Annotated in this window: 54 protein-coding genes (1 of these 54 cut by a window edge); 19 read left to right on the top strand and 35 right to left on the bottom strand. The window is 63.7% G+C overall.

The genetic code is table 11. The features are described 5' to 3' along the window. Window positions 1-103: 103 nt before the first annotated feature. Together BRAGE_RS0147080 and nagA are read right to left on the bottom strand one after the other, a co-directional pair. Window positions 104-1,306: an aspartate kinase gene (locus tag BRAGE_RS0147080; protein WP_027562632.1), complete on the bottom strand. Its 1,203-nt coding sequence runs from the start codon at window positions 1,304-1,306 to the stop codon at window positions 104-106. Next, window positions 1,307-2,485, bottom strand: a complete 1,179-nt coding sequence (nagA, locus tag BRAGE_RS0147075) for an N-acetylglucosamine-6-phosphate deacetylase (protein WP_027562631.1) — start codon at window positions 2,483-2,485, stop codon at window positions 1,307-1,309. Window positions 2,486-2,602: 117 nt separating this feature from the next. On the opposite strand from nagA, the gene BRAGE_RS0147070 reads away from it, so the two are divergent. From BRAGE_RS0147070 to BRAGE_RS0147055, 4 genes are all read left to right on the top strand, one after another. Beyond that, window positions 2,603-3,541 carry a BadF/BadG/BcrA/BcrD ATPase family protein gene (locus tag BRAGE_RS0147070; RefSeq protein ID WP_027562630.1) on the top strand — a complete coding sequence of 313 codons (939 nt, stop codon included), beginning with the start codon at window positions 2,603-2,605 and terminating at the stop codon, window positions 3,539-3,541. Window positions 3,542-3,560: 19 nt separating this feature from the next. Next, entirely contained in the window at window positions 3,561-4,517 is a 957-nt protein-coding gene (locus BRAGE_RS0147065; RefSeq protein WP_027562629.1) for an N-acetylmuramic acid 6-phosphate etherase, read from the top strand. After that, on the top strand, window positions 4,514-5,527 hold the full coding sequence (locus tag BRAGE_RS0147060; RefSeq protein ID WP_027562628.1) for an SIS domain-containing protein: 1,014 nt from the start codon (window positions 4,514-4,516) through the stop codon (window positions 5,525-5,527). The genes BRAGE_RS0147065 and BRAGE_RS0147060 overlap by 4 nt, the downstream gene beginning before the upstream one ends. Window positions 5,528-6,031: 504 nt before the next feature. Next, window positions 6,032-7,681, top strand: a complete 1,650-nt coding sequence (locus BRAGE_RS0147055) for an amidohydrolase (RefSeq protein WP_027562627.1) — start codon at window positions 6,032-6,034, stop codon at window positions 7,679-7,681. Window positions 7,682-7,720: 39 nt separating this feature from the next. Here BRAGE_RS0147055 and BRAGE_RS0147050 read toward each other — a convergent pair whose 3' ends face one another. After that, entirely contained in the window at window positions 7,721-8,656 is a 936-nt protein-coding gene (locus tag BRAGE_RS0147050; protein WP_231164122.1) for a helix-turn-helix transcriptional regulator, read from the bottom strand. A gap of 24 nt (window positions 8,657-8,680) precedes the next feature. Between BRAGE_RS0147050 and BRAGE_RS0147045 the strand changes: the two genes are divergently transcribed. Then, window positions 8,681-8,872 carry a hypothetical protein gene (locus BRAGE_RS0147045; protein ID WP_027562625.1) on the top strand — a complete coding sequence of 64 codons (192 nt, stop codon included), beginning with the start codon at window positions 8,681-8,683 and terminating at the stop codon, window positions 8,870-8,872. Window positions 8,873-9,119: 247 nt separating this feature from the next. Beyond that, window positions 9,120-9,290: a hypothetical protein gene (locus BRAGE_RS56365; protein ID WP_167336560.1), complete on the top strand. Its 171-nt coding sequence runs from the start codon at window positions 9,120-9,122 to the stop codon at window positions 9,288-9,290. 105 nt (window positions 9,291-9,395) lie between these two features. Here the strand turns inward: BRAGE_RS56365 and BRAGE_RS0147035 are convergent, their stop codons facing one another. Continuing rightward, window positions 9,396-9,647 (bottom strand): hypothetical protein, encoded by a 252-nt coding sequence (locus BRAGE_RS0147035; RefSeq protein WP_027562624.1) that lies wholly within the window; start codon window positions 9,645-9,647, stop codon window positions 9,396-9,398. A 659-nt stretch (window positions 9,648-10,306) separates the two neighbouring features. After that, the gene (locus tag BRAGE_RS0147030) at window positions 10,307-11,086 is read right to left on the bottom strand and encodes a hypothetical protein (RefSeq protein WP_027562623.1); all 780 of its coding nucleotides are present in this window, start codon (window positions 11,084-11,086) and stop codon (window positions 10,307-10,309) included. A gap of 341 nt (window positions 11,087-11,427) precedes the next feature. Between BRAGE_RS0147030 and BRAGE_RS0147025 the strand changes: the two genes are divergently transcribed. From BRAGE_RS0147025 to BRAGE_RS0147010, 4 genes are all read left to right on the top strand, one after another. Next, window positions 11,428-12,867: a hypothetical protein gene (locus BRAGE_RS0147025; RefSeq protein WP_231164123.1), complete on the top strand. Its 1,440-nt coding sequence runs from the start codon at window positions 11,428-11,430 to the stop codon at window positions 12,865-12,867. Window positions 12,868-13,129: 262 nt separating this feature from the next. Then, on the top strand, window positions 13,130-13,588 hold the full coding sequence (locus BRAGE_RS0147020) for a hypothetical protein (RefSeq protein WP_027562621.1): 459 nt from the start codon (window positions 13,130-13,132) through the stop codon (window positions 13,586-13,588). Window positions 13,589-13,725: 137 nt separating this feature from the next. After that, a complete protein-coding gene (locus BRAGE_RS0147015; RefSeq protein ID WP_035730787.1) occupies window positions 13,726-15,462 on the top strand; it encodes a type I secretion system permease/ATPase in 1,737 nt (578 codons plus the stop codon). A 50-nt stretch (window positions 15,463-15,512) separates the two neighbouring features. After that, window positions 15,513-16,931 (top strand): HlyD family type I secretion periplasmic adaptor subunit, encoded by a 1,419-nt coding sequence (locus BRAGE_RS0147010; protein ID WP_231164124.1) that lies wholly within the window; start codon window positions 15,513-15,515, stop codon window positions 16,929-16,931. Here the strand turns inward: BRAGE_RS0147010 and BRAGE_RS0147005 are convergent. From BRAGE_RS0147005 to BRAGE_RS0146995, 3 genes are all read right to left on the bottom strand, one after another. Continuing rightward, window positions 16,928-17,704, bottom strand: a complete 777-nt coding sequence (locus BRAGE_RS0147005) for a response regulator transcription factor (RefSeq protein ID WP_035730786.1) — start codon at window positions 17,702-17,704, stop codon at window positions 16,928-16,930. The genes BRAGE_RS0147010 and BRAGE_RS0147005 overlap by 4 nt on opposite strands. A 215-nt stretch (window positions 17,705-17,919) precedes the next feature. Further along, complete coding sequence (locus BRAGE_RS57530) at window positions 17,920-18,492, bottom strand: hypothetical protein (RefSeq protein ID WP_231164125.1); 573 nt, start codon at window positions 18,490-18,492, stop codon at window positions 17,920-17,922. Window positions 18,493-18,986: 494 nt separating this feature from the next. After that, entirely contained in the window at window positions 18,987-19,253 is a 267-nt protein-coding gene (locus BRAGE_RS0146995; protein WP_027562616.1) for a hypothetical protein, read from the bottom strand. Window positions 19,254-19,732: 479 nt separating this feature from the next. Between BRAGE_RS0146995 and BRAGE_RS52050 the strand changes: the two genes are divergently transcribed. Then, window positions 19,733-22,744 carry a tetratricopeptide repeat protein gene (locus tag BRAGE_RS52050; protein ID WP_084334729.1) on the top strand — a complete coding sequence of 1,004 codons (3,012 nt, stop codon included), beginning with the start codon at window positions 19,733-19,735 and terminating at the stop codon, window positions 22,742-22,744. Window positions 22,745-22,810: 66 nt separating this feature from the next. On the opposite strand, the gene BRAGE_RS0146985 is transcribed toward BRAGE_RS52050, so the two are convergent. The 14 genes from BRAGE_RS0146985 to BRAGE_RS0146920 all read right to left on the bottom strand — a co-directional run bounded on the left by BRAGE_RS0146985 (window position 22,811) and on the right by BRAGE_RS0146920 (window position 35,503). Beyond that, the gene (locus BRAGE_RS0146985; RefSeq protein ID WP_027562615.1) at window positions 22,811-23,608 is read right to left on the bottom strand and encodes an adenylate/guanylate cyclase domain-containing protein; all 798 of its coding nucleotides are present in this window, start codon (window positions 23,606-23,608) and stop codon (window positions 22,811-22,813) included. A gap of 109 nt (window positions 23,609-23,717) precedes the next feature. Further along, window positions 23,718-23,930, bottom strand: coding sequence for a hypothetical protein (locus BRAGE_RS0146980; protein WP_027562614.1), 213 nt, complete (start codon window positions 23,928-23,930; stop codon window positions 23,718-23,720). Window position 23,931: 1 nt separating this feature from the next. Next, on the bottom strand, window positions 23,932-24,156 hold the full coding sequence (locus tag BRAGE_RS51465) for a hypothetical protein (protein WP_051378372.1): 225 nt from the start codon (window positions 24,154-24,156) through the stop codon (window positions 23,932-23,934). Window positions 24,157-24,680: 524 nt separating this feature from the next. After that, complete coding sequence (locus tag BRAGE_RS0146970) at window positions 24,681-25,874, bottom strand: adenylate/guanylate cyclase domain-containing protein (protein ID WP_027562613.1); 1,194 nt, start codon at window positions 25,872-25,874, stop codon at window positions 24,681-24,683. Between the two features lie 110 nt (window positions 25,875-25,984). Then, the gene (locus BRAGE_RS0146965) at window positions 25,985-26,569 is read right to left on the bottom strand and encodes a HutD/Ves family protein (protein WP_027562612.1); all 585 of its coding nucleotides are present in this window, start codon (window positions 26,567-26,569) and stop codon (window positions 25,985-25,987) included. A gap of 92 nt (window positions 26,570-26,661) precedes the next feature. Beyond that, entirely contained in the window at window positions 26,662-27,237 is a 576-nt protein-coding gene (locus BRAGE_RS0146960) for a hypothetical protein (protein ID WP_027562611.1), read from the bottom strand. A 12-nt stretch (window positions 27,238-27,249) separates the two neighbouring features. Further along, complete coding sequence (locus BRAGE_RS0146955) at window positions 27,250-29,514, bottom strand: xanthine dehydrogenase family protein molybdopterin-binding subunit (RefSeq protein ID WP_027562610.1); 2,265 nt, start codon at window positions 29,512-29,514, stop codon at window positions 27,250-27,252. Further along, window positions 29,511-30,008, bottom strand: a complete 498-nt coding sequence (locus BRAGE_RS0146950; protein ID WP_027562609.1) for a (2Fe-2S)-binding protein — start codon at window positions 30,006-30,008, stop codon at window positions 29,511-29,513. Before BRAGE_RS0146950 ends, BRAGE_RS0146955 begins: the two co-directional genes overlap by 4 nt. Window positions 30,009-30,175: 167 nt before the next feature. Further along, window positions 30,176-31,327, bottom strand: coding sequence for an ABC transporter substrate-binding protein (locus tag BRAGE_RS0146945; protein ID WP_027562608.1), 1,152 nt, complete (start codon window positions 31,325-31,327; stop codon window positions 30,176-30,178). 27 nt (window positions 31,328-31,354) lie between these two features. Continuing rightward, entirely contained in the window at window positions 31,355-32,188 is an 834-nt protein-coding gene (locus tag BRAGE_RS0146940) for an amidohydrolase family protein (RefSeq protein ID WP_027562607.1), read from the bottom strand. 23 nt (window positions 32,189-32,211) lie between these two features. After that, entirely contained in the window at window positions 32,212-33,051 is an 840-nt protein-coding gene (locus BRAGE_RS0146935; RefSeq protein WP_027562606.1) for a shikimate dehydrogenase, read from the bottom strand. A gap of 366 nt (window positions 33,052-33,417) precedes the next feature. Then, a complete protein-coding gene (locus BRAGE_RS0146930; RefSeq protein ID WP_027562605.1) occupies window positions 33,418-34,263 on the bottom strand; it encodes an SDR family NAD(P)-dependent oxidoreductase in 846 nt (281 codons plus the stop codon). A 9-nt stretch (window positions 34,264-34,272) separates the two neighbouring features. After that, window positions 34,273-34,824: a carboxymuconolactone decarboxylase family protein gene (locus BRAGE_RS0146925; RefSeq protein WP_027562604.1), complete on the bottom strand. Its 552-nt coding sequence runs from the start codon at window positions 34,822-34,824 to the stop codon at window positions 34,273-34,275. Next, window positions 34,802-35,503, bottom strand: coding sequence for a TetR/AcrR family transcriptional regulator (locus BRAGE_RS0146920; protein ID WP_027562698.1), 702 nt, complete (start codon window positions 35,501-35,503; stop codon window positions 34,802-34,804). Before BRAGE_RS0146920 ends, BRAGE_RS0146925 begins: the two co-directional genes overlap by 23 nt. Before the next feature lie 168 nt (window positions 35,504-35,671). Between BRAGE_RS0146920 and BRAGE_RS0146915 the strand changes: the two genes are divergently transcribed. The 5 genes from BRAGE_RS0146915 to BRAGE_RS0146895 all read left to right on the top strand — a co-directional run bounded on the left by BRAGE_RS0146915 (window position 35,672) and on the right by BRAGE_RS0146895 (window position 40,446). Next, entirely contained in the window at window positions 35,672-36,883 is a 1,212-nt protein-coding gene (locus BRAGE_RS0146915; RefSeq protein WP_027562603.1) for an ABC transporter substrate-binding protein, read from the top strand. A 4-nt stretch (window positions 36,884-36,887) separates the two neighbouring features. Beyond that, window positions 36,888-37,781 carry an MBL fold metallo-hydrolase gene (locus BRAGE_RS0146910; RefSeq protein WP_027562602.1) on the top strand — a complete coding sequence of 298 codons (894 nt, stop codon included), beginning with the start codon at window positions 36,888-36,890 and terminating at the stop codon, window positions 37,779-37,781. A gap of 11 nt (window positions 37,782-37,792) precedes the next feature. Then, entirely contained in the window at window positions 37,793-38,761 is a 969-nt protein-coding gene (locus BRAGE_RS0146905) for a Bug family tripartite tricarboxylate transporter substrate binding protein (protein ID WP_027562601.1), read from the top strand. A gap of 242 nt (window positions 38,762-39,003) precedes the next feature. Then, window positions 39,004-39,540 (top strand): VOC family protein, encoded by a 537-nt coding sequence (locus tag BRAGE_RS0146900; RefSeq protein ID WP_027562600.1) that lies wholly within the window; start codon window positions 39,004-39,006, stop codon window positions 39,538-39,540. A 93-nt stretch (window positions 39,541-39,633) separates the two neighbouring features. Then, window positions 39,634-40,446: a class I SAM-dependent methyltransferase gene (locus BRAGE_RS0146895; RefSeq protein ID WP_027562599.1), complete on the top strand. Its 813-nt coding sequence runs from the start codon at window positions 39,634-39,636 to the stop codon at window positions 40,444-40,446. Between the two features lie 10 nt (window positions 40,447-40,456). Here the strand turns inward: BRAGE_RS0146895 and BRAGE_RS0146890 are convergent, their stop codons facing one another. Continuing rightward, window positions 40,457-41,422, bottom strand: coding sequence for a GlxA family transcriptional regulator (locus BRAGE_RS0146890; RefSeq protein WP_027562598.1), 966 nt, complete (start codon window positions 41,420-41,422; stop codon window positions 40,457-40,459). A 266-nt stretch (window positions 41,423-41,688) separates the two neighbouring features. Between BRAGE_RS0146890 and BRAGE_RS0146885 the strand changes: the two genes are divergently transcribed. After that, a complete protein-coding gene (locus BRAGE_RS0146885) occupies window positions 41,689-41,982 on the top strand; it encodes a hypothetical protein (RefSeq protein ID WP_027562597.1) in 294 nt (97 codons plus the stop codon). A 128-nt stretch (window positions 41,983-42,110) separates the two neighbouring features. Next, window positions 42,111-42,515, top strand: a complete 405-nt coding sequence (locus BRAGE_RS0146880) for a hypothetical protein (protein ID WP_027562596.1) — start codon at window positions 42,111-42,113, stop codon at window positions 42,513-42,515. A gap of 111 nt (window positions 42,516-42,626) precedes the next feature. Here BRAGE_RS0146880 and BRAGE_RS0146875 read toward each other — a convergent pair whose 3' ends face one another. The 9 genes from BRAGE_RS0146875 to BRAGE_RS0146835 all read right to left on the bottom strand — a co-directional run bounded on the left by BRAGE_RS0146875 (window position 42,627) and on the right by BRAGE_RS0146835 (window position 51,936). After that, window positions 42,627-44,195, bottom strand: a complete 1,569-nt coding sequence (locus BRAGE_RS0146875) for a L,D-transpeptidase (protein ID WP_027562595.1) — start codon at window positions 44,193-44,195, stop codon at window positions 42,627-42,629. A 224-nt stretch (window positions 44,196-44,419) separates the two neighbouring features. Continuing rightward, entirely contained in the window at window positions 44,420-44,638 is a 219-nt protein-coding gene (locus BRAGE_RS0146870) for a hypothetical protein (RefSeq protein ID WP_027562594.1), read from the bottom strand. Between the two features lie 156 nt (window positions 44,639-44,794). Further along, entirely contained in the window at window positions 44,795-45,490 is a 696-nt protein-coding gene (locus tag BRAGE_RS0146865) for an ABC transporter ATP-binding protein (protein ID WP_014497636.1), read from the bottom strand. Beyond that, window positions 45,490-46,260: an ABC transporter ATP-binding protein gene (locus BRAGE_RS0146860; protein WP_027562593.1), complete on the bottom strand. Its 771-nt coding sequence runs from the start codon at window positions 46,258-46,260 to the stop codon at window positions 45,490-45,492. Before BRAGE_RS0146860 ends, BRAGE_RS0146865 begins: the two co-directional genes overlap by 1 nt. Continuing rightward, complete coding sequence (locus BRAGE_RS0146855; RefSeq protein ID WP_027562592.1) at window positions 46,257-47,549, bottom strand: branched-chain amino acid ABC transporter permease; 1,293 nt, start codon at window positions 47,547-47,549, stop codon at window positions 46,257-46,259. The genes BRAGE_RS0146860 and BRAGE_RS0146855 overlap by 4 nt, the downstream gene beginning before the upstream one ends. Then, window positions 47,546-48,493, bottom strand: a complete 948-nt coding sequence (locus tag BRAGE_RS0146850) for a branched-chain amino acid ABC transporter permease (protein WP_027562591.1) — start codon at window positions 48,491-48,493, stop codon at window positions 47,546-47,548. The genes BRAGE_RS0146855 and BRAGE_RS0146850 overlap by 4 nt, the downstream gene beginning before the upstream one ends. A gap of 119 nt (window positions 48,494-48,612) precedes the next feature. Next, window positions 48,613-49,845 carry a branched-chain amino acid ABC transporter substrate-binding protein gene (locus BRAGE_RS0146845; protein WP_027562590.1) on the bottom strand — a complete coding sequence of 411 codons (1,233 nt, stop codon included), beginning with the start codon at window positions 49,843-49,845 and terminating at the stop codon, window positions 48,613-48,615. A gap of 245 nt (window positions 49,846-50,090) precedes the next feature. Then, window positions 50,091-50,453, bottom strand: a complete 363-nt coding sequence (locus tag BRAGE_RS0146840; RefSeq protein ID WP_141263218.1) for a hypothetical protein — start codon at window positions 50,451-50,453, stop codon at window positions 50,091-50,093. A 46-nt stretch (window positions 50,454-50,499) separates the two neighbouring features. Beyond that, window positions 50,500-51,936 (bottom strand): lipopolysaccharide biosynthesis protein, encoded by a 1,437-nt coding sequence (locus tag BRAGE_RS0146835; RefSeq protein WP_027562588.1) that lies wholly within the window; start codon window positions 51,934-51,936, stop codon window positions 50,500-50,502. Window positions 51,937-52,279: 343 nt separating this feature from the next. Between BRAGE_RS0146835 and BRAGE_RS0146830 the strand changes: the two genes are divergently transcribed. Continuing rightward, window positions 52,280-53,347 carry an endo-1,4-beta-xylanase gene (locus BRAGE_RS0146830; protein WP_027562587.1) on the top strand — a complete coding sequence of 356 codons (1,068 nt, stop codon included), beginning with the start codon at window positions 52,280-52,282 and terminating at the stop codon, window positions 53,345-53,347. 113 nt (window positions 53,348-53,460) lie between these two features. Here BRAGE_RS0146830 and BRAGE_RS0146825 read toward each other — a convergent pair whose 3' ends face one another. The 3 genes from BRAGE_RS0146825 to BRAGE_RS0146815 all read right to left on the bottom strand — a co-directional run. Beyond that, a complete protein-coding gene (locus tag BRAGE_RS0146825) occupies window positions 53,461-54,411 on the bottom strand; it encodes a DUF6492 family protein (RefSeq protein WP_027562586.1) in 951 nt (316 codons plus the stop codon). 95 nt (window positions 54,412-54,506) lie between these two features. Beyond that, the gene (locus BRAGE_RS0146820) at window positions 54,507-55,301 is read right to left on the bottom strand and encodes a protein-L-isoaspartate O-methyltransferase family protein (RefSeq protein ID WP_027562585.1); all 795 of its coding nucleotides are present in this window, start codon (window positions 55,299-55,301) and stop codon (window positions 54,507-54,509) included. Then, window positions 55,298-56,441, bottom strand: the 3' end of a protein-coding gene (locus tag BRAGE_RS0146815; protein ID WP_027562584.1) for an ATP-binding protein. 2,327 nt of this gene lie beyond the right edge of the window; 1,144 of the gene's 3,471 nt are visible here — the last part of the coding sequence; its start codon lies off the right edge, out of view — the gene reads right to left on this strand; its stop codon occupies window positions 55,298-55,300. The genes BRAGE_RS0146820 and BRAGE_RS0146815 overlap by 4 nt, the downstream gene beginning before the upstream one ends.

Below are 56,441 nucleotides of genomic sequence, written 5' to 3'. Positions count from 1 at the left end.
GATGATCTCTGATTTCGTTGGATCTTTCCGTTAGCTCACTGCGCTCATAACGGTCTGGTTGCAGGTTCGAGTCCTGCCGGGCCCACCAATGAAATCAAACGGCCTATGTCTGCTGAACAAGCGAATGCAACGCCTTCACTGCGGCTTCCCGGCTCTCCGCGGGGATGAACAGACTGACCGAATGCGGCGACAAAACGTAGGTGTCGGGGACAATCCCGTGACCCCTGAGAACCTGCAACGCCCTGAACGGCAATTCCGACGAAACGCCGCCGAAGCAGGTGAGACTCACCGAGCTCGAAGCCTCGCGCCGCCTGCGAAGGTCGTTGGCGTGCTCCAGCGTGCGCAGCAGGGCATCCAGCCACTCCGTTTCGCAGGCCAGGGTCATGCTGGTTTTTCCTGCGGCGAAGTGTGATGCAAGGAGCTGCGGCCAGGACAGGCTGTTTTGCTTGAGATGCTGCGCGAGTTTCTCGAAACCGTGATTGAGATCGCTGGAATCGATTTCAACATGCTCGATGCGCGCTATCGAGTTGACGGCCAGAACCTTCCCGTTTTCCATGCCCAAAACCTCTTTCATCACTTGCGTGCTGTGCTCGACGCCACCCCACTGCTTGAGGACCAGAGGCACGTCCTGACTTTGCGCCAGCTCGACGCTGCGAAAATGCAGGATCTTTGCACCCCAGAAACACATCTCCGACAGCGATGCGAAATCGACCTGCCGGAGTGGCTTTGCGTCCTTCACGATGCGCGGATCCGCCGAACAAATGCCGTCGACCTCCTTGATGATTTCACAGCGTTCGGCTTTCAGCGCCGCAGCCATCGCAACCGCCGTGGTGTCGCTGCCGCCCCGGCCGAGGGTGGTGATTTCCCTGGTCGCCGGGTTCACACCTTGAAATCCTGCCAGCACGACAACGCGGCCGCGATCGAGCTCCTCACGCACGCGAACGGGCCGAACATCCAGAATGCGTGCGGCGGAATGGGAGTCGTCTGTCATCACGCCAGCCTGGCTGCCGGTGAAGCTGATTGCAGCCACGCCGAGATCGGAAAGCGCCATGCTCATCAGGGACATGCTGATGCGCTCACCCGTCGTCAGCAGCATATCGAGCTCGCGGCGGTTGGGAGTCGGGCTGACCTGATGAGCCATCTGGATCAACTGGTCGGTGGTCGTGCCCATGGCGGAGACGATCGCGACGACACGATGACCGCGGCCGTGCAGGTCGGCGAGACTGCGCGCAACCGCGCGAATCTTCGCCGGTGTTTCAAGGCAGACACCACCATATTTCTGCACGATGATGGGATGGTTGCGCATCTAGCCTCGCTCGGAAGCCGTGGCTGCCTCGCCCATCGAACCGACGCCGCCGATCCATGTGCCGACGACCTCAAAGTTCGGATTAAAGGCGACAAGATCCGCGCGGTATCCGGGCGCGATCCGTCCAAGGGCGGACCCAAGACCCAGAAATGCCGCGGGCGTCCGGGACGACATGATGAGGGCATCGACGAGGGAGATTCCAACGAGCGCAACAGCGTTGCGGACCGCCTCGATCATGGTGAGGTGAGCGCCCGCGAGTGTGCCATCACTGCCGGTCAGGCGATTGTCGTGCAACGTGATCTGCCGTCCTTGCAGCAGGAATTGCCGGTCGTCCGTGCCTACCGACGGCATGGCATCGCTGACCAGCATCAATCGATCGCGTCCCTTGCAGCGGAAGGCAACGCGCAAAGCGGCGCGGTCAACGTGAATGCCGTCGCAGATGATTCCGGCAAACAGCCGGTCATCCTCCAGCGCGGCGCCCACCAGGCCCGGCTCCCGGGCGCTCAACTGCGACATGGCGTTGAACAAATGGGTCACCCCCGAGATACCGTGATCGACCGCCTGCCGGATCTCGGCTGCGCTGGCATCGCTGTGGCCAGCTGCGATACGCAATCCGGCGCCGACCAATTCATCGATCATGGAGGCGGGCACGCATTCCGGGGCCAAGGTCACCATCGAGCGGCCGCGATCCCCGAAGCTTTTGATGGCGGCGAGGTCGCGCCGATCGGGCACGCGTATCTCGGCTTCCGGATGAATGCCCTTGCGAGACCTGTTGAGCGCCGGACCTTCCAGATGAAAGCCGAGCACGCCGGGAATATCGAGGCACCCCTCGGCTGCTACGGCCAATCGTTCGACGACCTCGGGTCGATCGGTGATGAGAGTAGGCAAGCAGCCCGTGGTTCCGGCCTTGCGGTGCGCCTCGACGATGCGTCGAACGCCGGCCTCCGTCGGCTGGTCGTTGAGAAGAACGCCCCCGCCTCCGTTCACCTGGATGTCGATGAATGCGGGTGCAAGGATCGCATCGTGGGGAAGGCGGATTGACGCCGGCGCGGCCTCCTCGAAGCTGATGCTTTCAATCCGTCCCTGCGAGATCGTGACCGACCCCGGCCCGCGCATGTCGGTCCCATCAAAGATGTGCTGTGCGGCAATCGTGAGAGAGGCAGAACCAGCGTGGCCCATCAGTATCGATCCGGGAATGGCCGTCACGGACTCGTGAGGCGTCTCTGCCAAAAGAGTTCATATGTACGCCAGGGGACCTTGTGCGGACCCGAAGCGAAACCTTCGCGTTAACGTTCCATGGGAACAAAAGGTACCACGTATCTCGGCATTGATGGGGGCGGAACCCGCTGTCGCGCCCGGATCGAAGACGAAAACGGCACGGCGCTCGGAGAAGCGAACTCGGGACCGGCCACGACGCGGATCGGCGTTGACAAGGCCTGGCCGTCCATCATGGAGGCCACGGAAGCTGCGGCCACACAGGCCGGACTGAGCCGCGAGGATTTCGCGCAAATGCACGCCGGTATTGGCCTTGCCGGTATTGGCCGCCGGGGCGCGAAAGCGGCGCTCAGCAAAATCGCGCATCCCTTTGCGTCCGTTAACTTCATCGGCGACGGCCTCGCGGCCTGTCTTGGCGCCCATAGCGGCGCGGACGGGGCAATCGTCGTGGCCGGCACGGGCTCGGTCGGTGTCGGCCTGGTCGACGGCCGCGAGATCCGTCTCGCCGGTTACGGTTTTCCCGTGTCGGACGAAGGCAGCGGCGCCGACATCGGCCTACAGGTTGTCCGACTGGCGCTGCGGGCTGCGGATCGCCGCCGCGAGTTGACGCCATTGCTTGAAGAGGTGCTGGGCGCATTCGACCATGATCCCTATCAGGCGGTGGCCTGGTCCGAACAAGCCAGAGCCACGGACTACGCCGCATTCGCACCGATCGTGATGCGGCACGCCAATCAGGGCGATCCGGTCGGCCGCCGCATTGTCGAACGCGCCGCCGATGCCATTGGCGATCTGCTCGATCTATTCCTGGCGAGAGGAACCTATCGGCTCTCGCTGGTGGGTGGGCTCGCGGATGCCATTACGCCGTGGCTGACGCCCGACCTGCGTACCCGCCTGAAGCGTCCTGACGCCGACGCAACAGCCGGAGCGTTACTGGTCGCGCGAGGGCGGCTGGACCTACCCACGCTGGCCCTGCCCGGGAGAGAAACCGACCATGAACAGGCTCCGAAGTTCCGCGTTTGATGGCGCTTGGATCAACAGTATGGCCACCGAAGACGTCGATCTAAGATTTGCCGACCTTGATGCATGGCCGCTGACGTCAGCGATGGAAGCGATGTGGGAGGGTCAGCTTGCGGCGGTCGCTGCGATCGGTCATGCCCTCCCCTCGATCACCGCGGCGACCGAAGCGGCCCAAGCGGCGCTGGGCGATCACGGTCGCCTTGTCTACGTCGGCGCCGGCACCTCGGGACGCGTGGCGGTCCAGGACGGCGCCGAGCTGACGCCGACCTTCGCCTGGCCCAAAGAGCGCGTCCGCTTCATCGTCGCCGGCGGAGACAGTGCCTTCGTCGCCAGCATCGAGGGTGCGGAGGATGACATCGATGATGCGGTCGCACAGATCAATGCCGCGCGGCTCACGCCGCATGATGTAGTGATTGCGGTAGCCGCCAGCGGGACGACGCCGTTCACGGTCGCGGCGCTGCAGCAGGCAGGCTCCTGCGGTGCAGTGACGGTCGGTGTCGCCAACAACCCTGGCACCGCACTGCTGGCATCGGCCAGGTTTCCGATCCTGATCGAGACCGGCCGCGAGCTGATCGCCGGCTCCACGCGGATGAAGGCGGGCACCGCGCAGAAGGTCGTGCTCAACCTGATCTCCTCGGGAATCATGCTGCGTCTTGGCCGGGTGTATCGCGGCATGATGGTGAACATGCAGCCGACCAATGCCAAGCTGAAGCGGCGCGCCGAGGCCATGGTGGCGCAAATCGCCGACTGCGATCCGTCGCACGCGGCACGCTCGCTGGAGCAGGCCGAAGGAGACGTCAAGACGGCGGTCCTTCTGGCGCTGGGCGTCGACAGGACTGATGCGGAGACCATTCTGAAAGACGGCGACGGCAATCTCCGGCGCGTGTTTGCCGAGCTCGCCGGGAATCCGGACTCGCATCGTGACCAGCCTCCCAAGGCGCCGGCGGCACGCAAGCAAGGCGGAGCGGTTGAGTCATGACAACATCCGCGATGGCGAGTGAAATCGGGGAAAGCGCCGATACCGTCGCGAAAATCATTCGTAGCCGTCCCGCCACGCGCGACATCGCGCAGCGAATTGAGCTTGGCTCCGTCCCCTTGTGCGTCGTGTGTGGTCGGGGAAGCTCCGGACATGCCGGGGTTTTCCTGAGATACCTTGTCGAGACGCGGCTTCGCCTTCCCGTTTCAGCAAGCGCTCCCTCGGTGATCACGGCATTTCGCACGCCCTTGATGCTGCGCGATGCGCTTTTCATCGTGATCTCGCAATCCGGGCGCAGCCCGGATCTCGTCGCAGCGACAAGGTGGGCGCGCGCTTCGGGCGCCCACACCGTTGCCATCGTCAATACGACGTCGTCGCCGGTGGCTGACGAAGCGGAGTTCGTCGTTCCGATCGAAGCCGGCCAAGAGCACTCCGTAGCGGCGACAAAGACCGTCATCGGCTCGATGGCCGCCAGTGCCGGACTGGTTGCCGAGCTGGCACAAGATCGTGCGCTGCGGTCAGCCCTCGACAGGCTGCCCGAGCGCCTGCACCGCGCGCTGGCGCTCGACTGGTCCGAGATCGCTGATGATCTCGCCAAGGCGTCAGCTGTGTTTGTGGCGGCTCGGGGCCTGGCCCTGGGCTCGGCGAAGGAGATCGCGCTCAAGCTTTCGGAAATCCTGCGCCTGCCCTCCATCGGCCTGAGCGCCGCCGAGCTGCAGCATGGGCCACGAGCGGCGCTGTCGTCGCGCACGCCCGTCGTCATGATGCGCCTCATGGATGAAACGGCGGCCACGGTTGACGCACTTGCGGAGGAATTGCGTGAGCAAAAGATCGCGCTGCATCTCTGCGGCGGACCGCATGGCTCGCTGCCCTGGTTGGCCGAGGGTGACCCTGTCACCGACGCGATCACCATGCTCGTTCCGGCCTATCGGATGATCGAGCAGGCGGCATGCGCCCGCGGATTTGACCCGGATCGCCCCCCTCGCCTGAGCAAGATTACCGAGACGTTTTGACAACTGCCTGATCGCTGGCTGGCGACCACGCACCAGTTTCGCACCAGAAACGGCGTAGACGAAACGCGACGAACGCGATCAAACCAGAATGAAAACGTAAGAAAATCAACGAACACGCCCTTTATCCCGTCACTCATAACGGTCTGGTTGCAGGTTCGAGTCCTGCCAGGCCCACCACGCTTCGCCCTACGGGCTACGCGTGACGCAGCCGCGCGGAGAACGAGGGGCGGAGCGTGGTGTGCGGCGTAGCCTAGACGAAGTGAGAGCGAAGACGGATGAACTGCTGCGAAACGGGCGAAGGCGGGCTGTAAAATCAATTCCTTGGGCTCTTACCGAATTTTTCGGTGGACTGGCTGATTTTGTTGAAGCCAGACATGATCAAGATCACCACACTCCCCGTTGCGACACGCGACATTCGCGCGTGCATCCAGCGGCGGATGTGTGGCGCCGCGGCTACCTTCTCTTGCCTCTCTCACGCCTGGCTCTCTCATTTTGGGACTGAACATGCGCAAGGTTCTGGCGATTTTGGTGATCTCGTGCTGGGCCAATTTGGCTTACGCACAAAAGGCCGACCTCGTTGTCACGAACGCAAAAATCGTGACGCTGGATTCTGCATCGACGATCGCGCAGGCTCTCGCGGTCCGCGAAGGCAAGATCGTTGCAGTTGGCGGCAACGATGCCATGGAAGGCCTGATCGGGCCCGCGACGCGCCGCGTCGAGGCAGGCGGACGCACAATCATTCCGGGATTGATCGATTCCCATATTCACGCCGTGCGCGCCGGCCTGACCTACGCAACCGAGGTCAACTGGATCGGCGCAAAAACGGTTCGAGAGGCCATGGAACGCTTGCACCAGGCGGCAAAAGCGCGCCCGGCGTCCTGGATCATCGTGGCCGGTGGCTGGAGCGAGTTGCAGTTTGCGGAGAAGCGGCGGCCAACCCTGGCCGAGGTGATGTCGGCAGTTCCCGACAATCCGGCTTACATCCAGCTGTTCTATTCGGCGCTGCTGATGACGCCGAAAGCGCAGCAAGCGCTCGAGATATCCGCGGATCAATTGCCGGCCGGAATCACGGCCGAGCGCGCCGCATCGGGCGAGACCACGGGCTGGTTCAACGGCTCCATTGTCAGCATCTCCGCGCTGTTCGATCGCCTGCCGAGGCCGAATTTCGAAGACAATGTCGCCGGGACCCGGCAGTTCTTCACGGAGCTCAATCGCCTCGGAATTACCGGGATCGTGGATCCCGGCGGCTTCAGCATTTATCCCAGCCACTACGCCGCCTTGCAAAAGCTTTGGCGCGAGAAATCACTTTCGGTGCGAGTCGCCTTCAGCCTGTTCGCGCAGAATGTCGGCGCGGAATTCGAGGAGTACAAGGGTCTCACGCCGTTCCTGCCGATGGGATTCGGCGACGACATGCTGCGATTCAACGGAATCGGCGAGCGGATCACCGGCGCCATGTACAACAACAACGCGCCCGACGCGGCCGCCAGGGACAAGTTCCTCGAGATCGTTCGCTGGGCAGCCAAACAAGGGCTTACCGTCACCATCCACTGGCAGGAAGACAAATCCGTCCACCAACTCCTGGACCTCTATGAAGAGGTCAACAAGGAGACGCCGATCGCACCGCTGCGCTGGTCGATCGCCCATCTCGACAACGCCTCGTCCGAAACGCTGGCGCGCATGAAGGCCCTCGGTGTCGGCTGGACCATGCAGGACGCCATGTACCTCGGAGGCGACCGTATCGTGGTGCAGGCGGGCGAAGCCGCGCGCAGCATGCCGCCCATCGTCACGGCGTTGCGCACGGGCGTCCATGTCGGAGCCGGCACGGATGCGCATCGGGTCGCATCCTACAATCCATTCGTCGCGCTGCAATGGATGCTCGACGGCAAGACCGTCGGCGGAGTATCGACACGCGGCCCGGACGAAACACCCAGCCGCGAAGATGCCTTGCGCCTGTACACGGTGGGAAGCGCCTGGTTCTGCTTCGACGAGACGCGGCGCGGCACGCTCGAAAGCGGCAAGCTCGCCGACTTCGTGATTCTCGATCGGGATTTCATGTCCGTCCCCGTCGAGCAAATCGGCGCCACGACGTCGCTGCTGACGGTCGTGGGCGGCAAGGTGGTCTACGCAGCGGATGTTTTCGCGAGCGCGAAATAATGCTGCCGGGCCCACCAGCAAATCAACTGTGCAAGTTCGTTATCGCAGCTTGCCGAGCCACAGCGCGGTGAGCGCCGAGCGATTGCTCACGCCGAACTTGGCGTAGATCGACTTGACGTGGAAATGCGTGGTGTTCGGACTTTGGTCGAGCCTCTGCGCGATCTGCTTTTCCGTGTCCCCGTCGAGCAGTGCGAGCAACACCCTGCGTTCGGCAGGCGTCAGGGGCGCCTCGGCGATGAGCAAACCGTGACTGAGCAGTTGCTGCCGGCAAAACCATCGCAAGGCGCGCATCACGAAGCCCAGACGCTGGGCGTCCTGCGCCGAGAAGCGTGGTGACTGTGTGTCGCGAAATACGAACAGGCGAATCCTCACGTCGGCGTTGAGCGCGATGCGCACGGAAATGCTGTCGGCGAAGCCGACGTCCAGATAGTGCCGGCGATAGTGCTCGCCCTCGAACCATTCCGGCGGCAGCGCTTCGAACAGCAGGCGGACGCGGAACGGCTCATCTCCCGACATCGATAGGATCTGAGACAGGTCGACGTTGTCGGACCACAGCTTATCGTACTGCTTCTGCACGGATGCCGCCACCGCCGGTATCGGATCCAGCACGCGGACGAGGCGCGGACGCCAGCCGAGCAAGGGATCGGCCCGCTTCGGCGAAGGCAATCGCACGACCACACCCCATAGCACATTGCGTGCCGACAACATGGTGCGCAGTGCGGCCAGCAGATGTGTCAGTGCGGCGTCGCCGTCGCCGACGGAGAACTCGGCCAGCCGATCCCAAAGTGCATAGACATCTTGATTCTGCGGACTGGTGGAATCCGTGGATAGATACATGTCCCCCCCGAAACGAGTGCGCAGGTCACCGACCTTCGAGCAAGCATAGGAGACACCGGACCACCTTTCTAGGTAGTTCCCGGACGCATCAAGTGGCGCGATATTCAGTGCGGGTGTTGGGAGGACTGGCCTTCTCACCGTCACGATATTCGGAGATTAACGATGCGCACAGCAACGGGCGCGCGCCGGCTTGACACGCCCGACGACGACCGGACGGAGCGGCGATGGCGTCTCGGCTTTTTCATCGCCCTATTCTGCGCCGTCTTGATTGCCCTCGCGGCCTTCGCGCAGGAGCAACCCGCTAAAGCGTTGATTCGACCCACCGGCCCGCTGCCGGCGATCAACATTCCCTGATCGGGCGCTGTTGACGCACCATTTGCCTGGAGCCGAGATTTCATTTGCATTGGAAATTGTGTGATCCAGACCGCTAGCGATTGGGCATGTTTGCTCATGCTGATTTCAGTTTGCCTTGGGGCCTGCTTTGTCTGGGCATTCTGGGAGATCGAAGAAGCCCGCCGTCGCCGAGAATGGAATCGTGAGCTCGTGCGCGAAGCACGACGCTCGCTAACGCCCAGTCATTAGCCAACTCCTGGAGATCATCATGCGCGCCGTTGCAACTGCTGCGATCGCAAACGCTTTTGTCCGGGTGTTCCCCGCATCGTCATTGCAGGCAAACGTCCTCGAGCAGACCGCGTTGTTCTGTGGAGCCGCCCTCTTGGTGTGGCTGCTGTCGATGACCTATGGGCTGGATCTCAGTGCCGGATTCTTCTAAAGCGCGATGAGATTGGGATGAATCGTCATCGCGCTTTAGGTTGTTGTTTGCGCATGATCTTTTCGGAAAACCGCTTCGCACTTTTCCGGATCATGCTTTAGCCGATCAGCATCTGATTTTTTGCGTTTGCTTCGGTATCCAGGTCCGCTGAGCACATGTGCGGGGGTCGTCGCGCTCTTCAGGGGCAAGTTGATAGAAGGACGCGGAAATGCGCTGCTCAGACGTTTTGCTCTGCGGCTCGAAGTCCTGGGTTGAAGGTGCCGGCTGTCTCGCATCTCTTCTCGTCTTCGCCACGTTTTGCATGAAGACGATGCTCCAGCTCAGGATCACGGCCATCTTGAGCAATGTCGCGTTCATCGCATGTCTCGGACTTCTCGATATCGCGATCGACGGGCCGGAATCCGACCATTCGGGTTTATCTTCAGATACTCACCGCGATCGGTGCTGAAAGCTGTGGTGTCGAGCAACGCCAGGCATTGCCCCATAAGCCCTGTTGGGCCCAAACCAGGGAGCCGCCCCGCCGGGGAGTTCGAGGCCCATTCTGCCTGCTGGCGTTAACTCACAGTCGTTCAAAATATCCCTATTGGGATACTGGGCCTGAAACGAAGCTGGATTTTGAGTCGCCCATGTCGGGCACTGGGCGCTTGCAGAGCTTATCGCGCCAATCGATATAATCGCTGCAATGATGGAAGTCCTGAATCTAACCATAATCGTGCTCCGAACGTTTGTAGTTTCGTGCGGAGCATTCGCGCTGGCAGAATCAGCTGCTCTGTCGAAAGCGTTTCCTTCGAATTTTTTTGATGGGAGTTAGATAGGTACGCGCTCGAGAAATGACACGCAGTGGAAAATCACAGCTGCGCGAACGGCAGATCGGTACGCTCACCGTTGCGTGACCCGCACATCCGCGCATGTCTGAAGTCGGGATTACGGTGACAGAGCACTCAATGACTCCGGCCGTTTCCTGGATTCGAAGGCTCATGAATCAACGACACTGTCACCGCAATTGCGATCCTAGATCATGCGCCGAGGCTGTTGAAACGAGCCGCCAGCCGCTGGCAAGCGAATGATAGCCGGTGCAGCAGCACATCCCATCGAATGATTCGACCAGCGCTGACGACGGAGACAAGCCCCAAAGCCATCAGCAGCATGCCAAGCCAGGTCCAGACCCATCCGTCATCGTCCGCCTCGGCGGCGGAAAGTGCGAGCGGCATCGCCGCAGCGGCAATGACGTCACTGGCGGCCGGCGTCGCCGCCAGCAGTGCCTCAACGTCGACCTGGCGCAGCGCGATCTCGTCAGCCGTGAGCCGGTCGCGTTTGGAAAGGGGGACCGGCAACGCGCGGGTTGCGATCCCGGCGGCGAGGACGGGACTGGCATCAACCACCTGCGCGAGCACGGACGGGCTCGGCCGGGACGCATCCGCAGCTGCGGAGCGCGGCAGCTCCGCGCGCGCATCCACCACCACCTTCCGCTTGTGCGCCGCGGTCTGGTTCTCTTCGGCGCTAGCGACACGATGTTTGGCGGCGCGTTGCTGAACCAGCTTCTTCACCCTCTCTGTTCCTTCGCCGGCCTGGAACCAGCATCTGCGCCGGCCTTCCAACCGATAGACCCAGTGCTGGCCATCGGCGGTCGACTTGCCGGGCCGCGTCAAGCACTCCGCTTCCGCGGGAGCGGGCGCAGGGGCTGAGGCGGGACCGACATTGAAGAGTTCGGAAATGGAGGCCGAAAACGCGGATGATGTCGACAGACCCGCAAGAAGTGCAAAAGCGGCGTAACAAATTCGCAAATGACCGGACATGAAAAACCCCGGTGTTGCGCCCCCTGCCCGGACGGGAGTCTTGGCCGTGACCTGGGTCGCAATGCGACTTAAATCCGGCAACGCGGTGGATTCATTTTGGCCGCAGGCGAGACGCAAGCGACCTTTCGCCATCTCCTCAAGGTCGCACTTGCAAGCATCAGCGCACGCATAGTTGCAAAGGCGGTAACTTTACCCGAACGGATGTAGCCGATGTACCGGCTGCCAGACGAAGCGCTACATCCGAACTGACGACTGGGCTTTCGACCTTCGCAGGATGACATTCTGTCCGGAGTGCAGAACCCGTCCGATTGCGTGGAGCGATTGCGATGAGGGAGGCTAGGATGGATTTTTCGCGGATGTCGGATGGGATCCGGCTGCATCACGCCTCTCATCGGCACGATGGGTACGATGGTGACGACGAAGCGGGTCCGGCACCGAGCGCGCCGTTCCCGACCGATGCAGTCGGCGGTGGCGCCCTGGTCCATGATCCCGGCCCGTCTGCAGGTCAATTCGCAGGTCAATCTGCAGGTCCTGAAGCGCACCCCGCGAGCGCGAATACCCAGTATCGTGACTCCGACCCGATTCAATCCAAACATCCCACATCGGGGGTCGACACAAGCGGCCACGCCGGCAATCACGCGGTGAGCCTGGATGTCTCGTCCATCACACCCGCATCCCATGCCGGGATGGGCGTTGCTGCGGTCGGGAGCGGAGCCAACACGGCCGGGAACGGCGGAGACGGTTACTTTTACGGAAGTCTCATTCACGCGTCCCTGTTGGTCTATGAACCGATCAACATCTCGGTGAGTTTGGGATACGGCTCGGTCGCCCTCGCCAACCAGTCCAACAATTTGAATGTCGATCAATCCGCCTTTCAGATGGCCGGCGTCGGCGGCCATGGCGGCAATGACAACATGGCATCGGGAGGCAGCGTCAGTACTTCCTTGGCCGCCGGCCTGATCGCGAGCGGCGACAACGGCGCCGGAAACGGCGGCAGCGGTCATTTCTCGGGTGCGATCGTGGACGCTCCCGTGGTGATCTATCATCCGGTCAATATTGCGGTGGCGGCCTCGAGCGGCACTGCGCATGCAAGTCAATCGAACACGGTGGACATCGATCAGTCGGCCACCCAGATCGCGGGCGTCGGCGGAAGTGGCGGAAATGGCAACGTGGCCGCCGGCGGCAGCGTCATGACGCTCGACCCCAGCTGGGGATCAAGCAACGGCGGGAGCGTCGGGGACGTTCAAACGGGCGGAAGCCAGGCCGGCAATGGCGGCGACGGCGCGTTCTACGGCGGGCTCGTCCATTCCTCCGTCGTGGTGTACGACCCGATCAACATCGCAGTCGCGGGCTATGGCTCCAACACTCATTCGGTCCAGACCAACGACGCCTATTTCGATCAATCCATCATTCAGATCGCCGGCATTGGCGGGCACGGCGGCAACGCCAACGCCGCGGCGGGCGGCCATGCAAACCTCCTATCTCATGGCCTTTGGGGCGGCTCCGACACGATCGCGACCGGTTCGAACGGCGCAGGCAATGGCGGCAACGGATATTTTGCCGGCAGCCTGATCGATGTCAGCGTCGCGATCTATGCACCCATCAATATCGCAATCGCAGGTCCCCATTCGACGGCCGTAGCCGATCAGGTCAACAACGTGCACATCGACCAGAGTGCTATCCAGATCGCCGGTGTTGGCGGGGACGGCGGCCACGGCAATCTCGCGCTGGGTGGCGATCTCGCCGCCCATCTTCTGTCGGATCTTCACCTGATGGGATAGCGGAACATCGTGCCGCTCGCGCAAGCCCGATCGCGAGCTGCCTCGATGCTCTGCACATGCGAGCTCGCCCTGCGGGGCCCTCCGGATGTCTCGAGCTCCGGTGTTGCGCGACGAATGTCCATACTTTCGTACGTAGATCGACCAAGCCGGATGGTGTCCGATTTGACATCTATCGCCATCGCGCGTGGCCGGATCAGACTTGCCGCGCGCGTCCGCCTGATCGGGATGGATGATGCACGAAAGCCAACAGAGGGAGGCACACATGATGCCCAAAGCGATCAACATCTCGGACTCGATCGAATTCAAATCGATCAGCACCGGTGGTCAGAACGTCGGAAATGGTGGCGACGGCACCTTCAAGGGAGCCATCATCAGCAAGCCGACGGTCAACTTCGATCCAAGCAACAAGGCAGTCGGTGCCGACGTGCACGTGAACACCGGCGATCACGTCAAACAGACGGCAGATTGGGATGCCGGCGGCGCCAACGCGAAGGCCTCGTATTTTTCGAAGGCCCATGGCGGCGACGCCGAGTCGAACGGAAGCCAGAAGTCCTACAGCGGTTACGATACCTCCAAGGTCTACGCCAATACGGATGCGACCCAGACCAACAAGCTCTGGGTGGACCAGCATCAGGAAGTCGTGGCCGGCGTCGGCGGCCATGGCGGAGACGGCAACGCCGCGCTCGGCGGCGAAGTCAGCTTCCATCTCGATACGTTCTGACCACCAGCTCGTCCGGCAGGACCGGTGGCCGCCGCCACCGGTCCTGAAGTTCGAGCCAATACCCCGCCGAACTCGTTGGCGGATGATTTTGGCCATCGGCCAAGTGCGCCGGACCTCGATTTCAGGCGGTGACTATCATGCTGATGCCGCCCATTCGGTTGCCCATCCTGCCGCAGATCGGGACGCCGCTGCACGCGGCCCTGCGGTCCTGCGCGGGACCGCTCGGTCTCGTATTCGCGTATAGCTGCAGCTACAACCTGCTTCTGTTCGCGCCCTCCATCTATCTTCTTCAGATCTACGACCGGGTGTTGTCGAGCCGGAGCGGCGACACGTTGCTCCTGCTCACGCTCATCGTCGCGATCACGGTGGTCGTCGGCGGCGTATTCGATGCATTGCGGCGCGCCGTCCTTGGACGCCTTGGCGCCTGGCTCGACGATCGCCTTCGTCCTTGCGTGCTCTCGGCCGGCCTCGAATCGGCGCTTCGCAGCGATTGGACCCAGGCGTCGGGCGCATATCGGGATCTCACCGTGCTGCGCCAGTTCGTCGAGTCCGGCGCATGTCCGATGCTGTTCGACGCGCTCTGGGCGCCTTTGTTCCTCCTTGTCCTCTTTCTGATCCATCCCCTGCTTGGCGCGGTGGGCGCCTGCTGCGTCGCCTTCCTGTTCGCGCTCACGGTTGCCGGAGAGCTGGTCACGGAAGACGTTCTGCTCAGATCCGGCGCCGCGCTGTCCAGAAGCTGCGGCCGCCTTCAGACTGCAGCGAGCAACATCCACATGATCCGCGCCATGGGGATGTTCGACAACGCTGCGCGCATGATCCACCGTGACGCGCAGCACGCGCGCAGAGAGCACGATGTGGCGCTCCGGCGCGGCGAGATCGTCTCACTGGCCGCCAAGCCGGTTCGCGCGCTGTCGCAGGTCCTGATCATGGGCGCCGCCGCATGGCTCGTCCTCGATCACGGGAAGAGCCCGGCCATCATCTTTGCTGCCACGCTGATGTTCAGCCGGGCGCTCGCGCCGGTCGAAAGCGCGGTCGCAGGCTGGAAATCACTCGTGTCGGCCGTGAGCGCCTGTCAGCGGCTCGGCGCTCTTCTTGCTGCATTCCCCGTCGCCCGGCAGCAGAGCGCGGAGGATGCTCCACTCCAGGCGCGAAGCGGCCTCGTCGTCGACAATGTTGACGTGCGGCTTGCGGGGACCAACCATCTTCTCCTGAACGGCATCTCGTTCAGCCTCATGCCCGGAGAATGCCTTGGCATTATCGGTCCGTCCGGGTCGGGCAAGTCCTTGCTCGGCCAGGTGATCGCCGGGCTGTCGATGCCAACGCGTGGCCGTGTCGTCCTCGACGATACCGACGTCTTGCTGCTTCGCGAGGGCCGAAACGGCGACCGCCTCGGATATCTCCCCCAGGACATCAACCTCCTCGGCGACACGATCAACGACATCATCGCACGCCTTGAAGATGCCGATCGGCGGAAGGTCATCGAAGCGGCCAAGCTCGTCGGTATCCACGGGGCGATCATGCGCTTGCCGCTGGGTTACGACACGGTGGTTCAGAGTGAAGCAACCTTCTCGCGCGGGTATCGGCAGCGCCTCGGCCTCGCCCGCGCCTTCTTCGGCAGTCCACGCCTCGTCGTTCTCGACGAACCCAACGCCAGCCTGGACTACGGGGGCGAGCGAATGCTCCTGGATGCGATCGAGCGCATGAAGCTCGCAGGCGTCATCCTTGTCGTCGTCACTCACCGGATGGGTCTCCTCGCCGCCACGGACAAGATTGCCATCATGGAGGACGGTGCGGTCGCCGCGTTCGGCGACAGCGAGGACATCTTTGAACGGCACCTGAGCCGCCCCCAGGTTACTTCGCAGATTGCGCCATGATCTGGAATTCCCTCACCATATGGAAGCATCCCGCCGTCTCGAGACTTCCCATGATCTGGGACCAGCTCATGCGAGCGCCGACAAGCCCCTCGCCCGCCCGACGATCTGGCGTCGTGGTGACCGCGATCGACGATTTCGAGCCTCTGGAATTTCCATGGTGCTCGACGCCCACGCCGATCTCTCCGCGCGGAAGGCTTCGCGGTATTACCGTTGCGGGCAATCTGCTGGTGCTCTGCTTCATGCTGGGGCTCGGGACATGGGCGAGCCTCGCGCCGCTCGAGAGCGCCGCGATCGCGTCCGGCGTCGTGGAATCGGAATCGAGTCGCAAGACGATCCAGCATCTGGAAGGCGGTATCGTCAGCAAGATCCTGGTTTCGGATGGCGATATCGTGCGCAGCGGCCAAACGCTGATCGCGCTGGAGGACACAAGGGCGAGCTCGGAGGTGCAAAGTCTTCAAGGCCAATTTTGGGATGCAGCTGCTCGTGCCGCACGGCTTCAAGCCGAGCAGCAGAGATTCGATAAGATCGCAATCCCGGACGCGCTGGAACAGGACAGCAGGCAGAGCGGAGTGGCCGCCGCTGCAGTGTCGGCGCAGCAATTCATTTTCCAGGCGCGCCTGCAGGTTCACGAGTCGCAGATTGCGGTCATTCGCGAACGAAGGCGTCAAGTCGAGAAGGAGATCGAAGGTCTCAAGGCTCAGGAAACCGCCACCGGGCAGCGGGTCGACATCGTTCGGGAGGAACTGGATATGGTCGCGACCCTCGTCAACAAGGGACTCGAACGGCGGCCGCGGCTTCTGAACCTGCAGCGGGAGCTGGCCGAGGTCGAGGGCCGCCGCGGCGAGACCGCCGCGCAGATTGCTCGCGCCGGGCAGGTCATCAGCGAACAGCAGGCCACCTTGTTCAAGCTCGAGAGCGAGAGACAGAACGAGATCGCACAGTCGCTTCGTGAAGCACAGAACCAGATATTCCAGCTCCGCGAGCGGTTGCTTGCGGCAAGGGACCAGCTATCGCGAACGGAGGTCAAGGCGCCCGAGGACGGCGTGATAACCGATCTGCGGGTTCATACGGCCGGCGGCGTCATCGGAGCGGGTGCTCCGCTCATGGACCTGGTGCCCCGGCAAGACCGTCTCATCGTAACAGCGCGCCTGAGGCCCGAGGACATCGATGTGGTTCATCCCGGCCTCCACGCCGAGGTTCACCTCGTACCGTACAATCAGCGCCGCGTACCTCGCCTGAAGGGGACCGTCGTGCACGTATCCGCAGACCGGCTCCTCGACAAGCGCACCGACCAGCCATACTACGCGACCAAGATCCGGATCGACGACGGGCAGATCGCGGCGAACGACATCCAGATCGTCCCCGGCATGCCGGTCCAAGTGTTCATCACGACGGGGCGCGGCACCGTGGCTCTCTACGCGCTCAGGCCCCTGCTCGACAGCTTCCGTGGTGCATTCAGAGAAGATTAGGTCTCGTGCATGGGAGCTGCGCCGCCGTCGTGATCGCGACTCTGCGCGGGCAACCGGCCGCGCCAGCGGAGGACGGCTTCCGTGCGATTGTGCGCGGCACATTTCCTCATGATATGCTGAATGTGCATTTTGACTGTGCTTTCCGAGAGGCCCAGTTTGGCGGCGATCAGCTTGTTGGGCAGGCCGAGCTCCAGTTCCGCCAGAACCTGTTGCTCACGAGGCGTGAGATCGTTCACGCTCCTGTCGATAGCCACTCTGGCTCCCTCGTTCATCAGATATGCGGGCCCGCGCGCATCAGGCGGCTCGAAATCCGGTATCCTGTTGATCCCGGCCACGGGCAACGGCCTGTAGGCGCCGCCGACAAGAACAAGGCGCAGGCCAGCTATCGCGATCTCGATCGGCAGCGAGGAGGAAAGAAAGCCGCGCACGCCCCGCTGCATCGCGGCCTGCACGGTCGGCTCGTCGTCATGGTTTGACAGGACCACAGTGGCGGCATTGGGACAACACTCCGCAACGAAGGCGAGATCGTCCTCAACCGAGGGATCGCCGATGGGCTTGTCCGCGATACTCAGCATCACCAGACGAACATCGCGGGCTGACGTGCAGTCCAGGCCTTGGGCCGTTGCCATGTCAAGGATCTCAAGTTCGTCCAACTCCCTCCTGAGGATCTGCAGAATGCATGTACGAGGCAACAGAAGCGGCTCGATGATCACCAGAACCGGCAAGTGAAGCGATTCATTGAGCCGTTTTGACGGGTTGGTTATGTCGTGCATGATGTCCTCGAGATGAAAAGAACTTCCGCGATATTCCCATTCCGTATTGCGTCTCCCTGCTGCCCGCATTCATCCTGAATGCATCAACACGAGAGCGGCGCAGTGCCGCCGTTAGTGCCGCATCCACTGCGGGATCACTTGACACCTGGGTGGAAGTTCTTTCCGCTCAAAACATTTGGGCGCGCACCACGCCGTGGCGAAGTCGACGCATTCCCTCAATTGCAGATATTTCGATACGCCGTTGACGCCGCCGACCCTGACTTGCCGTCGACGACATATGCTTCATCCTCCTTCACGAGATACAGAAACGGCCTCTCTCCAGTCTCGCCGCCTGACGCGCTTCTTCCTTTCGCGCGCCCGCAAATCGTATCCACGGGGCGTCCAAGCATGTTCTTTCGCGTTGCGCGCTTCACGTCGCTGAGTTCGAGCGTTTCCGGAGTTCCCATCTGCGTCGCGATCGCAACCTTCGCCTTGTCCAGAGCAGGATCCGGCATTTCCGCGGGCCGTTCGCTGATCCTCGTTCGCGGGGACGAAGCTTTGGCAAGCTCGGTCGATCCGCGTTTTTTCGAGGTTGATGTCTTGCCGGGCTTTGCCGGCGTTGCGGAACTCGATCTGACAACCGCAGGCTCTGGCGCCAACGCCTTCGGCATTGGCTGCGCGGATTGGGCGACAGCAACCCTGTCGAAACAGGGCCGTGACGCACACCCGAGGAAATACCCCCGGGAAGGCGCAAACCAGCCAAAGCCGATCAGGACTCCTGCCAGCACTCCGACAAAAAGCAGTCCCATCCGATTTCCCCTCCTCGGGAGCTCGGCTCGCACTCGTAACTAGGACTAATTCCGCGCTGGTGATCTATCTGTTGCGCAAAAGCATTAAGCGCCCATTAAGCGCGCCGCTGTCCGGCCCATGTCCGGATGGCCGGACTGGATCAGGTTCCAGACGAGAAAGGCCGATGGTGAGAGCAATCATGGCCGATTTGGTCCGCTCTTGGACCCTTCTGCAACTTGCGAGTTCGTCTGAAGGTTTGCGCTACCAAACGCTGCCGATCGCCGACTTAGGGCCTTCAGGCACGAGACGCAACGAAGGCAATTGGGCTCGAACAGAATCGCCGGGGATCAACGGAGCTGACCAACATTCGGCCGCTCATAACGGTCGGGTCACAGGTTCGAGTCCTGCCGCTATCACGGTGACAGTGCATTCAACGGCTCGGCCGTCTTCACAGCTCCAAAGGCTCGTGAATTGAGTCCGCTGCCATCGTAACCCGCTCCACTACGTCCGCCGTTCAGCATATCATCGGATTATCCCCGTGGTCGCAAACGCCGCCCGGCTGCTCCGAGGGCGCCGGCGCAAATGCGTGGTAGGCCGGCGTCGCGATCGACCGGTCGCCCTCGATGCGAGAGCTGCCGGACCCCACGCTGTGCTCGGCGTGTCGATCGCCGGCGCGGTGCTCGCGTGCCTGGAGCGGCGTGCCAGAGATTGCGGTGACGACCAGTCCGGTCAACAGGGCCTTGAACAGCACCGACCCCACGGGATTTTTGAATGATGTCATCGTGGCTACTCCTTCTCGATTGGGTGATCTCTCGCAAGGCAAGAGATCCAATCCACCCCTAAAGCGCGATGAGATCAGGATGAATCATCATCGCGCTTTGGGTTGTTGTTTGCGCATGATCTTTTCGGAAAACCGCTGCGCACTTTTCCGGATCATGCTTTAGACGTGCGTAGCCCGGTGCTTATTCCCAACTCACGAAGTCGTTTTCTATTTGACTGAGGCGCGTGCAATCGTCGCAAATACGAGCCGGAAGGGCGGATTCGACGGCCCCGCATCGAACGTGACCAAGAATTCAGTCGGGCCGCTCGTGACCTCTGCTCCGGACAGGGCAGCTGGCGATCACGGAGCGTTCGACCCGCATCAGCTTCACACCAGCTTCGCGCCAGAAACTGCCGCAACGGGACGCTACGGCCGTACTCGGTGGATTCCGCACACATAGCGCGGTCAGCAATTTTTACCTGGTTCCTTCTGGTCACCACATGAATCGCCAAGAGCGCCGGGCTGCGGCCAAGCAACAGTTAAAAACGGTCGCACCACGAGCCTTGCCGCAGCATTTCGAGGCCTTGAAGCAAGGCCAATCGCTGTTTCATCTCGGCCGCTACGCCGAAGCGCTGGAATGCTTCGACCTGTTCGAGCGGCACAATCCTGGCATCGCGCCGCTGTATCAGACGCGCGGGCTTTGCCTGCAGCGGCTGGGCCGGTTCGCGGAGGCGCAGGCCGATTTCGAGCGGTCGATTGCGCTCGCCCCCCTCGAGGCGGAGACGCACAAGAACCTCGGCACTCTTCATTCGCGGCTGGGCCGAATGGAGCAGGCCTTTGCCTGCATCGATCGCGCAATCGCGCTTCGTCCGAATTTCCCCGCAGCGCTGACCGAAAAGGCGCGGGCGCTGTGGAGCATGCAATTGCTGGACGAAGCTTTCGCGGCCCTCGGCGCGGCGCTTTCGGCCGATCCGGTCAATGCGCACACGATCTGGCATCTCGCGCTGCTCCAGATGCTGACCGGAGATTTCGAGCGGGGCCTGTTGGGACGCGAGGCGCGCTGGAAAGCCTCGCTCGGCCTCGTCGATCGCGGCTTTTCCGCACCGCTCTGGCTTGGTGACACGCCGATCGCAGGCAAGACCATCCTGCTGCATGCCGACGAGGGATTCGGCGATTCGATCCAGTTCGCGCGCTATGCGCCGATGGTGGCCGCACTCGGGGCTCAGGTCATCCTGGAGGTGCCGCCGCCGATCCAGCCGCTTCTGCAAGGCATCAGCGGTGTCGCAGCATGTATCGGCCGATCGGCCGCGGCTTCGACCGCGTTCGACCTGCACTGTCCGCTTGGAAGCCTGCCGCTGGCGCTCGCAACGCGGCTCGACACGGTTCCGTTCGCGGACGCTTACCTTCCTGCCCCGCCGGCGGCGCGGGTGAGGGCGTGGGAAGACCGGCTTGGCGCCCGCGATCGCCTCCGCGTCGGCCTCGTCTGGTCGGGCAATCCGGATCACAACAACGATCACAATCGATCGATCGCGTTCAACACGCTCGCGCCCCTGCTCGACTGCGACGTCCAGTTCGTCTCGCTGCAAAAAGGCGTCCGGGATCAGGACCGGGCCTTCCTCGCCGAACGCGGTGATATCTTTGACCTGACGGATCATCTCACGGATTTCAGCGAAACCGCGGCGCTGATCGGCTGTCTCGACCTAGTGATCGCAGTCGACACCAGCGTCGCTCACCTCGCCGGCGCGCTGGGCGCGCCGGTCTGGACCATGCTGCCCTTCAACCCGGACTGGCGCTGGTTGCTCCATCGCGACGACAGCCCGTGGTACCGGTCGATGCGGCTGTTCCGACAGCCGAAGCGGGATGACTGGGCCAGCGTCGTGGACTGCGTTCGGCGCGAGCTCGATGGGCGGGTTTCCGAATGGCGGTCGGAAGCACGGCAACTCCAGAGCAAGGCCCCGATCGCCAAACCGCTGGATGCAGTCGTCGCGAACTACCTCGGCCATATGCACCGGCAACACGGGCGCACGGACGAGGCTGTGCTGCACTTCCAGCGGGCATTACAGCTGTATCCGCAATATCTGGAAGCGGCGAACAGCTGCGGACGCCTGTTGTTCAGTCTCGGACGGTATGCGGAAGCGCTCGAATGCCTTGATGTAGCCGGGAAGCCGGACCCGAATTTCGCACTCCTGCATCAAATTCGCGGCGATTGCCTCCAGGAGATGAAGCGGTTCGAGGAAGCGGAGGCCGCCTACGAAACGTCCATTGCGCTCGACGCCAGCCTGGCGGACACGCACAACAAATTTGGCGTGCTTCATGTGAAGCTCGGCCGAATGGACCAGGCCTTGGCGTGTTTCGATCAGGCGCTCGAGCTTCAACCGGCTTTTTCCGGAGCCCTTTCCAACAGGGCATTGGTATTGCTGAATCTGCAATTGCTGGATGAAGCTTTCGCGACCTTTGGCAGATCGCTGACGGTCGACCCGGGCAATGCGGTGGCGACCTACAATCTTGCGACACTACAGTTGCTGACGGGGGACTTCGAGCAAGGCTGGCTTGGACGCGAAGCGCGCTGGAAACTTCCTGTCGGTTTGCTCAATCGTGGTTTTTCCCAACCTGTTTGGCTTGGCGACCAACCGATCGAAGGCAAGACCATATTGCTTCATGCCGACGAGGGATTCGGCGACGCCATCCAGTTTGCGCGCTATGTCCCCATGGTGGCCGCGCTCGGAGCACGGGTCATCCTGGAGGTCCAGCCTCCGATCCAGCAGCTGCTGGCCGAGGTCTCCGGCGTCGCAATGTGTGTCGGCCGACCGTCCGCGGCGTCGCTGCCGTTCGACCTCCACTGTCCCCTTGGAACCCTGCCATTGGCGCTCAAGACACGGCTTGATACGATCCCGAGCCCGGAGCCGTACCTTCCTGCGCCCCCCCTGGCGCGCGTGAAAGCGTGGGAAGACCGGCTTGGCGGGCGCAATCGCTTCCGCGTCGGTCTCGTCTGGTCGGGCAATCCGGCGCACAAGAACGATCACGACCGATCGATCGCACTCGAGACGCTTGCTCCCCTCCTCGATTGCGATGTTCAGATCGTCAGCTTGCAGAAGGGCCCCCGGGATCGGGACAAAGCCTTCCTCGACGAACGTCCTGATATCGTCGACCTCACGGATCATCTCACGGATTTTTGCGACACAGCGGCGCTGATCGGCTGTCTCGATCTGGTGATTACGGTGGACACCAGCGTCGCTCACCTCGCCGGCGCGCTTGGCGCGCCGGTCTGGACCATGCTGCCTTTCAACCCGGACTGGCGCTGGCTGCTCCACCGCGACGACAGCCCGTGGTACCGCTCGATGCGGCTGTTCCGGCAGCCGAAACGAGACGACTGGGCCAGCGTCGTGGACAGCGTTCGGCGCGAACTGGAGCACCTGGCGTCCGCGTGGCGCAGCCGCGACGTAGCGAACGACGAAGGGCTAAAGCATGATCCGGAAAAGTGCGAAGCGGTTTTCCGGAAGGATCATGCGTAAACAACAACCTAAAGCGCGATGACGATTCATCCAAATCTCATCGCGCTTTAGCTGCACGCGCAGCCCTCAGCCCTCCACCCGGTACAGCCGCCACCGCTCCGGCACGCCCTTGAGCTGATGGCTGCCATGATCCCTGAAGCGGATCGTGGACGGCGTCTTCATCAGGTCCTTGACCGCGCTCGACACCAGGACTTCGCCGGCGCGCGCCTTGGCCGCGACGCGCGTGCCGATGTGGAAGGCGAGACCGACCATCTCGCCGCCGCTAATGGTGTACTCGCCGGCATGCAGCCCCACCCTGATCTCGAGGCCCAGCGTGCGCACGGCCCTCTGGATCGCGGTCGCGCAATTGATGCCGGCGGCCGGCGCCTTGAAGGTCGCGAGCACGCCGTCTCCGGTCGTCGTCACCTCCTTGCCGCGCGAGCTCTTCAGCTCCTTGCGCACCGCGGCGTAATAGTGGCCCATCACCTTGGTCCAGCGGGCATCGCCGAGCTTTGCTGCTTTCGCGGTTGAGCCGACGATGTCGACGATCAGGATGGTGGCGAGCGCCTGCTTGAGCTCGGGGCTGGACGCGGCCGATCGGGGACGGTTCGTGATGGACCCGCTGAGCGGCTCATAGCGATGGCTGCGGCGCCGCGCGATCGCGGATTTCGCGTAATCCTGGGCGCGCTCTGCGCTGCCGCAACGGACCGTCTTCTCCTGCGGCGTACGGCTCCAGTAGACCTTGCGCCCCTTGCCAGCGCCGTCCACCTCCACCGCGCCCCATTTCAGGAAGATCATCGAGCCGACGCGCCTGACACACCACGCCTTCGACGTGTACCCGGAGACGTTCGACTGATGGAGACCGATGCGAAGGAATTTTGGCATGACCATGCGGCCGATCGCAGGAACGTCTGGCTGACCTGGGCCAAAACGTAATCGGACATTGCCGCGTTGGCAACGGTGCTTGCCGGCACGCTGCTCGGGTCTCCGCAGCCTAGGCTCCCTTGCCGTCGCCTCGCCCGCCGATCGTGCAGCGCCAGGCGGCCAGACGTTCGGCCGGGTGCTGCGCCATCCATTCGGCGAGCTGCGGCGCGCCCATCAGGCAGGACTGCATCGTCACATCGGCGAAGTCCGAGGTCGTGACGATCTGTTCATGGCAGTCCGCCGGAGAGGCAAGACGACAGAGCACGGCAATGATCCGGATCATCTCACGCGAGCTCCTTCGACCAGTCGTACCCGCTTCTGGCGGCCGAGCGCGTCACCGGCCGCGCTGCATCGGCGGTCGAAGCCTTTTCGGCGCGGCGCTGATAATCCTCGGCCAGCATCTTCAGCCGTGCCGCAACCGCATCGTCAGTCATGCTGCGGGCCGCGCGGAGCAGGCTCTGCGCCGTTTCCATATATTCCTTGCCTCGTCGTGACATCTGGAGCGTCATGGGATCCTCATAGGGTTTTCTGCAGGCCTGCCGAAGGCGATCGGGAAACGGCCCACCCAGTTTCGATCATCCTGACGGCGCGCCGCGAAACGTTCGACGCACCTCTTCGAGCAAAGAGGCCTGTGCCACGCGTAGTACCGGACGAGGCCGAATTTGCCGTCGCAGACTGCGCATCGCCCGGTTCGACTGTGAAGGGTTTCGGAGCAGGTTGGCATTGAAGCCTCCTCTGTTGTCACGCCGGATGTCGCCAACGAAACCACCTTAGGAGTCCTGCGCGGCAATCTCTTTCAACCGGGCCCCTCCATTTGCCCATCCGCACGACGTGCCGCCTCGCTGATGAAGGGCGAGCCGTGCAAGCGTGCGTTTGCGCAACCGGCAGAGCAGAAAACGCCCGGCGTCCGGATTTTCGTTCGATCTCGGAAAATGCCGCGACAAGGCAGGCCTGATCGCGGGCGCAGGCATTCAAGCCGGCCCTGACCGAACATGAAGATAAGTGAACGAGGACCGGCCCGACCTCGCGCGTGTCAGCCGGGAAACGCGAACAGCTCGATCGGATCGCTGAAGCCGCGCACCTCGTATTTGCCGACGCGCTCCAGCTCGAATTTCGGCTGGACCAGCTCGGCGAAGTCGCGCGAGAGCAGCACGCTTCGCCCGATCTGCTTGGTCAGCGCTTCCAGGCGCGAGGCCATGTTGACGGCGGGGCCGATCACGGTGAAGTCGAGCCGGCTCATTGATCCGATATTGCCGTACATGACATCGCCGACATGGACGCCGATACCGTAGTTCAGCGGCGCGCGGCCGGTGCCGTTGTTGCGCGCGTTCAGCGCGGCCATGGCGTCGCGGGCTTCGTTGACGGCATGCAGCAGGTTGGCGCAGGCACCAGGCTGGCTGAGCGGGAAGATCGCGAGCAGGCCGTCGCCGATAAATTTCAGGATCTCGCCGCCGTGCTTGGCGATCGGCTCGGACATCGCGTCGAAATAATCGTTGAGGAGGTCGATGACGTCGTCGCGCGGCCAATTGTCGGAGATCTTGGTGAAATCCCGCAAGTCGCAGATCATGATCGCGGCGCGCACCGTGGTGCCGGTGCCGCGCCTGGTGGCACCGGCGAGGATCAGCTCGCCGGCATGGGAGCCGACATAGGTCTCGAGCAGCGTTCGCGCCAGGCGGTTCTTGATGCGGATCTCGCTGACCAGCGCCAGCACCGGCAACACATTCTTCAAGGCCGCGACATGCGCGTCGTCGAAACCGCCGGGCCGGTCGGTCGCGAAGGTGACGAAATGTCGCTTGCCAAGGGTGTGATGGAGCGGCCAGACGACATAATCGGTCAGGCCCTTCGCGCGCATCTCGTCATAGATCGCATGCTTGCGGCCGAGCGACGGATCGCCCTCGAGCCTTTCGCGTAGCTCGGTCGCGCCGTCGATCATTTCATTGATGGGGCTACCGATGAACTCGGATCGCTCGACGACGTCGAAGTCCACCCGCGTGATCGTCGCCTCACGCATGCCGTCCGACCACAGGAAGCCGGCGCCGAGCCATTGCGGATGCTGTATCCGGACGTGCATCGTCGCCCGCTTGAGCGGAATGCCCGCCTGCTGCAGGCGGATGCACATCTCGGCGAAGATGTTGTCGATAAAGCGCTGGTCGCGCGTGCCGTTGATCAGCCAGTCGACGACGCCGTCGGACAACGTGGCGGAGGGTTTTGTGTCTGGCGCGCTCATATCCTGCCCTTCGCGGCGATCCTGCATCAGGGCAGATATCGTGCTCCGGCGACGCGGCGTCAACCTGGCCAGTTGCGTAGATTGTACGCAGCGGCCGGGGCGCTGGCCGTTCAGCCGACGAGCTGGATCGACGCCAGCACCGCAAGTCCCGACACGAAGGCCAGCCTGGCCGCCCTGGTCAGCTCGACCTTCAGCGTGCAGCCCCCAGGGATGACGAAATCCTCGCTATTGAGACGAATGCCGCAATCGCCGGAAACCGCGTAAACCAGATGCGTGCCGGCGGCAAGCTCGCGTTCGCCGGGTTCCCTGAGCGCCACAAGCGCGATCTCCGCCGCACCGCGCCGCGCCATCAGATTGACGACTTCGACGGGCCCCGCCTCGAGCGCGGTGACGATCTCGAGCTCACCGGCGAAGCGCACGGTCGTGAAGGGTTCACGCTCGTCGAACTCCTGCCCCGGTGCTTTCAGCACCAGGCCGCGTCCGGCGACCACCATCTGCAAGCGGTCGATGCCGGGCATGTAGGAGAAGGGACCGGGCGCCACGATCGGCGTCGAGGCGAAGCGCCACAGCAGGCTGCTCCAATCCTTCACCGGCGCGTCGGTGCGGTGCGCCCCCGCGATGTCGGTGAAGATGCCGCCGCCGTTCTTCCAGGGCGAGCGGGTATAGTCTTCGGAGGTCAGCAGCGTGGTTTTCATGGGGTGAAGCTGTCTTGGAAAAGCGGGTGAGCCGATGTCATCCGCGCACCATGCGCGGTGAAACTCTCAACCCGCTATAGGCGCAACTCGCCCTACGGACAAGGCGTGCCGGCGCTGCCCCACTCCTCAATGAGCTTGCCGAGCTGCTCCGCCGAATAAGGCGGCCTTCGCACCGGCTCCACCGTCCATGCCCAACGTACCAGAGGCTCCGTCGTGACGTGATGAACGAGATCGGCGATCGTCTTGCGATCGCCGTTGCTCTCGGGGTCCTTGAATTGCTTGCAGATCTCGGCACTCGACTTGCCGAACCACTGCATCTTGACCGGCGCGAGCTGCCACTCCGCCTCGCCCTTTGGGCTCGTGGCCCCCGGCGGACCGTGCGGCGTCAGCGAGTTTTGCTTCGAGTGGCACGTCGTGCAGGCGAGATAGTTGATGCCGTCGTCGCCGCCTTCGGCACTGATGTGCATGCCGTGCGGCCGCGGCGCGGCTCCGTATTCAGGCCCGGACCACATCGGCACCCGATCGGGTCCGACGTGACAATTGGCGCAGCGCGGGTGCGAGAACACCTCGTGGATCTTGCCCCAAAGCGCGAGGCCAGGCGCGGACTCCTCGGCCAGCGCCTGCGCGGGACCCGCAACCAGCAGGATGGCGAGCGCGTAGCGGATCATCGGCCCCTCCCCTCAGACGAACCTGATCTTCGGATGCCTGATCAGCGGCAGCTCGTACGCCCGGTTATTGGTCGCGGCGAAGATGGCGTTGGCAAGCGCGGGCGCGGCCGGCGGAACGGCCGGCTCGCCGATGCCGCGGATGTGTTCGAGGCCGGTGTTTTCCAGCGGCTTGACCTCGATCTGCGGCGCCTGATAGAGGCGCATGCCTTCATATTGGTGGTAGTTCGTTTGCATCGCCTGGCCGTCCTCATAGGTCAGCTCGGCATTCATGGCGTGGCCGAGCGCCCAGATCACGGCGCCCTCGACCTGGTTCGTCAGATTGTCGGGGTCGAGCACCTTGCCGACCTCGGCGGCGACGAAGACGCGCCTGATCGCGATGGCATCGCCAACCTTCTCGACCTCGACCACTTCGGCAACCGGCACGCCGAAGGACAGCGTGAAGGCGAGCCCGCGGGCGCGGTTGGCGCCGGGATTGCTGCCCCAGTTCGACATCTCGCCGACGGCCTTGAGCACCTTGTGCGATGGCGCGTACACAGGATTGTTCGCGCACAGCCGCAGCCGCTCCTCCAGCGGATCAGCGCCCGCGGCATGGATCAGCTCGTCGAGGAAGCACTCGTGCATGAAGGCGTTGCCGGACGCACCGACCGAGCGCCAGGAGCTGACCGGCACCAGCTCAGGCACGCGATAGCCTCTCACACGGTAATTCGGGATCGCGAACGGCTGATCCCAGGCGCCCGCCACGATCGCCGCATCGGGCAAAGGAAACGGCAGGTTCAGCCGGCTGAATTGCGAGGCGTTCACGGACGGCGCGGCGATGGCGAGATCATAGGCCTCGACCTGGCGATTCTTCACCGTCCCGCGCATGCGCGCGACGGCGAGCGGCCGCGGGAGGTCGTGGGTCATGTCCTCCTCGCGCGTCCATGTCATCTTGATTGGCGGCCCCTGATAGGCCATCGCGAGCTCAATGCTCTGGCGCACATAATCGTCCTCGAGGCGGCGGCCGAAGCTGCCGCCGCAGAGCTGCGCGTGAACGTGAATGTCGTCTTCCGGCAGCCCGGTCATCTCCCGCGCGGTCTTGACCAGGAACGCCGGAATCTGCGTCCCCGTCCAGATGTCGAGGCGACCGCCCCTGAGCTGGACCACGGCATTCATCGGCTCGAGCGGGGCGTGGGCGAGATAGGGCACGCGGTATTCGGCCTCGATCGGCTTGACGGCGGCGAAAGCAGCATCGACGTTGCCGTCGTTCCTGGAGATGATCAGGCGGCGCTCCGGGACGAAGGACGCCCGCACCGCGTCGAACATCGCCGCGCTGCTGGCCGGATAGGGCGCGTTGCCCCAACGGCATTCGATCTGCCTCGCAGCCTCGAACGCGCGCCAGGTGTTGTCGGCGATGACGCCGACGCCGCCCTTGACCGGCACGATCTTCAGCACACCCCTCGCCTTCAGAGCCTTCGAATCGTCATAGCTGCGCAGGACGCCGCCGAGGCGCGGATTGGTGCAGACCGTGGCGTAGACCATGCCGGGCAGGCGGATGTCGATACCGAAGGTCGCGGTGCCCGTGCACTTGGCCATCATGTCGATCCGCTGCATCGGCTTGCCGAGATAGCGCCAATCCTTCGGATCCTTCGGCACGATGCCGGACGGCACCTCGATCGTCGCCGCCGTCTCGGCGAGAGACGCGTAGCTGAGCGCGCTTCCGTCCGGCAGGATCACCGTGCCGTCCCGCGTCGCGAGCTTGGCTCTCGCAACGCCAGTCTGCTTCTCAGCCGCAAGCAGCAGCACCTCGCGCGCGGTCGCGCCGGCCACACGCAGCTTCTGACAAGCGTCGGCGACGGTCGATGAGCCACCCGTCAGTTCGAGACCCAGAATCTTGCCGGCACCCTGGCCAATGATCTCCGCAACGGAATTGAAATGACCGAGCACCGAGAACGGCACGCCCTCCCGGACCACCGTGGTATTGGCATAGGCCGAGCTCGGCGCGCCCGGATCGACCTTGATGTCGTTCCAGGCGATGTCCAGCTCCTCGGCAAGCAGCGCCGCCTGCACCGAATAGGCGCCTTGGCCGAGATCGGCGCGCGGCGTTATGAGGGTGACGCCGCTCTGGTCGATCCGCACATAGGGCGTCAGCATGTGCTCGCCCTTTTTGAGGCCGTTCGTGAGGCGCCGGTTCACGCGGAACGGCTCGGTATAGTAGAAGCCGAACACGAGGCCGCCCGCCACGCTGGCCGCTCCGAGTAGCGCAAGGCGCCGCGAGATCGTACCGCGCGCGCGCTTCACGACTTTTGTCCTTGCAGCCGGGCGGCAGCGGTCCTGATCGCCGCGCGGATGCGCGTGTAGGTGCCGCAGCGGCACAGATTGGCCGACATCACGTGATCGACCGTCACGTCGAAATCCTTTTCGGCGAGCGGCGGATTGCCTTCGACCAGCCTGGCCTGCAGCAGGGCGGCCGCGGCCATGATCTGCCCGGGCTGGCAATAGCCGCATTGCGCCACCTGATGCTCGATCCACGCCGCCTGCACCGCATGAAAGGCCTGCGTGTCCAGCCCGGCGATCGTGGTGATCTCGGCGTCGTCCTTGACGTCGCCGATCCTGAGCGAGCACGACCGCACCGGTCGGCCACCGACATGCACCGTGCAGGCGCCGCACGTCGCAATGCCGCAGCCATATTTCGGGCCGGTTTTGCCGAGCTCGTCGCGCAGCCACCACAACAGCGGCATGTCGCCCTCGACATTCACATCATGCGGCTTTCCGTCCACCTTCAGCTGGCGCATGACCGCTCCGGAAAACAGATGGTTCTGACGAAATCAATCGCCGGCTAACCGGCGTAGCTCAACTTCAGGCTTCAATATGCGGGTCATTATCGCGCGGGATGGACTCCCTGGCAAGACGTGGCTTGGTGGTCTTTCACGCTGAATTCACGCGAGGTGCGGGGCGCGGCTCACTCCTTCCCGCCCTTCAGCTTCGGCAGGGTCTCCACGATCTTCTGCTTGCCGTCGACGATCTCGGCGAGGAAGCTGGCGCGGTCGATGTCGCCGTTCTGGTCCCAGCTTGCCTCCATCAGCATGCCCGGCGCCTTGTCGGGCGTCAGCGTCAGGCCCTTCATTGCAGCGCCAAAGGCCTTGCTGTCGAACTTGCCGATCTTCTCGGTGACGTATTTGACGAGATAGACAGCGGTGTAGCCCTTGATGCCGTTGTGGTCGGGCCGGTATTTGAAGCGCTCGGTGAATCTCTTGGTGAACTCCTCGATCGCCGGCACCGGCGCGTCGGCGGACAGGCCGACATGGCCGCGCACGCCGTTGGCGGCGGGACCGGCGAGCTCGACCACCTTCTGGCTCAGCAGCGTGGTCTCGCCGAACAGCGGCGTCGACAGACCCTGCCGCCTGGCCTCGATCAGGAAGCGCGCGCTCTCCTCCTCGTTGGTGTAGACGAACACGGCATCCGCCTTGGCGCCCTTCAGCTTGATGACGTCGGAGCCGAAATCGACCTGGCCCTGCTCGGTCGAGATATCGGCCGCGACCTCGATATTGCGCGCCTTCATCTCCTTCAAAAAGTTGTCGCGGCCGCCCTTGCCGAAGTCATTGTTGACCCAGACAAGCGCCACCGACTTCACCTTGAGCTTGTCGTGCAGATAGTTGGCGATCTTCGGCATCGAAAATTGCTGACCGAAGGCGGTGCGGAACACCCAGGGGTTACCCTGCGTGGTGATGTCGGCGGCCTCGGCACCGACGATCTGCGGGATCTCGGCTTGTTGCGTCAGCGCCATGTTGACCTTGACCGAGCCGGAATAGATCGGCCCGAGCACGACGTAAGGGTCCTTGTCGAGGACCTTCTGCACCTGCGCGCGCGAGATGCCGGGATTGCTCTGGGTGTCCAAATGCTCGGTCTGGATCGTGCGGCCGAGAATGCCGCCCGCATTGTTGATCTCGTCGATCGCGAGCGCGACGCCGTCGCGCCAGTTGGTGCCGGAGACCGCGCCGGGGCCGGAGAGCTCGATGACGTCGGGGATGTAGACCGTGCTCTGTGCCTGCGCAGCACCGGTGCCCATCGCCGCTGCGATCGCGACGGCGAATGTCCCTAAAAGATGCCTCATGATGTTCTCCTCCCCTTCGCTTTCTTTTTATGATCCGTCGAAGCCGAGCAGTTTCGCCGGCGTTCGCCACAGCAGGCGATGCTGGTCGCCCGCGTCCGGAAACAGTTTTGGCAGCACCGCGAGCAGCGGGCCGTAGTCGAGCCTTTCGGCTGCGCGCAGGAACGGATAGTCCGAGCCCCAAACGCAGCGGTCGAGGGTGAAGGCATCGACCAGCGCTGCGATGAACGGCCAGGTGTCCTCATAGGGATGCGGCAGCTGCGAGAATTTGTAATAGCCCGACAGCTTCACATGCGCGTCGCGCTCGCGGCCGATCGCGAGCAGCGTCTGGAAGGCCTTGCCTTGTGACCCTTGCGCGACCGAGGGCCGCCCGCAATGATCGAACACCAGGCGCACATTCGACTTTTCAATGAGCGGCAGCAAGGCGAGCAACTGGTCGTGCTCGACCTGGACCTGAAGAAACAGGTCGAGGCTGACCAGCTTCTCCAGCAGCGGCGCCGCCTTGAGATAATAGTCGGCGCCGTGGAACGGCACGTTGAAGGCGATGCCGATGACGCCGGCGGCCTTCAACCGTTCGAGCTCCTTGATATCGACGTCGTTCTCGACGACGGCGACGCCTTTGAAGCGGCCGCCGCCCTGCTTCAAGGTGTCGAGTAGGATGCGGCTGTCGCTGCCATAGCCGGTGTTGGTGGCGACGACCAGCGCGTGCCTGACATCGAAGGCATCGAACACGCGGAGAAGCTGCGCCGCGGGCGCGATCTCCTGCCCACTCGGCCGGTACGGCGTGTCGTCCGAATAGGGAAAGCGGACGGGATCGATGGCGTGGATGTGGCAATCGATCCTGGGGGACGCCGGCAGTGTCATGGCGCGAACTCCCGGCCTGCGGTTCAGAACGTCGCCTCGATCGCCTTGATCAGCTCGGGCGTCACGTCGGGCATGACACCGAACCAGGCCTTGAAGGCGAGCCGGGCCTGGTTGAGCAAAAGGCCGAGCCCGTTCACGGTGACGCAGCCGCGCGCGCGGGCCTCGGCCAGGAACGGCGTCTCGAGCGGGGTGTAAATGAGATCGGCGGTGAGTGTCGTAGGATTCAGGCGCGACAGGTCGATCTCGAGCGCGCTCTTGCCGACCATGCCGCGGTCGGTGCAGTTGACGAGCAGTGCGACATCGCCGAGCGCGGCGGCGCGATCATCCCACGCAATGGTGCTGACGGCGGCGCCGAATTCCCTGGCGATCGCCTCCGCCTTCTCGGCCGTGCGATTGGCGATCCGGATCTCGCGCGCGCCGTTCTCCAGCAGCGCCACGACCACCGCGCGCGAGGCGCCGCCCGCGCCGAGCAGCAGGATCGGCCCGGCATCGCCGCGCCAGTCCGCCCTGGCATCGCGCAGGCTCTGCACAAAGCCGTTGCCGTCGTTGTTGAACCCGGAGAGCGTGCCGTCCTGCTCGACCACGATGGTGTTGACGGCGCCGATGCGCTTTGCCGTCTCGTTGACGCGGGCGAGCAGCGGCATCGCCGTCTGCTTGTGCGGCATGGTGACGTTGCAGCCGCGGAAGCCGAGCGCAATCAGCCCATCGAGCGCATCCTCGAGCCGCTCCGGCTTGACCGCGAGCGGCACATAGCTGCCGCGGATGCCGTGGGCCTTCAGCCAGTAATTGTGAATGACGGGCGAGCGCGAATGCGCGACCGGCATGCCGATTACACCTGCCAGTCCAAAACCACCCTGCGACATGCCTGCGCTTCCCTTCCTCGTCATGCGACCATTTTCTTTGGTCATTTGTCCAAGACAATTAGAGGGAATGGCTAGCAGGCGCAATGTGAATCTGGGGTGGCGCGGCACCTACACCCAGCGACGTCATCTTGAGGTGCGCGCTTTTGCGCGCCTCGAAGGATGGGCTGCGAGCGCGCCTGTGGCCCATCCTTCGAGGCTTCACCTTGCGATGCGGGTGCATCGCAAGGTGAGCACCTCGGGATGAGGTCGGGTGATTGTGGCGACGATTGAAATTCGTCATGCCCGGGCTTGACCCGGGCATCCACGTTCTTGGTGCTGCGAATAAGTCGTGGATGGCCGGGTCAAGCCCGGCCATGACGATAAGAGCTACATCCCGCTCAGGCCGCTATCCACCGCGAGCGTCTGCGCGGTGACGTAGACGCTTTCGTCCGACAGGAAGAACAGCACGGCGTAGGCGATCTCCCAGGCAGTCGCCTGACGGCCGAACGGGACGTGGCCCTTGCCGCGGTTGGGGCGCCCGGCGCCGGCTTCGCGGCCGTTGGGGGTGTCAACGAGGCCGGGATAGACGAGATTGGCGCGGATGCCGCGGCGCGCGCCGAGATGGGCGATGTTGCGCATGAGGCCGCCGAGCGCTGCCTTGGATGAATCGTAGACCGCCATCTGCGATCCCGCCTTCAGCGCGGCGATGGAGGAGATGAAGACGACCGAGCCGCCGTTGTCGAACTTGGGCATCGCGGCGCGGCAGCACAGCATGGGACCGCGGACGTTGACGTCGTAGATCCTGTTCCACTCCTCTGGGCTGACATTATCGAGCCCCGTTTTGCCGAAGGTGCCGATGTTCAGCACCATGCCGTCGAGGCCGCCCATGGCGCGGTGCGCTTCCTCGATCATCCGCGTCACGTCGGCTTCGCTCGTGACGTCGGCCGTGATGGCAAAGCCCTCGCCGCCTTCATCGGTGATGTGCTTGACGGTCTGCTGCGCGGAGGTGCGGTTGAGGTCGGCAACCGCGACTTTCGCGCCCTCGCGCGCGCACAGAATGCTCATGGCGCGGCCGTTGCCGATCGGATCCGTGGCCGCGTCGAACACTCGCTGGCCGCCACCGACGATCAGGATGCGGCGGCTCTTCAGGCGGCCTCTGCCCGGCGCTTCGCCCAACGACTCCGCGCTCGGCGGACGAACGTAGCGCTCCGGCTTGCTCTCGGTCTCGCTCATCCCAGCCGCCTATTTCTTGCCGCCGTCATAGACCTTCATGCCGGCCGCGGGATCGAGATCGGTTTCGGTGGCCTCGGTGAGCCGCGCCATCATCATGTAGAAGCCGAGCGCGACGATGGCTTCGACGATCTCCTGGTCACTGAAATGCGCGCGAGCAGCCGCGAAGGTCGCTTCGGGCACGCGGACATTCTCGACCACCTCGCGGCCAAACTTCAGCAGCACGCGCTCGGCCTCGTTCAATGCGGCCGCGTCGTAGTCGCTCCGCTCGACCGCATCGACCTGCGCCTGCGTACAGCCGACGCCGAGCGCGATCGGCACGTGCTGGCGCCATTCATAGGCGCCGCCTTCGAGCTGCGCGGCCTGGAGGATCAGCAGTTCGCGGTTGACCGCGCTGAGCTTCTGCTTGTGCAGGATCGAATTGCCGAGCCGCATTGCCGGGATCATGTTGGCCTCGGCATGGGCCATCATGCGGAAGATGTTGAGCTTGACCGGCATGCGGTCGAACGAGGCGCGGATGTCGCCGCTCGTCGTCTCCGGATCAATCAGGGGCAGCCTTGCCACGCGCCTCTCCCTTTGTTTTTCGTTTCTTGTTGTCGTCGTTGCCACCGTCCGCCGAAATCAGCGACAGGAAGAAGGCGAGATAGCGGTCGATCGCCTCGATCACCTTCGACCGCGGCGACGGCGCTGCGCCCATCACGTAGTGCTCGAGGCGGATGTAGATGAGACCGGCCGCGAACAGCCGTGCGGTCTCGCGCGGATCGGTGGTCGAGACCAGGCCGGCGAGCGCAAAGCCGCGAAAATAGTCCGTCATCATGCTCTGCTCGCGCGCGTAGAAATGATCGGCGAATTTGGCGCGGATGCCGGGCACGCGGTTGCGTTCGGCGGTGATCACCTTCTGGAACTGGTGCTCGCGCGGGTCGGACCATTGCTCGACGAGGTCGAGCGCGAACTGCCGGCAGAACGCAGCGGGCTGGCGCGCGAGCTGCTTGTAGCGCGGCTCCTCCAGCCGGCTCGCTGAGCTTGCGGGGCCGTGCTCGCTGACGATCGCTTCCAGGATCGCGGCCTTGCCCGAAAAATGATTGTAGAGGCTGCTCTCGCGGATGCCGACGCGGCGGGCGAGCTCGCGCATCGAGGCGCCGCCATAGCCGCTCTGCGCGAACAAATTCAGCGCTTCAGACAGGATGCGCTCGCGGGTCGTGGGCGCAGCCGCTTCCGCCGCGCTGGAGGTGTGGACAGCCATGACGGCTTGACTAACGAACGATCGTTCGCTAGTCAACCGTGCGAACGATCGTTCGTTTCGCCAGTCTGGCGGCAACGGTCGCGGCCCGCAAGTCTACTTCGGGCGCTGTTCTCGCGTTTCAACTCCGCACCAATGAGAGGCGGAGAGCAAATTTGGGGAGACGACGTCATGGCGCGCTTTGCCCGCCTTCGCTTGTCCGCGGCCTGCATCCTGTTGCCGCTGCTCGCGGCCAGCACCGCGTCTGCTCAAACCGCGAAATACGATCCCGGCGCCGACGACAAGACCATCAAGATCGGCACCACCGCACCGCTGAGCGGCCCGGTGTCGGCCTTCGCCCAGATCGCAAAATCCGCCGAAGCCTATTTCCGCAAGGTGAACGACGACGGCGGCGTCAACGGGCGGCGCATCCAGATGATCATTGCGGATGATGCCTACAGCCCGCCGAAGACGGTGGAGCAGACGCGCAAGCTAGTCGAGAGCGACGAGGTGCTGCTGATCTTCGGCGGCGTCGGCACGCCGACCAACAGCGCCGTGCACAAATATCTCAACGACCGCAAGGTGCCGCAGCTCTTCCTCGGCTCGGGCGCGGCGAAGTGGGACGACCCGAAGAATTTCCCCTGGACCGTCGGCTGGCAGCCGACCTATCGCGACGAGGCGATCGCCTACGCCAGATACATCAAGGCGAGCCACGCCACTGCGAAGATCGGCGTGCTCTACCAGAACGACGATCTCGGCAAGGACTATCTGAAGGCGCTGGAAGAAGGGCTCGGCGGCGGCGAGGCCATCGTCGCGCGCGCGGCTTACGAGACCTCGGCACCGACGGTCGACACCCAGATCCTGCAACTGAAGACCGCGGGCGCCGATGTGGTGCTGGTGGCGGCGACGCCGAAATTTGCGGCGCAGGCGATCCGCAAGATCGGCGAGATCGGCTGGAAGCCCACGACCATCATCTCCAACGTCTCCGCCTCGATCAGCGGCGTGCTGGAGCCGGCCGGCAAGGACAATGCCACCGGTGTCATCTCCAGCCAGTACCTGAAGGACGCGACCGATCCGGCAAACAAGGATGACCCCGGCTACAGGGAATGGCTGGCGTTCATGGACAAGTACCTGCCGGACGCCAACAAGAGCGACTGGCTCAATGTCTATGGCTACACCATCGCCCAGACGCTGGTGACGGTGCTGAAGGCCTCCGGCAACGACCTCACCCGCGCCAATGTGATGAAGCAGGCGACGTCACTCAAGGACGTGCACCTGCCGATGCTGATCAACGGCACCGCCGTGAACAACTCGCCGGAGCGCTATACACCGATGACGAGCCTGCAGCTGATCCGTTTCGACGGCTCGCGCTGGGTGCCGTTCGGCGACCTCCTGAAGAATTGAGCCGATGCGGCAGGTGACAATCGGCAGCATGCGGGTGGATCTCGTCAGCGAGATCCCTTCGCTCGCCTTCGACAAGACATGGTTGTTCGCCAACGTCACCGACGAGGTGATCGCCGAGAACCGGAGTTGGCTCGATCACCGCTATATCGAGCCGGAGACCGGCCGCTTCATCCTCAGCCACCATTCCTATCTCGTCCGCACGCCGCGCTGGACCGCCATCGTCGACACCTGCTGCGGCAATCACAAGCACCGGCCGCGCGTGCCAGCGTGGAATAATCTGAACCAGCCTTACCTGGAGAACATGCAGGCGCTGGGCGTTGCTCCCGAACAGGTCGACTTCGTGATGTGCACGCATCTGCATGTCGACCACGTCGGCTGGAACACGCGCCTCCTCGACGGGCGCTGGGTGCCGACCTTCCCCAATGCGCGCTATCTGATGGGACGCGAGGAGTACCGGCATTTCGAAGCCGCGCACAATGCCGCGCCGAAGAGCCCGGTGAACCACGGCTCATTCGAGGATTCCGTGCTGCCGGTGGTCGCGGCGGGCCTCGCCGAGCTCGTCGAGACCGACCATCGCCTGTTTGGGGATCGCGACGCCGCCTTGCGCTTCGCCGCGGCGCCAGGCCACACCGCCGGCAACATGCAGATCCATCTCAATGGCGGCCACGATCATGCGGTGATGTCGGGCGACGTCATCCATCATCCGATTCAGTGCGCGGCGCCGTGGCTCTCGAACGCCGCCGATGTCGATCCGGCTGCCGCGGTCGCGACGCGGATGGCGCTGCTGGATGAGCTGGCAGACACGCCGAGCTATCTGCTCACCGGACATTTTCCGGCGCCGACCGCAGGCCGCGTGATCCGGCACGGCGATGCCTACCGATTTCGTTTCGAGGATTAGGGAATGCCATCATGATGCTGCGCACCGTCACGCTTTCGTTTCTCGCATTGCTGTCGGCGACGATGCCATCGCGCGCCGAGGATCCGGCCGCCTACCCCACCCGCAAGATCCGCATGCTGCTGCCTTACGCGGCGGGCGGTGGCGGCGACGTGATCGGCCGGCTGCTCGCCGACAAGATGGGCAAGACGCTCGGGCAGAGCATCTATATCGAGAACCACACCGGTGCTGCCGGCACGCTCGGCACGCAGATGGTCGCGACATCAGCGAATGACGGCTACACCATCACCGTCGGCGGCATGACCACGCACGTGCTGGCGCCGGCGATCTATCCGAAGCTGCCCTACGATTCGATCAAGGACTTTACGACCATCGGCCGCATCGGTACGTCCTCGATCATGCTGGTGGCGACCAAGGATTTTGCCGCCAACGACATCAAGGGGCTGATTGCCCTTGCGAAGAAGGGCGAGCCGATCCAGTACGGTAGCTGGGGGATCGGATCGACCGGGCAATTTTGCGCGGAGATCCTGATGCAGCAGACCGGCATCAAAATGGAGCAAGTGCCGTTCAACGGCATCGCCAAGCTCGCCGGCGATTTGCTCGGCGGTCATATCTCGCTGGCGACGCTCGACATGGCGACCGCAACGCCGCTGGTGAAGGACGGCTCGATCAAGGCACTGGCCGCCTGCGGCGAGCGCTCGCCGAGCCTGCCGGATGTTGCAACCTACCAGGAGCAAGGCGTACCGTTCGACCGCAGCCTGTCGTGGGCGATGTATGCGCCCGCGCGCCTTGCGCCGCCGATCGCCGCGAAGCTGTCGGCGGCGCTCAAGGACGCGCTCGGCGATGCCGAGGTGAAGGAGAAGCTCTTGGGCCTCGGCATCACGCCGCAATTCGTGCCCGGCGACGAACAGCGCGACATCAACGCCCGCGACATCGCGGCCTGGAAGCAGGTTGCCAAGGACGCCGGCATCGAGGTGAAGTGAATAGCAAAGCTATTGCATGTGAAGACAAACGTGACGGGAGACTCGCGTGCGGCCATCCTTCGAGACGACCGCTACGCGGTCTCCTCAGGATGAGGTCCCGTTGTGCGGCGGGATATCAGACCCTCATGGTGAGGAGCCCGCAAGGCGGGCGTCTCGAACCATGCAGGCCCCGCTCGTCCAGCGGCCTCCCGCTGTCGCATGCGATAGCCTAGAGTGACTAGGTTGAGAACAGGAGCGCGGGCATGAGCCGCATCTTTGGCGCGGTGCGCCAGAACGGATATGTGGTGCGGGACATCCAGGCCGCGATGAAGCACTGGATCGAGGTGATGGGCGTCGGTCCCTGGTACTACATGGACCGCGTCAAGACCGACTGGTTCCGCCATCGCGGCCAGGATTCCGCGGTGGAGATGAGCATTGCGCTGGCGAACTCAGGCGATCTCCAGATCGAGCTGATCCAGCAGCGCAACGACGCGCCCTCGCTCTACAAGGAATTCCTCGACGCCGGCCACGAAGGCCTCCAGCACATGTCCTACTGGAGTCACGACTATGAGTCGCTCTACGACAAGGCGATCGGGCTCGGCTACAGGATCGGCCACGAGGGTCAGATCGGCGGCGACAAGGGACGCTTTGCCTATTTCGACACGCAGGCCCATCCGGGAACGATCATCGAGATCTCCGACATCAGCGGCACCAAAGGGCCGTTCTTCGAAAAAGTCCGGCAGGCGGCGTTGAGCTGGGACGGTACGCGGCCGATCCGCGAGGTCGTAGCAAGATCGTAGGCGCTTTCGCCGGCGGGGTCACCTCGCTGCTCGCGCGGTAGAGCGCAATCTGTGGTACATCAGCCTCGTGTCCGAACCTTCAGCGAGGCAAGCATGTCCAGCACTGACAAGGTTTTTGCCGGATCGATTCCAAAAATCTACGACGAATATCTGGTCCCGATGATCTTCTCCGTCTATGCGGAGGACATCGCAAGACGCGTCGCGGCGCGCTCGCCCTCCGTGCTGCTCGAGATCGCCGCGGGCACCGGTGCGGTCACGCGCGCAGTCGCGGCGGCGCTGCCGCGCGGCATCCGTTATGTCGCGACCGATCTGAACGAGCCGATGCTCGCGGTCGCGGCGAAGCGGCAAGGCGACGATGACCGCATCACCTGGCGCCAGGCGGACGGCATGGCGCTGCCCTTTGGCGATGCCGAGTTCGACGTGGTCTGCTGCCAGTTCGGCGCGATGTTCTTTCCGGACCGCGTCAAGGCCTACGGCGAAGTGAAGCGCGTGCTGAAGGACGACGGCACGTTCGTGTTCAACGTGTGGGACCGCATCGAGGACAATGTGCTCAGCGACGAAGCAACGGCCGCGCTCGCCAGGATGTTTCCCGACGACCCGCCCCGTTTCATGAGCCGAACGCCGCACGGCTATCACGACAAGGCGCTCATCAGATCCGACCTCGAGCGTGCCGGCTTTCGCGACATCTCGATCGAAACGCGAACTGAAACCAGCCGCGCGCCGTCGGCGGAATATGCCGCGACCGCGCTCTGCCAGGGCACGCCGCTGCGAAGCGAGATCGAGGCCAGGGATGCGAGCAAGCTGCAGGCCGCGACGGATCTCGTTGCCGCAGAACTCCGGTCGCGCCACGGCTCCGGCGCGGTTGACGGCAAGATCCAGGCGATCGTGATCGAAGCGCGGCCGTAGGCGCGGACCGTCAGCGCAGGTTTGCGCGAAGCTCGCGCACGCCGCGTCCGAGGCGCTCCCGCAACAGCGTCCGGAGCGTCGCGCCATCCTCATAGCCGACCTCGGCGGCGATCGCATCGACGTCGAGACCGCTGCCATGGAGCAGCGACTGCGCGCGCTCGACCCTGAGGTCCTGGAAGTAGGACAGCGGAGACTTGCCGAGCACCGCCTCGCAGCGGCGCTGCAAGGTTCGCGCGCTGGTCGCAAGTGCGCTTGCGGCCTCCTGCAACGAAAAACCCTGCTTCAGATGCTCGCGCGCCCAGCGTTCGAAACGCTGGATGAGCGGATCGGCCTGCGCCAGATGATTGGGAATGATGAAGGGCGCCTGCAGGGAGCGCAGATCGGCCAGCAAATAACGCGACACCACGGCGGCAAGCTCGGGGCTGGCCTGACGTATGAACCACAGCGCGAGATCGAGATGCCCCATGGCGGCGCCCGCCGTGACAACGCGATCCGACGTCACCAGCATGCGTTTCTCATCGAGCCTGACATTCGGGTAACGCTGACGGAACAGCGGTGACAGCCACCAGGTGGTCGTCGCTCCCTGTCCATCGAGCAGCCCCGCCTCCGCAAGCACGAACGTCCCGATGCAGGACGCGGCGATGCGCGCGCCATTGGCGTACCAGGACTGGAGCTGCTCCACCGCCTGCCTGACGTCGCGGCGGTCAAGCGCCGGAATCAACAGTTCCGGCCGACTTGTATTCAACGCCGGTACGATGACCCAGTCCGGCTTCAGGTCGGGCGTCACGGGTTTGACGGGGAGCGCAAAGCCCTGCCCGGAGCGGACTTTTCTCCGCACGCCGACGATCGACACGTCGAAATGGGGCGCACTACCCGCCTGGGCGGCCGCGAAATTGTTGGCGATCGTGAATGCATCGAGCGTCACGGTCAGCCCGGTGTCCCAAAATCCCTCGAGGGCGAGCAACGCGATGTGCATGGCGGAAATGCTCTCAAAGTTGTCGTTTACGACAATACCGCTGATGCGGAGGGCGGCTTAGCTTGGTCCCCATCGGCGCTCGGTCCGAAGCCCACACCGCGAGCGAGAGATAGTCGTAGCGATCTGAGAAAACAACGTTTTTGCGGACGATCGGCACGATTATCGATGGCGTAAATGCCTCCAAAGATGGCGTTTTCGCCCCTCTTTGCGGAGCCTTCGGACTGGACGCCGCCCCTTGACGAGCACCAATCCAAAAGGAGAGCCCCATGAAAATCATCGCCATCGGCAACATCACCAAGGCGCCGACGCCGGAGCAGCGGCAGCAGATCATGCCGCGGGAAGTGCCGGCTACGTTGAAGCACTATCTCGACGGGAAGATCGAGCAGTTCTGGTTTCGCCAGGACAAGCCCGGCGTGGTCTTCCTGATGAACGTCGAGTCCCTCGAACAGGCCAAGGCGACCGTGGAGGCACTGCCACTCGTGACCGACGGTTTCTGCACCTACGAGCTGATGCCGGTCGGCCCGCTCGCGCCGCTGGGTCTTCTGATCCAGGGCAAGTGAATCAAGGCAAGTGACCACGCGCCGGACCTGCGCCTGACATTCGAGCCTGCATCGCCGCCGCGCGGCGGCGATGCAGCACGCACCCTATGTGGTTGAACAGCGTAAACCTCAGGGCAAGGAGAATACGAATGAAGCCTACGCTCGCTGCCGTCTTGGTGACTTTGATCCTCTGCCTGGCATCCGCGGTCCCGGGACGCGCGCAGTCACCGACGCCGCCGACGCCAACCACCCGAATTCTTGCGATCGGCACGATCAACCCCGGCGCCGATGCCGCCGCCGCGCGCGCGATCCTGCCGAAGGAAGTGCGGGAGACGGTGAAGCTCTATCTCGAGGGCAAGATCGACCAGTGGTACTCGCTGCAAGATCGCGTCGGCGTCGCGTTCATCCTGAACGTCACGGATGTCGCGGCTGCTCACGACATGCTCGAAAAGCTGCCCTTGGGCGAAGCTCATCTCATGCGCTTCGAGCTGATCCCGCTCGGCCCGCTCAATCCGCTTCGACAGCTGCAGGGCATGTCGACGGGGTCACCCTAAAGCGCGATGAGATTTGGATGAATTCATCATCGCGCTTCAGGTTGTCGTTTACGCATGATCTTTCCGGAAAACCGCTTCGCACTTTTCAGGATCATGCTTTAGAGCGCTCTGCTACCAGAAGCTCCGCGGCATCGGCTGCGCCGGCTGATAATATTGATACTGGCCGCGGCGACGCGGATTGACGGGCTGCGGGTTCGGCTGCTGGAAGAAGAAGCCGAAACCGTTGCCGCCGTTGCCGCCATTGTCCCAGTAGCCGTCATCGCTGGCAACGGCCATCGGCGGCGCGGTCGGCTTGCGCGTGATGAAGCCGCCCTGCGGATGGTTGCTCAGCACCGCGACGAACTCGGTGCGGTAGTTGGTCTCGCTGCTCAGCGGCTCGTCCGAGATGATGATCGACGAGCGCGGCAATGCGGTCGGCCCGATGCGATCCCACACCTCCTGCGGGATGGTGATGCGGTCGAGCGCGTTTTTGGCATTGTCGCCGTCGTCGATCGTGACCACGCTCCAGCGCAGGCCGGTGCCGTTCCTCGCCATCGCCGTGAAGATGTGCGTGCCGAGCGGCTGGTCGGGATTGCGGATCGTGACGGGGACCTCGATGCTGGTGTCGAACACCTCGCCGCCGCCGTCCGGCGCCGGCTTGTGCGTGTTCCGCCGCACATAGAGTTTCTGCGTCGAGCGGCTGATGTAGACCGAGACCGGTTCGAGCGCGAGCTTTGCGTCGAGTTCCGCCTTGACGGCATCGGCCTTCCTGGTCGCCGCGACCTTCGCGGCTTCCTTGGTGGCGGCGACGGCATCGCGCTTCGGCTGCGCGGCGGCCTTGGCGGCATCGAGCTGGGTTGCCGCATCGGCAGCCTTGGCAGCCACCTTCTGCTTCAGTTCCTCGGCCTTTGCCTTGGCCTGGTCGGTCTTGGCATTCGCAATCAGCTTGTCGGCATAAGCGTTCTCACCGTCGGCGCGGGTCTTCTGCTGCTCAAGCTTGCGCAGCGTCGCCGGAAGCGATTGCGCCTCTTTCGCCGCTGCGGTGGCGGCCTTTTTGGTCTCGTCGGCAGCGCGCGTCGCCTCCTCGGCTTCAGCGGAGAGCTTGCCGATACGGCCTGGGGCCGCCGCGATGGCCTCCGGCTTCGGCACGAACAGCGAGGGATGGGAGAAATCGACCGGGGCTGCGTCGTTCGGCGAGATGATCACCCGCATTCCGATGTTGGTCTTGTCGAACAGGCCCTCGGCGAAGTTGAAGGGCATGCGTACGCAGCCGTGCGAGGCGGCATAGCCGGGCAGTGGCCCGCCATGCAGCGCGATGCCGTTCCAGGTGATGCGCTGCATGTTCGGCATCCAGGCATCGTCATACATGGTCGAATGGTGGTCCTTGTCCTTCTCGATGATGGCGAAGACGCCGGCCGGCGTCTCGCGGCCGGTGGTGCCGGTCGAGACCGGCGCGCGCAGGATCCAGCCGTCCGCATCGTAGAAGGTGACCTGCTGGCTCTTGATCGACACGATCGCCATGATCGGCTCGCCGGCCTCGCGCGGCGCCACCGCCTCGGCCACCTGGCGGGCCTGCTTGGCCGCGTCGGCGCTGGCAGTCAGCCCGGTCAGGGCGGCGATCGTCGCGAGCGCAACAAGTCCGGGAGTCCGCCAACGCCGCGTCGCCATCGTGGATTGCGCCGTCGTCATCTGGTCTTTCATGCCATACCCCGGTCCAATGCCAGTCCGTGCCTGTGTGTCGATCGCATGTCAGATTGCGATCTGTGGATTAAGAATTCGCGGCCACCTTGCGTTCCGTATCTGGCGATATTCGGTCCGGTCCGGCGGCAAATCTCTCATATACGACGGCCCGGAAAGGCGGAAGATGGCCCGGGGCCGGGGCTGGTCCGGGGCTGGCGTCGAATCACTGCGGCAGAATGTCCGGGCTAATGGGTCCGGCGTCCGATCAGCCGGGTCATTGCAGCGCCGAACTGGCCGAACAGCGCAAAGACCATGAGCGGCAGAGCACGCGCTGCGGCCTGCGCAGCCAGCTCATGCTGCATGATCAGCAGCACTGCGAACACGGTGAGGCTCAGGAGCGCGCAGATGAGAGCTGCGGCAAGACCCAGCTTGCGCAAAACGGAGGCAAAGTCGGTGACGGTCATGACCTGAACCGGGCGAAGATGAACACATCTGTGCTAGCCCCGCTGGAGGCCGCACGATGTGACCCTCATCACACAGAGCTGTGTCATACGGCTGCCATGCCGGCAGCCCGGGTACTCGCTATCGGAACGCCAGCGGATGTCTCGTCCTGTGGGGCGTCAGACTTCGAGCCACTCTTGCCGCACGGCGGCGTTGGCTTTGAGCTCATCGGGCGTGCCTTCGAAGACGACGCGGCCGTGGCCCATGATGTAGACGCGCTTCGAAATCCGCATCGCGATCGACAGCTTCTGCTCGACGAGCAGGATCGCGACACCGGCCTGTGCGATGCGCGCGATGAGATCACCGACCTGCTGCACGATCAGCGGCGCGAGGCCTTCGGTCGGCTCGTCGATCATGATGAGATCCGGATCGCCCATCAGCGTGCGGCAGGTCGTGAGCATCTGCTTCTCGCCGCCGGACAGCACGCCTGCGGCCGTATCAGCCCGCGCGGCGAGATTGGGGAACATGTCGAGCATGTCCTGCAGCCGCCACTTGCCGGGACGGCGCGTGTCCTTGACCCCGAGCAGCAGGTTCTGGCGAACCGTCAGGCTCGGAAAGATGTCGCGATGCTCAGGGACATAGCCGAGGCCGAGCCGCGCGATCTTGTAGCTCGGAAGACCCGCGATGTCCTTGCCCTTGAAGCGGATCGTGCCTTGCGGCGCGACCTCGCCCATGATCGCCTTGACCGTGGTGGAGCGGCCGACGCCGTTGCGGCCGAGCAGGCTCACGACCTCGCCGGCGGCGACGTCGAGATCGACGCCCTGAAGAATGTGGCTCTTGCCGTAGTAGGCGTGGAGATCCCTGACCTCGAGCATCAGTGCGCTTCCTCGCCGAGATAGGCTTCCTTGACCTTCGGGTCGCGCCGGATCTCTTCCGGCGTGCCCGAGGCGATGATGTGGCCGTAGACCAGCACGGAGATGCGGTCGGCCAGACCAAACACGACGCTCATGTCGTGCTCGACGATGACGAGGGTCTTGCCCTCGGTCAGCCGGCGGATCAGCGACACCGCGCGATCGGTTTCGGCATGGCTCATGCCGGCGGTCGGCTCGTCCAGCATGACGACCGTGGCGCCGCTCGCGATGGTGATGCCGATCTCGAGCTCGCGTTGCTCGGCGTAGGTGAGAAGCCCAGCCGGAACGTCGCGCCGATGCGTCAGATGGATGTCGTCCAGGATCTGCGCGGTACGCTCGCGCACCTCAGGCAGGCTGTCGACGTTCTTCCAGAAGGCGTAGCGATGCCCCGTCGCCCATAGCACGGCGCAGCGGACGTTCTCCCAGACCGACATCCGGGCAAACACGTTGGTCACCTGGAACGAGCGCGACAGGCCGCGCCGGTTGATCTCGAAGGGCCTCAGGCCCGAGATCAGGTCGCCATTCAGCCTCACCTCGCCCGCGGTCGGCTTGATGTGGCCGCTGATCAGGTTGAACGTCGTGGACTTGCCGGCGCCGTTCGGGCCGATGATGGCATGACGCTCGCCTTGGGCGACGCTGAGGTTCAGGTCGCGGATGATGCCGACATTGCCGAAGCGCTTTTCGACGGCGCGGACTTCGATGGCTGCGCGCTTTCCAGATACCGCTCCGCTCATGCGAGATACCCCCGGTCACGGGCGACCGTCGCAGCCCTGTCCCACGCGTCCGCGATCCGCCGCCAGGTCAGCCGCGCGACGAAGGCGCCGCCGATCACGAGAACCGCGGCAGCGACCCAAGTCACCGGTGATGTCGGCTTGAAGCCGATCCCGAACAGGTTGATGACTTCCCCGCCCGAATAGCGCGCGATGGTCTCGATCGTGAGAATGATTCCGCAGGCGAGTGCCACGGTCGGCACGACAGCGACGAGATAGGACGGGATCACCGTCCACAGCGTTCCGGCGCGCACCAGCGGACGGTGCATCATCACCAGGCCCGCTATACCGCCCGGCGAGAACATCACGATGCCGATGAAGATGATGCCGAAATAGAGCTGCCATACGCTGGTGACACTGGTCAGCCCGAGCTGGAGGTACGTCACCAGGATCGCGCCGAGGATCGGGCCGAAGAAATAGGCGGTGCCGCCGATGAAGGTCGAGAACAGCACGAGGCCGGACTGGATCGCGCCGAGATAGGCGGAGTTGGCGATCTCGAAATTGATCGCGGCAAGACTGCCCGCGACGCCGGCAAAGAATCCGGCAAAGCAGAAGGCGAGATAGCGGACGACGTGCGGATCATAGCCGATGAACTGGACGCGCTCCGGATTGTCGCGGACGGCATTGCTGATCCGGCCGAGCGGCGTCCGGGTCAGCGCGTACATCGCGATCGCCGACAGCACCAGCCAGAACGCGATGAGGTAGTAGACCTGAAGCTGCGGCCCGAACGACCAGCCGAACATTTTTGGCAGCGCGGTTCGGTCCGTGGTGATGCCAGACTCGCCGCCGAACACCGAGCGCAGGATCAGCGAGGACGACGCGACCAGCTCGCCGATGCCGAGCGAGATCATCGCAAAGACAGTGCCGGCGCGCTTGGTCATCACCCAGCCGATGATGATCGCAAAGACGAGGCCGCCGAGCCCGCCGAACAGCGGAATGAACGGCAGCGGGATCGGCCAGCCGTGCGAGACCACGGCGTTCATCATGTGGCAGGCGGCGAAACCACCGAGGCCGTAATGCACGGCATGGCCGAATGACAACAGCCCGGTCTGGCCGAGCAGGATGTTGTAGGACAGCGCAAAGACGATCGCGATGCCGATCAGGCTGAACGACGTTAGCGAGCCGCCGGAGGAGAAGACGATCGGCAGGACGATCAGCGCGGCAATGCCGATCAGCCAGACGCCGTAGAAGCGCAGGCCGTCGCCGGCGGGCTTGTCTGCAATCTTGGATGTCGAGGTCTTCGTGGTGGTCATGACTCGCGCGTCCCCATCAGGCCCATGGGGCGTACGATCAGAATGATCACCAGCAGAAGATAAGGCACGATCGGCGCGACCTGCGCGATCGTGACGTTCCAGACGTCGGTGAGGACGGACGGCCCCGCCGACGGATCGAGCGGGCCGAAGGCGCTGGCGAGCGAGCCGTTCAGCGCGACAGCAAAAGTCTGCACCAGGCCGATCACCAGTGAAGCGACGAAGGCGCCGGGCAAGGAGCCGAGGCCACCGAACACGATGACCACGAACAGGATCGGCCCTAACGCCGCGGCCATGTCGGACTGCGTCACCAGGGCGGGACCGGCGATGACGCCGGCAAGGCCGGCGAGCGCGCTGCCGACGCCGAATACCACCATGAACACACGGCCGACGTTGTGGCCGAGATGCCCGACCATGTGCGGATGGGTCAGCGCCGCCTGCACGATCAGGCCGACGCGGGTGCGCTTGAGCACGATCAGCAGGGCGACGAAGATCACGACCGATACGGCCAGCATGAAGATCTTGTAGGCGGGGTAGTTGGTCGAGAACACCGTGAAGGCCGGGAAGTCGAGCAGCGTCGGCACGCGGTAATCGACCGGGCTCTTGCCCCATATCATCGACACGATCTCTTCGATCGCGAACGCGAGGCCGAAGGTTAGCAGCAATTCGGCGACATGGCCGTGCTTGTGGGTGTTGCGCAGGCCGTAACGCTCAACGGCCATGCCGATGGCGCCGACCAGCAGCGGCGCCAGCACCAGTGCCGGCCAGAAGCCGATCCACTTGGTGAGCTGGAAGCCGAAGAAGGCGCCGAGCATGTAAAAGCTGGCATGGGCGAAGTTGAGGACGCCCATCATGCTGAAGATGACGGTGAGCCCGCTCGACAACAGGAAGAGCAGCATGCCGAACAGCACGCCGTTCAGGGTCGAAATGACAATGAGTTCAAGCACAGCGCACTCATGGATATCCGGGGCCTGATGGCCCCGGTGAACATCGCCCAATCAAGAATCGTCCGGCTGCCGTCACCCCGCAGCCCATGATGGCCGCGGGACAACGACAAGCTCAGTGATTACGGCCGCGCCATCTTGCAGGTCGTGGAGACCATCGCCTGCGGCGTGTCGATCTTCGACACCAGATGCCAGCCCCAACCGGTGCTCTCCTCGTCGAATGGCTCGCTCTCGGTCAGCTTGCCGAAGGAGGAGATGTAGATCGGCTGCAAGAACTGGTGGTCGTCCTTGCGCATGATGCCCTGGCCACCATCGAGGACCTCGAACTTCAGATCCTCAAGCGCCGCTGCGACCTTCACGGGGTCGATCGAGTTGGCCTTCTCGGCCGCCGCCTTGAACATGCGCATCTCGTTGACTGCGCGCGGATACCACAGCGACAGATTGACCTTGGCGCGGAACGCCTTCTCATAGTCCATCGCAGCCTTGTTGCCGGAATTCGCAAAGCCTTCGGTGATCTGGAAGACCTGATGATCCAGACCGGTCTGCTTGACGGCAGTTGGACCGCCGGCGCCACCGGCATAATAAGTATACCAGTTGACCTTCAGACCGGCATCAGCCGCGGCCTTGAGCAGCAGCGCAAAATCCTGGCCCCAATTGCCGGTGACGACGCTGTCGGCGCCGGACGCCTTGATCTTGGCGATATAGGGCGAGAAATCGGTGACCTTGAGCAGCGGATGCAGCTCGTCGCCGACGATCTGGATATCAGGACGCTTGGCGCCCAGCATCTTGCGCGCATCGGTGCGTACCGACTGGCCGAACGAATAGTCCTGGTTGATCAGGTACACCTTTTTGATCGACGGGGTGTCCTTCATGTAGTTGGTGAGCGCTTCCATCTTGATGTCGGAGCTCGCATCCCAGCGGAAATGCCAGTAGCTGCACTTCTCGTTGGTCAAGCTCGGATCGACGGCGGCGTAGTTGAAGTACAGGACCTCCTTGCCGGGATTGCGCGTATTGTTCTTGGTGACGAAGTCCGAGAGCGCGGCGGCGACGGACGAGCCGTTGCCTTGCGTGATGTAACGCACCCCGGCATCGATCGCCTTCTGGGCCTGCACCAGGCTCTCCTGCGGATTGGTCTTGTTGTCGAGCCCGATGATCTCGATCTTCTTGCCGAGGATGCCGCCCTTGGCGTTGAGCTCGTCGGCCAGATACTGGAAGGTCTTCAGACCACCCTCGCCGACGCTGGCACCGCCGCCGGAGAGCGGATCGATATAGCCGATCTTGATGGTGTCCTCGGCCGACGCTGGTTGACCGAGCATCGGGGCGATCACGGCAATGGCCAATGTGAGCTTGCGCATTGTTTGTTTCCTCGCTGGCTATCGACTTTAGTCGATGGGCTTTTTGCGCATGTTGCAGCGCAATTTCAAACCCCTAATGAGCAGAACGAACTTTGCTTTTCAAGCGCGACAGGGCATGGCTCCGGCCGCCGCTATGAAATGTGATCCGGCCGGCCAACCCGTCCTCAGCATTCCGCGACAAGGAATAGAACGCAAGGGGAAACTCGCATGCGGCGGACGGCGGTACCGCGGAAGATGCTCTCCACCTAAAGCCGGTCGATCGGATCCGTGCTGTCCGGCACATCCGTCCCTGTCGCCAGAATGGAGCAGGCAACCGCCGCGAGCGGCGCGGCTAATCCGAATGTCCAGGCTCCGAACCCTCCAAAGACAATGGCCAATGCCAGACTCGATGCGACGAGTGCGCTGATCCCGGCGACGACCGCACGCTCCCAGGCGCGCGCATCCTTCAGCGCGCCGTCAATGACGGCGCAAAGAAGAAATGGCAGCAGTTCGACGATATAGATCGCAGGCTGCGGCCACCACCACCTTTCGGCATGTCTCACAAGCAAATAGAAGCCGAGATGCGTCGCCGCGGGACCGAGCAGACCGAAGATCGCAATCCGGATCACATATCGTCGCATGCGTCAGATCTGTCTCCGGTTGCCATGAGCCCGGCTAGACCCCCAGCGCCTTCCGATTGAAGGTCCGCAGCAAACGCAGCGACAGCGTCCGCACATTGGCGACGTTCAGCAGCCAGGCGGCGGCAACGTAGGCAAGACCGCCGGCAAGACTGACGATGATGAGAGAGACGAGGCCGGTGCCGCCGGCCTGCGATCGCGCGACCAGGATTGCAGCGGCCATTACGGCGGCGGAGGCGGCAACGCCGGCGAGGCGGTTGAAGTCGAACGGGACCGGATGGGCGCGGTGCATCAGCACGACGGCGACGAGGAAGCCGACGGCCTCGGTCGCAAGCGTCGCCAGTGCCGCACCGTAGAGGCCGTAGCCGGCGACCAGGACGAACATCAGCGCTACGCTCAGAACGAGCGTAAGGAAGGACTGCGCCGCCAGCATGAACGGCCGCTCGGCGAGCTGGAAGCTGATCTGGACATAGAACTGGTTGGCGATGCCGAAGAAGCGCGCGAGCACGAGGGTCGGCAGCAACGCCGACACGCCGGCGCGGAAGTCGACGCCGACGAGCGTGCCGGCGACCTGGTCGGCCGCGAGCGCAAGCCAGACCGCGACCGGCGCGACGACGACAAGCAGCAGCTCGAGACTTTCGGTCAACCGCTCCCGCGTCGTCTCCTTGTTGTTCTCGGACAGTGACCGGAACACCAGCGGTACGGTCGCCGCGGCAACGCTGGAGGCGATCATGACCATGAACTGACGCGGCAGATCGGCGGCGACGCCGAAAATGCCGGCAGCGTCCTTGCCAAGGAGATAAGCCACAATGAGTCGGTCGCAGGCGGAATAGACCGCGACGGACAGTCCGGCCAGCGTCAGCGGCAGCCCGTAGCGCGCCAGCTGCATGAACTGGCTGCGCTGGAAGCCTGCGATCTTGGTGCGGTCGCCGACAAGGTTGAGAATGATGCCGGTGAGCGAACCGAGGCCGAAGGCCGCAAGCAAGCCGAGGCCGCCCCAGCCGAGCCAGATGCCGACGAGGCCGAAGCCGACGCTGGAGACGCTGCGCACGATCGAGATCGCGGCGAACCGATAGGGGCGCAGCTTGGCGCGCTCGAACTCCTGGCCGACATCGACCGCATTGGCCATGATCGCGACGAACATGCTGGCGAGCAGCAGCTCGACGCTGAGATCGCTGCGGAACAGGAACACCAGCGGCGTGGTGGCGCAGAGCACCGCTGCCGTCAGCGCAAAAGCGACCATCGCCGTGCCGCGGAAATCCACCTCCGCCGACATCGCCTGATAGCGCGACACCGACAGCTTGATCCAGGCGAAGAAGATCGCGCCCAAAATGCCGGCCAGGCTGATGCCGACGACATAGACACCGTATTCCGCAGGCGTCAGCAGCCGCGTGTAGGCCGTGACGGCAAAGAAGCCCACCGCCGCAGGCAGGATATAGGCGACGAGATAGATCGAGAAATGGCGGTTCAGCATTGCAGGACCGTTGGGATGATGACGGCCGTTAAATCAATGGGCCTTGCGGGGCGAATGAATTGCGCCGCAGCATCTCGCAAGAGTGTCACATAAGTCTGGAGATCGGGCGGCGAATGAGGGTTTGACACCGCTTTCACCCGTTAGCGTTAAATTTGCCCTTTCGCTGAAGCGGTTTTCGCCATCACGAATGAAACCATGATCCAGGCTGGCACATCGGCCCCAGCGTCACGTGCATCGACGCAACAGGCATCCGGCAAGGGTTAACCCAACAACAGGAAACCCCCGGCGTCGCAGGGCGACGCTTGGTACCATAGCGCGTTGGTTCCCAAAGGAAGATTCCGACGTGACCAGGCTCGACAGACGCGAATTTCTTCTCGGCGGCGCCGCAGCACTGGCGGCGGGTGCAACGGCATCGGCCGCGCCGGCGTCAAAGCTCGCCCAGCGCCGTCCCGGCTATGGCGCAGCCGCGACACTGTGGGACCTGCAAGCCGATCCGCGGCTTGGCGAGGCCATCAGCACCTATTGCACCCAGGTGGTGCCGGTGCTCGAGCTGAAATGGCCGATGCTGCGGCCGGATGCGCATACGTTCGCGTTCGAACGCGCCGACGCCATCTATGAATTCGCGCAGAAGAACGATCTGACCATGCGCGGCCACGCCCTCGCCTGGTATCACGACATTCCGGACTGGACCAAGCAGATCAAGGACGCCAAAGGCGTCGAGCGCGCCTATGTCGATCACATCGGCACCGTCGTCTCCTATTACAAGGACAAGCTGACGTCGTGGGACGTCGTCAACGAGCCGATCCCCGACAATCCCCGCAGTGTGAAGGACCGGCGCGACACGTTCTGGACGCAGCATCTCGGCGAGCGCTGGATCCCGCTGGCCTTCCGCACGGCGGCCGCGGCCGATCCCTTCGTCAAGCTCGCGATCAACGAATACGACATCGAATCGGCGAAGGACTCGTTCATCGCCAAGCGCGCGGCGTACCGCACCCTGATCATGGACCTGCTCGACCAGGGCGTGCCGCTGCATGCAGTGGGCCTGCAATCGCATCTGCATGCCGAGCTCGAGATCGATACGCACGGCCTCGCCGAGTTCGTCACCGAATTGCGCTCGTGGGGGCTCGAGGTCTACGTCACCGAGCTCGACGTCGACGATCAGAAGCTGGCGGGCAGTCCGGCAGAGCGCGATGCCATCGTCGCCAAACGCGTCGATGATCTCCTGACGGCGATCTCGACCAGCGGCCCGGTGCGCTCGATCCTGACCTGGGGCATATCCGACCGCTACAGCTGGATCAACGGCGTCTTCGCCCGCAAGGACAAGCAGCCGAACCGGCCCTTGCCGCTCGACGGCGAGTTCAAGCCAAAACCGTTCATGGACGTCATCAGCAAGTTCACGAAGGAAGTTTGAGGGCGGCGGCGCCTAAAGCGCGATGAGATTGGGATGAACCGTCATCGCGCTTTGGGTTGTTGTTTGAGCATGATCTTTTCGGAAAACCGCTTCGCACTTTCCCGGATCATGCTTCAGCGCGTCTTCGGCACTTCGAATTCCGCCGCATCGCCGATGTGATCCGGCGACAGACTCGGGCCGCGGCGATCGCGCGAACTGAAGCGGAACACGTCGCGGATGTCGTCGATCGAGGTCGACGAATAGGACTGGATGCACAGCGCAACCTGCTCCGGCGAAGCGGCCCGCATCATCGCTTCGATCGCGGCGCGGTCGAGGCAGGTGTCGTCCCAATGCGAGACGGCGATGCTGTCCTCGGTGACCTGATGCCTCGCCAGATGTTCTGGTGAGTTCGCGACGAAGTTTCCGTAAAGCAGGTATTCGGAGAACTTCTTCTTCCGGCACAATGCCAGCGCCCAGCTCAGGCCCGTCGCCGACTTGATGGCGGCGGTCATCGCCCGCGCGCTGTCCTTGTCCCAGACCAGCGCGTTGCCGACATAGTCGTCTGCGGGGAAGGACCGGTCCTTGATGCCGAGGAGCAGGTCGACGGTGCGCAGCCACAGCACATGCAAGGGGTGACTAGCGTCGATCCCTTTGCGCGTGACGAACAGCGGCGTCTTCTCGCCGCCGGCATACTGGCCGACGTCGAATTCGCGGAAGAACAGATTGTCGGAGTCCAGAATGCAGACGCGCTGCTCGGGCGCGTTGAGGACGCCGGCGATCTTCAGGATCTGCTGGATGTGCCAGCCGTGCACGGGCGACGATAGCAGCGACAGCCAGACCCTGCGGCTGCTGATGAACTGAAGCGCTGGCGGCAGCGCGAACAGCCATTTCGGCAAATAACGTGAGGCCGGAACGATGACGCGCTTGTCGGACGCGAACCGTTCGAACAGCGGCACGTCCTCATCGTTAACAAGAACATAATGCCGCGTGTATCCCGTCAGCCACGTGTCGATGCTCTCGCTGAGCAGCGAGAAGCGTTCGATATCCTTGGCATAGCTGGCAGTCAGCAGTGCAACGGAATGCATGGAGTGCGCCCGAATGGCCATCAAGCCGCAGTCATACAAGCGGTGCGAGACATTGGAAACTTGGATTCGCAATCAAGGTAAAATGAAACGAATTGTTAGCCATCCGAGGGCAGTCCCTGCTCTATCCTCCGAAACCGCAGCGGCGAAAGCGCGGAGGCGCGCTGCCACCAGTCCGCGACGCGGTCGTCGAGCGCGGTCATACCTCGGCCCAGGCCGGGATAGATCCGAATCTGCTGCACCGCCTCGGCTTCGAAGCCTTTGCCCTTGCGCGTGATCTTGATCGCGGCACCTTCGCGGTCCCGCTGGGTCAGCGGCACCAGGAGGCGGCCACGCGGGCGGAGCGACTGGAGCCAGAGCGGATGCGGATGCGAGAAACCGGCGTGGATGATGATCACGTCAGCTGGTTCACGGATCTCCTCGCAACCGTCGCCATGAAACACGATGACGTTGTGATAGCGGCGCAGGAAGCTCGCAGCGCGGTACGCCAGAACCTTATCGCAATCGACCGCCATCACGCGCCCTTTCGGGCCGACCATCTTCGACAGTATCGCGGAGTAATAGCCGAGCCCGCAGCCGATCTGCACGACGCGGTCCTTCTCCTTGATGTCGAGCACGTCGATGAAATGCGCCCACAGGCTCGGCAGACCCACGTCCAGCTTGCGGCGCGCGTCGATCGCGACCAGCACATTGTCATAGAGATGAACCGGATCGGCATCGGGCGTCAGCCAGTAGCTCCGCGCTGCCTCGCTCTTGACGCGCCACGGCCCTCTGGCCAGAAAATCCTCGCGCGGGACGGCAGCCAGTGCTTCGAGCAAGCGCGGTGAGGAAATCCGCTCGCGCTTCGCAATCATCGCGACGTAACGCGCACGCGCGGCGGCAAGGTCATTCATCGCACGGGATCAGCCGGTTCGCGCACGGGTACGTCCGCGCCGAGCTCGTTGACGAGTTGCATCGCCTGCTTCAGGTCGGGCGTATAAAAGCCCTCGCTGAACTTGCCGACGATCGGCACGAGCAGGAGGCTTGCATGCTCGCGCTTGCCGGCCTCGTGCGACAGGCGCGCGAGGCTGACGGCGGTGCGGAGCTCCCAGGACAGCGCGCCCTGCTTGCGCGCGGTCTCCAGCGACAGCGCGAACAGATCCTCGGCCTCCTGCACCGAGGCCGGGTCGCGGTCGAGCAGCGTGATCTCGCCTTGCAGGCGGTAGACCTCGGCGAGGTAGGAATGATCGCCGGTCCGCCGCGCGGTCGCGAGCGCGCCGTCCAGCGCGCGCAAGGCGGCCTCGCGCATCCCGACCTTGGCATAGGCTTCCGCCAGCAGGCAGCGGAACCAGCAGCCGGCGAGCCAGGAATCCATCGCCTCGTATTCGTCGAGGCCGAAGCGCATCTGGCTGATGCCTTCGTCGGCCTCGCCGAGCTGCGCCAGCGCCCAGCCGCGCAGGATCGCGGCCTGCTGCTTCCAGTGCAGGAAATTGTGCTCGGTGGCGATGATCATGGCGCGGTTGGCATAGTCGCGCGTGCCCTCGATATCGCGCAGATGCTGGCAGAGATAGGCGCCGAACACGAGCGCGAAGGCGAGCGAGAAGGGATGGCGGATCTTCTCCGCATGCAGGATCGCCTGCTCGCTGTGCTGGCGCGCCGCGTCGGGCCGGCCGAGGAACCACAGCAGGTAGCCGAGATAGGACAGCGAAACGACGCCGGGATCGGTGCCGTGCCGCTCCATCAGATCGGAATGCAGATCGGGGCTGTAGAGGTTGATGCAGCGGTGCAGATGATGCTGGGACGCGGCGAAGCGGCCGCGATAGAGCATGGTCATCGCGATCGAGCGGTGCGCCTCGATCAGATAGCCAGTCTGCTGCGCCGGGTGGGTCCGGTCGTTGAGCCGCTCGCGCTTGGCGAATTTCAACAGCTCGACGCTGAGATCGTGCGCGCGGGTGAGATCAGCACGGATGAAGTGACACACCCAGAGGCCGCGCGTGGCGGCGAAAGCCTTTTCCTCGTCGTCGAGCTGCTGGCCGAGCTCGAGCGCGCGAGTA

It is taken from the genome of Bradyrhizobium genosp. SA-4 str. CB756 (assembly GCF_000473125.1).
In the GTDB taxonomy this organism is placed as follows: domain Bacteria; phylum Pseudomonadota; class Alphaproteobacteria; order Rhizobiales; family Xanthobacteraceae; genus Bradyrhizobium; species Bradyrhizobium arachidis.
Note: the sequence above shows the minus strand (reverse complement) of the source record. Positions and strands in the feature narration are given on the sequence as shown.

Excerpts from the sequence above, each read along its gene's own strand:
- BRAGE_RS0146980 (WP_027562614.1), bottom strand. The coding sequence starts at position 23,930 with ATGATCCGGATCATTGCCGTGCTCTGTCGTCTTGCCTCTCCGGCGGAC.
- BRAGE_RS0146865 (WP_014497636.1), bottom strand. The coding sequence starts at position 45,490 with ATGCTCGAGGTCAGGGATCTCCACGCCTACTACGGCAAGAGCCACATT.
- BRAGE_RS0146970 (WP_027562613.1), bottom strand. The coding sequence starts at position 25,874 with ATGAGCGCGCCAGACACAAAACCCTCCGCCACGTTGTCCGACGGCGTC.
- BRAGE_RS0146890 (WP_027562598.1), bottom strand. The coding sequence starts at position 41,422 with ATGCACATCGCGTTGCTCGCCCTCGAGGGATTTTGGGACACCGGGCTG.
- BRAGE_RS52050 (WP_084334729.1), top strand. The coding sequence starts at position 19,733 with ATGAATCGCCAAGAGCGCCGGGCTGCGGCCAAGCAACAGTTAAAAACG.
- BRAGE_RS56365 (WP_167336560.1), top strand. The coding sequence starts at position 9,120 with ATGCGCGCCGTTGCAACTGCTGCGATCGCAAACGCTTTTGTCCGGGTG.
- BRAGE_RS0147070 (WP_027562630.1), top strand. The coding sequence starts at position 2,603 with ATGGGAACAAAAGGTACCACGTATCTCGGCATTGATGGGGGCGGAACC.
- BRAGE_RS0147010 (WP_231164124.1), top strand. The coding sequence starts at position 15,513 with ATGATCTGGGACCAGCTCATGCGAGCGCCGACAAGCCCCTCGCCCGCC.
- BRAGE_RS0146960 (WP_027562611.1), bottom strand. The coding sequence starts at position 27,237 with ATGATCCGCTACGCGCTCGCCATCCTGCTGGTTGCGGGTCCCGCGCAG.
- BRAGE_RS0146905 (WP_027562601.1), top strand. The coding sequence starts at position 37,793 with ATGATGCTGCGCACCGTCACGCTTTCGTTTCTCGCATTGCTGTCGGCG.
- BRAGE_RS0147065 (WP_027562629.1), top strand. The coding sequence starts at position 3,561 with ATGGCCACCGAAGACGTCGATCTAAGATTTGCCGACCTTGATGCATGG.
- BRAGE_RS0147045 (WP_027562625.1), top strand. The coding sequence starts at position 8,681 with ATGCGCACAGCAACGGGCGCGCGCCGGCTTGACACGCCCGACGACGAC.
- BRAGE_RS0147035 (WP_027562624.1), bottom strand. The coding sequence starts at position 9,647 with ATGAACGCGACATTGCTCAAGATGGCCGTGATCCTGAGCTGGAGCATC.
- BRAGE_RS0146965 (WP_027562612.1), bottom strand. The coding sequence starts at position 26,569 with ATGAAAACCACGCTGCTGACCTCCGAAGACTATACCCGCTCGCCCTGG.
- BRAGE_RS0147020 (WP_027562621.1), top strand. The coding sequence starts at position 13,130 with ATGATGCCCAAAGCGATCAACATCTCGGACTCGATCGAATTCAAATCG.
- BRAGE_RS0147025 (WP_231164123.1), top strand. The coding sequence starts at position 11,428 with ATGGATTTTTCGCGGATGTCGGATGGGATCCGGCTGCATCACGCCTCT.
- BRAGE_RS0146835 (WP_027562588.1), bottom strand. The coding sequence starts at position 51,936 with ATGCTGAACCGCCATTTCTCGATCTATCTCGTCGCCTATATCCTGCCT.
- BRAGE_RS0146845 (WP_027562590.1), bottom strand. The coding sequence starts at position 49,845 with ATGCGCAAGCTCACATTGGCCATTGCCGTGATCGCCCCGATGCTCGGT.
- BRAGE_RS57530 (WP_231164125.1), bottom strand. The coding sequence starts at position 18,492 with ATGGGACTGCTTTTTGTCGGAGTGCTGGCAGGAGTCCTGATCGGCTTT.
- BRAGE_RS0146820 (WP_027562585.1), bottom strand. The coding sequence starts at position 55,301 with ATGAATGACCTTGCCGCCGCGCGTGCGCGTTACGTCGCGATGATTGCG.
- BRAGE_RS0146985 (WP_027562615.1), bottom strand. The coding sequence starts at position 23,608 with ATGCCAAAATTCCTTCGCATCGGTCTCCATCAGTCGAACGTCTCCGGG.
- BRAGE_RS51465 (WP_051378372.1), bottom strand. The coding sequence starts at position 24,156 with ATGACGCTCCAGATGTCACGACGAGGCAAGGAATATATGGAAACGGCG.
- BRAGE_RS0147060 (WP_027562628.1), top strand. The coding sequence starts at position 4,514 with ATGACAACATCCGCGATGGCGAGTGAAATCGGGGAAAGCGCCGATACC.
- BRAGE_RS0146880 (WP_027562596.1), top strand. The coding sequence starts at position 42,111 with ATGAAGCCTACGCTCGCTGCCGTCTTGGTGACTTTGATCCTCTGCCTG.
- BRAGE_RS0147005 (WP_035730786.1), bottom strand. The coding sequence starts at position 17,704 with ATGCACGACATAACCAACCCGTCAAAACGGCTCAATGAATCGCTTCAC.
- nagA (WP_027562631.1), bottom strand. The coding sequence starts at position 2,485 with ATGGGCCACGCTGGTTCTGCCTCTCTCACGATTGCCGCACAGCACATC.
- BRAGE_RS0146875 (WP_027562595.1), bottom strand. The coding sequence starts at position 44,195 with ATGAAAGACCAGATGACGACGGCGCAATCCACGATGGCGACGCGGCGT.
- BRAGE_RS0146935 (WP_027562606.1), bottom strand. The coding sequence starts at position 33,051 with ATGTCGCAGGGTGGTTTTGGACTGGCAGGTGTAATCGGCATGCCGGTC.
- BRAGE_RS0146870 (WP_027562594.1), bottom strand. The coding sequence starts at position 44,638 with ATGACCGTCACCGACTTTGCCTCCGTTTTGCGCAAGCTGGGTCTTGCC.
- BRAGE_RS0146900 (WP_027562600.1), top strand. The coding sequence starts at position 39,004 with ATGAGCCGCATCTTTGGCGCGGTGCGCCAGAACGGATATGTGGTGCGG.
- BRAGE_RS0146950 (WP_027562609.1), bottom strand. The coding sequence starts at position 30,008 with ATGCGCCAGCTGAAGGTGGACGGAAAGCCGCATGATGTGAATGTCGAG.
- BRAGE_RS0147015 (WP_035730787.1), top strand. The coding sequence starts at position 13,726 with ATGCTGATGCCGCCCATTCGGTTGCCCATCCTGCCGCAGATCGGGACG.
- BRAGE_RS0146895 (WP_027562599.1), top strand. The coding sequence starts at position 39,634 with ATGTCCAGCACTGACAAGGTTTTTGCCGGATCGATTCCAAAAATCTAC.
- BRAGE_RS0146860 (WP_027562593.1), bottom strand. The coding sequence starts at position 46,260 with ATGAGCGGAGCGGTATCTGGAAAGCGCGCAGCCATCGAAGTCCGCGCC.
- BRAGE_RS0146920 (WP_027562698.1), bottom strand. The coding sequence starts at position 35,503 with ATGGCTGTCCACACCTCCAGCGCGGCGGAAGCGGCTGCGCCCACGACC.
- BRAGE_RS0146825 (WP_027562586.1), bottom strand. The coding sequence starts at position 54,411 with ATGCATTCCGTTGCACTGCTGACTGCCAGCTATGCCAAGGATATCGAA.
- BRAGE_RS0146930 (WP_027562605.1), bottom strand. The coding sequence starts at position 34,263 with ATGAGCGAGACCGAGAGCAAGCCGGAGCGCTACGTTCGTCCGCCGAGC.
- BRAGE_RS0147055 (WP_027562627.1), top strand. The coding sequence starts at position 6,032 with ATGCGCAAGGTTCTGGCGATTTTGGTGATCTCGTGCTGGGCCAATTTG.
- BRAGE_RS0146915 (WP_027562603.1), top strand. The coding sequence starts at position 35,672 with ATGGCGCGCTTTGCCCGCCTTCGCTTGTCCGCGGCCTGCATCCTGTTG.
- BRAGE_RS0146940 (WP_027562607.1), bottom strand. The coding sequence starts at position 32,188 with ATGACACTGCCGGCGTCCCCCAGGATCGATTGCCACATCCACGCCATC.
- BRAGE_RS0146995 (WP_027562616.1), bottom strand. The coding sequence starts at position 19,253 with ATGACATCATTCAAAAATCCCGTGGGGTCGGTGCTGTTCAAGGCCCTG.
- BRAGE_RS0146855 (WP_027562592.1), bottom strand. The coding sequence starts at position 47,549 with ATGACCACCACGAAGACCTCGACATCCAAGATTGCAGACAAGCCCGCC.
- BRAGE_RS0147080 (WP_027562632.1), bottom strand. The coding sequence starts at position 1,306 with ATGCGCAACCATCCCATCATCGTGCAGAAATATGGTGGTGTCTGCCTT.
- BRAGE_RS0146945 (WP_027562608.1), bottom strand. The coding sequence starts at position 31,327 with ATGAGGCATCTTTTAGGGACATTCGCCGTCGCGATCGCAGCGGCGATG.
- BRAGE_RS0147030 (WP_027562623.1), bottom strand. The coding sequence starts at position 11,086 with ATGTCCGGTCATTTGCGAATTTGTTACGCCGCTTTTGCACTTCTTGCG.
- BRAGE_RS0146885 (WP_027562597.1), top strand. The coding sequence starts at position 41,689 with ATGAAAATCATCGCCATCGGCAACATCACCAAGGCGCCGACGCCGGAG.
- BRAGE_RS0146910 (WP_027562602.1), top strand. The coding sequence starts at position 36,888 with ATGCGGCAGGTGACAATCGGCAGCATGCGGGTGGATCTCGTCAGCGAG.